The following is a 55,163-nucleotide window of genomic DNA, read 5'->3' on the forward strand; positions in this document are numbered from 1 at the left end:
CATGGGTCTGCTGTCCGATGGCGGCGTACACAGCCATCAGGATCACCTGATCGCCATGGCCGAACTGGCGTTCAAGCGCGGCGCCGAAAAAATCTACCTGCACGCCTTCCTTGATGGCCGCGACACGCCGCCGAAAAGCGCGGCATCGTCGATCGAGCTACTCGATGCGACCTTCCAGGCGCTCGGCAAGGGACGCATCGCCAGCATCATCGGCCGTTACTTCGCCATGGACCGTGACAACCGTTGGGATCGCGTCGCTCAGGCGTACAACCTGATCGTCGATGGCAACAGCGAATTCAACGCTGCCACGGCGCAGGAAGGCCTTGAAGCCGCTTATGCCCGTGGCGAGAGCGACGAATTCGTCAAAGCCACGTCCATCGGTGAGCCAGTGAAAGTCGAAGACGGCGACGCCGTGGTGTTCATGAACTTCCGCGCCGACCGTGCCCGTGAGCTGACCCGCGTATTCGTCGAAGACGACTTCAAGGATTTCGAACGCGCACGCCAGCCGAAACTGGCCGGTTTCGTCATGCTGACCCAATACGCCGCCAGCATTCCGGCTCCGTCGGCATTCGCCGCGGGCAGCCTGGAAAACGTGCTGGGCGACTACTTGGCGAAGAACGGCAAAACCCAGCTGCGCATCGCTGAAACCGAAAAATACGCCCACGTGACCTTCTTCTTCTCCGGCGGTCGTGAAGAACCGTTCCGGGGCGAAGAGCGCATCCTGATCCCGTCGCCGAAAGTCGCCACCTACGACTTGCAGCCGGAAATGAGCGCGCCGGAAGTCACCGACCGTATCGTTGAGGCCATCGAAAACCAGCGTTACGACGTGATTGTGGTCAACTACGCGAACGGTGACATGGTCGGCCACAGCGGCGTGTTTGACGCAGCGGTGAAGGCGGTGGAATGCCTCGATACTTGCGTCGGTCGCATTGTCGAAGCACTGGAAAAAGTGGGTGGCGAAGCGCTGATTACCGCTGACCATGGCAATGTCGAGCAAATGGCCGATGAATCCACCGGCCAGGCGCACACCGCGCACACCACCGAGCCGGTGCCGTTCATTTATGTCGGCAAGCGCGACCTGAAAGTCCGTGAAGGCGGCGTGCTGGCGGATGTGGCGCCGACCATGCTGAAACTGCTGGGCCTGGAAAAACCTGCGGAAATGACCGGCACTTCTATCCTGGTCTGACCTCGATCGCCAAAACACCGCAAAACCCTGTGGGAGCTGGCTTGCCAGCGATAGCAATCTGACAGCCAACATCTATGTTGAATGTGCAGACGCCATCGCTGGCAAGTCGAATCGTCGCACCGCAGCTCCCACAGTGGTTTATGGAGTTTTCGAAATGGAATTCGGTGTATTGCTTGGTCCAGTTATCACACAGCCCCAATTGGGCGTTTTTTTTGCAGCCTCGGGCGGGCATACTAGGCCGTCCCTTACCCTGGTGCCGCCCGCCTCTATGCTCCGCGTCCTGATCGCCCTCGCTCTGACCTGCCTGCTCCAACCGGCCTTCGCTGACGAGCGCGCGCAAACCCAACAGCAGTTGGACGCCACGCGTCAGGACATTGCCGAGCTGAAAAAGCTGCTGAGCAAAGTCCAGGAAGAAAAGTCCGGCGTACAGAAAGAGCTCAAGGGCACTGAAACCGAGTTGGGCAAGCTGCAGAAACAGGTCGATGCGCTGCAGAAAGAACTGCAGAAAAGCGAATCCGAGCTGCAGCGGCTCGATGCAGAGAAAAAAAAACTCCAGAGCGCGCGCACTGAACAGCAGCGACTGATCGCCATTCAGGCCCGAGCGGCCTATCAGAACGGTCGGCAGGAATACCTCAAGCTGCTGCTCAACCAGCAGAATCCCGAGAAATTCGCCCGTACCCTCACCTATTACGATTACCTGAGCCAGGCCCGCCTGGAGCAGTTGAAGAACTTCAACGAAACCCTGCGCCAACTGGCCAATGTCGAAAAAGACATTGCCGCCCAGCAGGCGCAATTGCTGGTGCAGAAAAGCAGCCTCGATACCCAGCGCGACGAACTGGAAAATGTTCGCAAGGAACGTCAGCAAGTCCTCGCCAAGCTCAACGACGACGTGAAGGCCCGCGATCAGAAACTCGCCGCCCGCGAGCAAGATCAGGCAGACCTGTCTAAAGTCCTTAAAACCATTGAAGAAACCCTGGCGCGCCAGGCCCGTGAGGCAGAAGAAGCGCGGCAGAAAGCGCTGATCGCCCAGCAGGAAGCGGAAAAAAAGCGTTTGCGTGAGGCGCAGGCTGAAAACAGCGACGCCCCACGAAAACCAGTCAGATCCACTCCCGGCGCACTGGTTTCCAGCAGCGGCGAGACCTTCGGTGGCCCTTTTGCTGCAACCCGGGGAAAACTTCCTTGGCCGGTTGATGGTCGACTGCTGGCACGCTTCGGCGAAAGCCGTGGCGACGACGCCCGGACCAAGTGGGACGGCGTGATGATCAGCGCCTCCGCCGGCAGCCAGGTGCATGCCGTGCATGGCGGTCGCGTGGTCTTCGCCGACTGGCTGCGCGGCGCCGGGTTGCTGGTGATCCTCGATCACGGCAACGGTTTTCTGAGTCTTTACGGTCACAACCAGACGCTACTCAAGTCGGCTGGGGACGTGGTTAAAGCCGGTGAGTCGATCTCCACTGTCGGTAACAGTGGCGGTCAGGACACACCAGCGCTGTATTTCGCAATTCGTCAGCAGGGTCACCCGAGTGATCCAGCACAATGGTGCCGCGCGCAAGGATAAGCGTGCCGCCTAATTCAGGAGTTCGTTCGACATGCTGCATTTGTCCCGCCTTACCTCGCTGGCCCTGACGATCGCTCTGGTGATCGGCGCGCCTCTGGCGTTTGCCGCGCAACCGGCCCCGGCCGTCGCTCCGGCAGGCACTGCCGCGACCTCCAAGGCACCGCTGCCGCTGGAAGAGTTGCGCACCTTTGCCGAGGTCATGGACCGGATCAAAGCCGCTTACGTCGAGCCGGTGGACGACAAGACCCTGCTGGAAAACGCGATCAAGGGCATGCTCAGCAACCTTGATCCGCATTCGGCCTATCTGGGCCCGGAAGATTTCACCGAGCTGCAGGAAAGCACCAGCGGTGAATTCGGCGGTTTGGGCATTGAAGTCGGCGCCGAAGACGGTTTCATCAAAGTCGTCTCGCCAATCGACGACACCCCAGCGTCGAAGGCCGGCATTCAGGCCGGCGACTTCATCGTCAAGATCAACGGCCAGCCAACGCGCGGCCAGACCATGACCGAAGCCGTCGACAAGATGCGCGGCAAGATCGGCCAGAAAATCACTCTGACGCTGGTACGCGATGGCGGCACGCCGTTCGACGTGACCCTCGCCCGCGCAGTGATTCAGGTGAAGAGCGTCAAGGCGCAATTGCTGGAAACCGGCTATGCGTATATCCGCATCACCCAGTTCCAGGTCAAGACCGGCGAAGAGGTCTCCAAGGCTCTGGCCAAGCTGCGCAAGGACAACGGCAAGAAGCTCAACGGCATCATTCTCGACTTGCGCAACAACCCGGGCGGCGTGTTGCAGGCGGCGGTCGAAGTGGTCGACCACTTCATCACCAAAGGCCTGATCGTCTACACCAAAGGCCGCATCGCCAACTCCGAGCTGCGCTTCTCGGCCACCGGTAAAGACGAAAGCGAAGCAGTGCCGATGGTCGTGTTGATTAACGGTGGCAGCGCCTCGGCCTCGGAAATCGTCGCCGGCGCCCTGCAGGATCAGAAACGTGCCGTGGTCATGGGCACCACCAGTTTCGGCAAGGGCTCGGTGCAAACCGTGCTGCCGCTGAACAACGACCGCGCACTGAAGATCACCACGGCGCTGTACTTCACGCCAAATGGTCGCTCGATCCAGGCGCAGGGCATCGTTCCGGACATCGAAGTGCGCAAGGCCAAGATCACCAGCGAGGCCGATGGCGACTACTTCAAAGAAGCCGACCTCCAAGGTCACTTGGGCAACGGCAACGGCGGTGCGGACAAACCGAGCGGTTCCGGCGGCAAGGCCAAAGCGATGCCGCAGGATGACGATTACCAACTGGCCCAGGCCCTGAGCCTGCTCAAAGGCCTGAGCATAACGTCCGGCCGTTGAGGATGTCACTGCGTTTCGTCTTCGTTCTGTTGTGCTGTCTGGCGGGTGCTGCTCACGCAGAGCCCGCCAGCCCAAAGCCACACAAAGCCTTCCTGACACTGATCATTGACGACCTGGGGCAAAACCTGCCCCGGGATCGCCGCGTGCTGGCCCTGCCCGGCCCGGTGACCACGGCGATCATGCCCGACACCCCACACGCCACCGAGTTTGCCCGCGAAGCCCATCGCGCTGGCAAAATCGTCATCCTGCACATGCCGATGGACCCGGCCACTGGGCCATATGCCTGGCACCCCGAACTCCCGCTCGAAGAACTGGAAAAACGCCTGAACGCCGCGTTCAAAATGGTCCCCTATACCGCTGGCATCAACAATCACATGGGCAGCCGCATGACCGCGCAGCCAGTGGCGATGGCATGGTTGATGGGCGAATTGCAGCGCCGTCACAAGTTTTTCGTCGACAGCCGCACCAGCGCACAGACCGTCGCCGCGCAGCAGGCGCAGAAGATCGATCTGGCGAGTGTGTCACGGGACGTGTTTCTCGATGACGAACGCACTGAAGCGGCGATCTACACGCAACTGCAAACTGCGATCAACCTGGCGCGCAAACAGGGTTCGGCGGTGATGATCGGCCATCCGTATCCGCAGACGCTGGCGGTGCTGGAGCGCGAATTGCCGAAGTTGAAGGCTCAGGGCATCGAGTGGATCGATATCAAACAGATGATCAGCGTACGCAGCAATCGCGCCATGGCTGGCCATGGCAAGGACGGCGTGTATCGGTAGCACTTTGTGACGCTGACACATACATAGTTACCACCCGACAACCATCCCCTTTCCCGATAGTGCGACCTGCAACAGGTCGTGACGCCCTCGCGTCGCTTTCAACTATCAGGAATCATCATGACTATCGAAGACAACACCGCAGCGCATCCCAAGCAGATGGAACCGATCATGCAGGACAATCTGCTGATCAACTTCACCACGGAGTTTCACCGGATCTGGAGCACCAACGGTTCAAAAGCAAAACCCGCCACGTTCTGGCGCCCCACCCCTGCTCCGGATGCATTGCCAGGCTACTTTCCGCTGGGCGATGTGCTCATTCCCGGCGACACCAGTATCAATGGCGAAATGGTCGCCGCCGTGGTCTGCGAGAAAGATATGAAAGGGGCCGTAAGCCCTAACGGAAAGGCACTGGCCCGCCCTGTCGATTTTGAACTGGTCTGGAAAGAAACCGGAGCGCCGAGTGTCACGCGCATGTCGATCTGGCGACCTTTGGCCCCTGTCGGTTACGTCGCATTGGGGCTGGTGTGCTCCAACGATCACTACAAACCTTCGTTGAACTCGGTACGCTGCGTCAGGCTCGACCTGGTTATCGCAGCGAACGTCGGCGAGCTGATCTGGAATGACAAGGGCAGCGGTGCCAAGCTCAGTTTCAGCGCCTTTGGCATCGAACCGTCGACTGCCGCCGCAGGCGACATCCATTTTGCACCCGGCACCTTCGTGGGCGTCCAGGGCTACAGCAAGCCTGCTACGCCTTCAACGGCTTACGGCTTGCGCATGCAAATCCCGCTGCAAGTCAGCGCATCGCCGCAAATTCCAACCCTCACCGGCTACGCGAAGCCCGCCGCACGCGAACCCGCCACAGTCACCCAGATTGCCCGGCTGCCATGGTTTGCAGTGCGAGATCATGTTCATTCCGGCGAACAATTTCGCAATTCGCCCTACTACGAACTGAAAAGAACTGACGAATACGTGCTCATTGGTCACGAGCACAATGAATCGGACAAGTATCGGGCCGTCAAATGGACCGCGCCACGTTCGCAAAACGCGGTGACGATGCGTATGTTCCATCGTTTTACTGCCATTGAAATCGTCAAAGCCTGGCCGACCGTGCCTCTCAGTGATATCCGCATTACAAAATTCTCAGCCTGCCTGCCGAAGACTTTGACCCACACCGAAACGTCTTCCAGCGGCTGGAACGAGCTACGACCTCAAGTGGTGATTGTCATGGCGCCGGAGCAAACCGCCGTCGCGGTTTATCAGCTGCAGAGCCATTACGAGTTGGTACGGGAAGACGGCACTCAAGTGGCGGTCGACTTTGGTTACACCGATGATTCCAGCGTTCTGTTGACGCAATATCCGCCGGAATCCGTCGAGGTCGTCAGTGGGTGCCCGCCACTGACGACAGACACCCCGGCAGCACCGCACATCGATGACGCCAACGCTAGCGCGCAGCAATCACCGGACCTGGCTGTCGCTATAGATAGCGCGCCATGATTTCGTCGACCACACCTTCCTTGCGCAACTGATCCAGCGCAGCCTGAAGCCTGGCGACGACTTCGTCGGAGACATCTTTGTTCAGCGCCAGGTACAACTCGGCACTGTTGAAGCGCAGCACGGTCTTCAGGCCGGTGACCCCATCCTGCCGAGCCAGATAGCGCCCGGCAGGATCGCCGGTAGCCCACAGATCAATCTGTCCATTGACCAGTTTCTTCGCGTTGTCCTGATCGCGCAGCACCACAATCGGCTTCAGGCCTTGTTTGGTCAGTGTCTCGGCAATTGCGTCGCCCTTGTAGGCACCGACCTTGTACTTGCGCGCGTCATTGAGGGTTTCCAGGGTGATCTTGCTGTCAGCCTTGGCCAGCATGATCCAGTCATCAGGACCGATGGGGCCAACCCATTTGAAGAGTTTTTCGCGGTCCGGCAAGCGCGCCATCACAAAGGCGCCATAACCGGGGTTTTCCAGCGCGAGCTTATAGACACGCTCCCATGGAAAACGCAGGGTCAGGCTATAGGTGACGTCGGCACGCTTGAACATCTCGCGCACGATATCGGCGGCGATGCCATTGATGTTCTCGCCTTTGGCGAAGTTCTTGCCATCTTTCGCCATGTTGTACGGCGGGAAATTTTCGGTGAGGAGCACCAGATCGGTGTCGGGACTGGTTTCGGCGCGGGCCGTGTTGATGAACAACATCGAGGCGCTGGCGAGAACAAGAAGCAGGCGTTTGATCATGTCGGGCTACCGGAATCCATGGCGTGCCCAAGAGTGCCTTGGGTGCGCCATGGTGTCCACTGGCCTGTATCGATTTTGAGCTTAGCGCATCACGATGCCGCGTTTGGCCATGTAGGCCTTGGCTTCCTGAACGGTGTATTCGCCGAAGTGGAAAATACTCGCCGCCAAGACTGCGCTGGCGTGGCCTTCGAGAATGCCGTCGGCCAGATGCTGCAAGTTACCGACACCGCCGGAAGCGATCACCGGAATGCCCAGCGCATCACTGATAGCGCGGGTGACACCGAGGTCGAAGCCGTTTTTCATGCCGTCCTGATCCATGCTGGTCAGCAGGATCTCGCCAGCGCCGAGGCCTTCCATTTTCTTCGCCCACTCAACCGCGTCGAGGCCGGTTGGCTTGCGCCCGCCGTGGGTGAAGATTTCCCAGCGCGGGGTTTCGCCCGGGCCGGAGACCTTCTTCGCATCGATGGCGACAACGATGCATTGCGAGCCGAAATGCTGCGCGGCTTCGCCGACGAACTCAGGGTTGAACACCGCCGCGGTGTTGATCGACACCTTGTCCGCGCCGGCATTCAGCAGATTGCGAATGTCTTGCACGGTACGCACGCCTCCGCCGACAGTCAGCGGGATAAACACCTGGCTGGCCATGCGCTCGACGGTATGCAGCGTGGTGTCGCGGCCATCGACGCTGGCGGTGATGTCGAGAAAAGTAATCTCGTCGGCACCCTGCTCGTCATAACGACGGGCAATTTCCACCGGGTCACCGGCGTCGCGGATGTTTTCGAACTTCACACCTTTGACGACCCGGCCGTTGTCCACGTCCAGGCAAGGGATGATGCGTTTGGCCAGCGCCATGGTCAGTCCTCAGCCTTTGTACGAATCGCAGAAAGCTTGCGCTTCGGCGACGTCGAGGGTGCCTTCGTAGATCGCCCGGCCAGTGATGGCGCCGATGATGCCTGGCGCCTTGGCGTCGAGCAGCGACTTGATGTCACCCAGATTGTGGATACCGCCGGAAGCGATCACCGGGATCTTCGTGGCAGCGGCCAGCGCAGCGGTAAACGGCACGTTGCAACCCTGCATCATGCCGTCTTTGGCGATGTCGGTATAAACGATCGAGGAGACGCCGTCGGCTTCAAACTGCTTGGCCAGATCAATGACCTGCACGGTGCTGATTTCAGCCCAGCCATCGGTGGCGACAAAACCGTCTTTGGCATCCAGACCGACGATGATCTTGCCCGGGAACGCACGGCAGGCCTCAGCGACGAAGGCCGGATCTTTAACGGCTTTGGTACCGATGATCACGTAGCTCACGCCAGCCTTGACGTAGTGCTCGATGGTTTCCAGCGAACGGATGCCGCCGCCGATCTGGATCGGCAAAGTCGGATAGCGCTTGGCGATGGCCGTCACCACTTCGCCGTTGACTGGCTGGCCCTCGAACGCGCCGTTCAGATCGACCAGATGCAGACGGCGGCAACCGCCCTCCACCCACTTGGCAGCCATGCTCACCGGGTCATCGGAGAACACTGTGGAATCTTCCATGCGGCCCTGGCGCAGACGTACGCAGGCACCGTCTTTAAGATCGATAGCGGGAATAATCAGCATCTGGCAAACCTTCAAATTTGAATGTTCAGCTTGGCTCGGAAATCAGTTTTTCTCGAGCGCCCACAGGTCGCTTTCGATGCTTTCAAACCGCTCTTTGAGGTGGGTCTGCACATCGAAAATCGCCCTGTTGTAATAGTGCGGAGCAATTTCGCGGGTAAACAGCTCAAGAATTTCCGCCGCTTCGAACGAACCCAGGTCCAGTTCGAAACGGTCTTCCATGAACCGCTGAATCTTGCGATTGGCCTCGTTCTCCTGCTCGGGAGTGAGGGTCAGGATCGGCGGTTTGGACTTCTTGGCAGCCATTTACCAGCGACCGTCCCACGCGGCGAAGTTCTGCAGCAATTGCAGGCCATGGGTATGGCTTTTCTCCGGGTGGAACTGCACGGCGAAACGCGAGCCATCGGCCAGCGCCGCAGCGAAATCGACACCGTAGTGACCGCCGCCAACCACCTGCCGCGCATTGGCGGCAGCGATGTAGTAGCTGTGCACGAAGTAGAAACGCGCCATGTCCGGAATGTCGTGCCACAACGGGTGGCTGACCTTCTGCTTCACCTCGTTCCAGCCCATGTGCGGGACTTTCAGGTGTTCGCCGTCTTCATGCAGGTCTTTGCCGAAGAACTTCACCGCACCCGGGAACAGGCCGATGCAGTCGACGCCGTCGTTCTCTTCGCTGGTGTCGAGCAAGGCTTGCATGCCGACACAGATGCCGAGAAAAGGACGATCCTGACTGACTTCGCGCACCAGCGAGTCGAAGCCGAGGCGACGGATCTCTGCCATGCAATCGCGAATTGCGCCAACACCGGGGAACACCACGCGGTCAGCTTCACGAATCACCGCCGCATCGCTGGTGATCAGCACTTTACCGGCACCGACGTGCTCGAGGGCTTTGGCCACCGAGTGCAGGTTGCCCATGCCGTAATCGATAACTGCAACCGTCTGCATTACAGAACGCCTTTGGTCGATGGCATTTGCCCGGCCATGCGCTCATCCAGCTCGACGGCCATGCGCAGTGCGCGGCCGAAAGCCTTGAACACGGTTTCGATCTGGTGGTGAGTGTTGGTGCCACGCAGGTTGTCGATGTGCAGGCTGACCAGCGCGTGGTTGACGAAGCCCTGGAAGAATTCCTGGAACAAGTCAACGTCGAAACCGCCGACGGTGGCGCGGGTGTACGGCACGTGCATCTGCAGGCCTGGACGACCGGAGAAGTCGATGACCACGCGCGACAGCGCTTCATCGAGCGGCACGTAGGCATGACCGTAGCGACGGATGCCTTTTTTATCGCCAATGGCTTTGGCAAATGCCTGGCCGAGGGTGATACCGACGTCTTCCACCGTATGGTGGTCGTCGATATGCAGATCGCCCTTGCATTCGATATCCAGGTCGATCAACCCGTGACGGGCAATCTGATCCAGCATGTGCTCAAGAAAAGGAACACCGATATCAAATCGGGCCTTTCCGGTGCCATCAAGGTTGATCGAGGCTTTGATCTGGGTTTCCAGAGTGTCGCGCTCGACAGACGCCTTACGTTCGGCCATCACCAGCTCCGCAAAATCATTGGGCGAAAAAGGCAGCCATTATAGGCACGCGGGGCCGAAACAGAAACACGAGAGGTGAGATGGCTGACGGATAGAACGCCCGGCTGTCGCGGGTAGACATGTCCATACAAGCCATTACAGGTACCCCAAAACGACTGTAGGAGTGAGCCTGCTCGCGATGAGGGCCTGACTATCAACATTTCTGTGACTGTCAGACCGCTATCGCGAGCAGGCTCACTCCTACAGGGGTACTGCGTTTTTACTTAGTGAAACAGTACCGCCGTTTTCTGCAGGGTCACCCACACACCCCACGCCAACGGAATACCCACCACCAACCACGCAGCGATTGCCAGAGGCTTGCTGCCCGGCGCGGCTTTCCACTCCAGAACCGTGCTGGCATCAGCACCCTTGTCATGGCCCAGCGCCTGTTCGGCCGCCAGCTCAGCGTCGGTCATGAAGTACTTGTCGGCCACCGGACGCACCATCAGGTTGCACAGGAAACCCAGCACCAGCAGGCCGGCAAGGATGTACAAGGTGATGTCGTAAGCGGCAGCGCGTTCAACGCCGATGCTCAGCTGATATTCACGCAGGTAGTTCACCAATACCGGACCCAGCACGCCAGCCGCCGCCCAGGCGGTCAACAGACGACCGTGGATCGCACCAACCATCTGCGTACCGAACAAGTCGGCCAGATACGCCGGAACGGTGGCAAAACCACCGCCGTACATCGACAGAATGATGCAGAACGCCGCCACGAACAGCGCAACGTTGCCCAGATGGCCCATGTTCGGAATCAGCGCATACAGGGCAAAACCCAGCGCAAAGAATACGAAGTAGGTGTTTTTACGACCCAGGTAGTCCGAGAACGAAGCCCAGAAGAAGCGACCACCGATGTTGAACAGGCTCAGCAGACCGGTGAAGCCGGCAGCAATCGCCGCGATCGAAGCCAACTGGCCGGCATCGAGCTGGCCAAACGGCACATCAACACCCAGCAGTTTGCCGCCGAACACTTCCTGCAACAGTGGCGAAGCCATGCCGAGGATGCCGATACCGGCCGATACGTTCAGGCACAGCACCAGCCACACCAGACGGAATTGCGGGGTTTTCCACGCCACATTCACGTGCACGTGACGGTGGGTGATCATCGAGTTCGAGGCTTTCTTCGCCGGAGCGGTCCAGCCTTCAGGCTTCCAGCCGGTTGGCGGCACGCGGTAAGCCAGAGCGCCACCAATCATGAACACGAAGTAGATCGCGGCCATGGCCACAAAGCTTTGCCAGACACCGACACCGGTCGGCGAAGCGAAGTGGCTCATCAGCGCAGTCGCCAGCGGTGCACCGACCATCGCGCCGCCACCGAAGCCCATGATTGCCATACCGGTGGCCATGCCGCGCTTGTCCGGGAACCACTTGATCAGGGTCGAGACCGGTGAGATATAGCCCAGGCCGAGACCGATACCACCGATCACGCCGGAACCGATCCACATCAGCCAGATCTGGTGGGTATAAATACCCAGCGCCGAGATCAGCAGACCGCCACACCAGCACAGTGCCGATACCACGCCAGCCTTGCGTGGCCCTGCGTGTTCCAGCCAGCCACCCCAGATCGCTGCCGAGCAGCCGAGGAAGATGAAGAACAGCGTGTAGATCCAGCCGAGCATGGAGATCGGCCAGTCGCATTGCGACGAGAACACTTGTGCGATGAAGCTCATGTCCGGTGCGCAAGCCACCGGAGCGGTAACGCCCAGCGCCTTGGACAGCGGCAACCAAAACACCGAGAAGCCGTAGGCCATGCCGATGCACAGGTGGATGGCCAGAGCGGCAGGTGGAACCAGCCAACGGTTGAAACCGGGCTTGGCGATGATGCGTTCCTTGGACAGGAACGCGGGCTGATCGGCTTTGAAGCCGTCCGCCGTGATGCTCGTGCTCATTGTGTATCCCCCAATTATTAGTATGGTTCGCCAGCCACTGTTCACCCCCGGCCTTTATGCACGCAGGCATGACCGTTTTTTTGGGTGAAGCTCCTTGAAGGCGCGACGTTAAGTCGCAGAAGGACGGACGAACGGGCGAAGGTTACCATTTGCACGTGACAGAAAAACCAAACTGATATCACCTTTTTTATGTCATCTGTTCTCGTACCACTCAGGAAAGCGCCATGCCGATCATTGTCCAAGCCCTGAAAGACGCCAGTTATCAGGATCAGCAGGATTTGCAGAAGATTTATCGCGATGCGCCAGAATGGCTGTTCGCGCCATTTTCTGCGGAGGCTGACCTGATCGAAGGTGCCCTCGCGGACGGTTCTTTTATCGCTGGCCGCTTCAACGACCGCTTGCTGGGCGCCGGCATTCTGCAAAGGCATCAAGACGTCTGGTACTTGTCCCATTTATGCGTGCGAAAAGTTACTCGTCGCCGTGGGGTCGCCGAGAGACTGGTGAACCAAGCGCAGAAAATGGCGTCGCAAGCGGGGGCTGAACTGCGCTTGCTGGCCCCTTTGGAACATCCCGAGGCGCAAGCACTCGCCGCCAGGTTGCAGATACCGCTGGACGTCCTGGCAACATGACGTCACAACGAACCGGGCAATTGCAGCGCTATACTCCCCGGCTAAATTACGAATTCGACTAACTACAAGGACTCGCCCATGAAAGCGTTCGGCAAAATCCTGGGTCTGGTACTTCTCGGGCTGTTGCTGATCATTGTGGCGGCAGGTTTTGCCCTGACCCACCTCTTCGATCCCAACGATTACAAAGACGAGATCCGCCAGATAGCCCGTGACAAGGCCCACATCGAGCTGACGCTCAATGGCGATATCGGCTGGAGCCTGTTCCCGTGGCTTGGCCTGGAATTGCACGAGGCCAGCGTCGCCACCCTGGTCAAACCTGCCGAACCGTTTGCCGATTTGCAGATGCTCGGCCTGTCAGTGCGGGTGCTGCCGCTGCTGCGCCGCGAAGTGCAGATGAGCGATGTGCGCGTCGAAGGCCTGAACCTGCGCCTCAACCGCGACAAGGACGGCCACGGCAACTGGGAAGACATCGGCAAGGTGCCGGCCCCGGCCGGAGCAACGCCGCCAGCCGCTACTGCAGGCCAACCGGCCAGCGAAACCCCTGTTGCGGTGGAAAAGCCACCGCAGCCGATCCGCCTCGACATCGATAGCCTGACCGTCAACAACGCCCGCGTTGAGTACAACGACGAGAAGACCGGCAAGCAGTTCAGTGCCGAGAGTATCCAACTGAGCACCGGTCCGGTTCACGACTCGACCAATATTCCGGTGAAAGCCACTGCCTTCCTCGGCACCAACCAGCCGGTTCTGCGCGTGCGCACCGAACTCACCGGCGAGTTGCGCATCGAGCGCGCCCTGCAACGCTACAAGTTCGAGGATATGAAGCTCTCTGGCGAACTGGCTGGCGATCCGCTGCAAGGCAAGACCATGACCTTCGCTGCCCAAGGTCAATTGTTACTGGATAAAGCCGCGAACGTCGCCGAATGGACCGGCATCAAGATTTCCGCCAACCAGTTGCGCGCGCTGGGCGAACTGAAAGCCAACGACCTCGACAAGACTCCGCAGATCACCGGCGGTATCTCCATCGCCCAGTTCGATCTGGCGAAGTTCGTCGACAGCATCGGTCAGAAACTCCCGGCCATGGCCGAAGGCAGTCTGAGCAAGGTCGAACTGGTCAGCCGCGTGGCGGCCACGCCAAGCAGCGTCGCCTTCGACAACATCAACCTGAAACTCGACGACAGCAGCTTCAGCGGCCGCATCGCTGTCGAAGACTTCGCCAAGCAATCGCTGCGCGCCGTGCTCAAGGCTGACACGTTCAACGTCGACCGCTACCTGCCGCCGAAATCGGCGCAAGCCAACAGCGCCACACAAGTGCGTCAGGCCGAAGTCGCCAGCACCGAGGCCGATGCCATGGCCGGTGCCGGTTCCACACCGTTGCCGGACAAACCGAGCAAAACCGCCTGGAGCACTGAGCGTCTGTTGCCGGTTGAACGCCTGGCCAAACTCGACGTAGACGCCGACCTGACCTTCGGCCAGTTGACCCTCGACAAATTGCCGATTGAAAACGCCGCACTGAAAGCCACCGGCCAGGGTGGCCTGCTGACCCTGACCAACCTGAGCGGTGAACTGTACAACGGCGGCTTCGCAGCCAACGGCACCCTCGATGTACGCCCAAGCGCACCAGTACTGAATCTGCAGACCAGACTCAACCGCGTGCCTGTAGAAAAAATCCTCGAAAGCCAAGGCAAGAATCCTCCGGTCAAAGGTCTGGTGACCCTCACCAGCAACGTGACCGGCAGCGGAAACAGCCAGCAGGCACTGATCGACACGCTTAACGGCAACGCCAGTTTTGTGATCAACAATGGCGTGCTGCTCAACGCCAACCTTGAGCAGCAATTGTGCAAAGGCATCGCCACGCTTAACCGCAAAACCCTCAGCGGCGAGCCACGCGGTAAAGACACGCCGTTCCAGGAACTCAAGGGCAACCTGACCTTCCGCAACGGCATCGCCAGCAACCCGGATCTGAAAGTGCGCATCCCCGGCATGACCGTCAACGGTGATGGCGACATCGACCTGCGCGTGCTCGGCATGGACTACCGCGTCGGCATCATCGTCGAAGGCGACACCAGCGCCATGCCGGATCCAGCGTGTCAGGTCGGCGAAAAATTCGTCGGTGTCGAATGGCCGCTGCGCTGCCGTGGCCCGCTGGAGCTGGGCGCCAAGGCCTGCCGCGTCGACAACGATCGCCTCGGTCAGGTCGCGACCAAACTGGCCGGCGACAAGCTCAGTGAGAAGATCGACGAGAAACTCGGTGACAAGGTCAGTCCGGAACTGAAAAACGCATTGAAGGGGCTGTTCAAGCGATGAGAGCGGAGCAATTTTCCACGGCGGTGCTGGATTGGTTCGACCGCCACGGCCGCCACGATTTGCCTTGGCAGCAAGACATCAACCCGTATCGGGTGTGGGTGTCAGAGATCATGTTGCAGCAAACCCAGGTCAGCACCGTGCTCAATTACTTCGACCGCTTCATGGCCGCGCTGCCGACGGTTGAAGCGCTGGCCGAAGCGCCGGAAGACGAAGTGCTGCACCTGTGGACCGGCCTCGGTTATTACACCCGAGCGCGCAATTTGCAGAAGACCGCGAAGATCATCGTCAGCCAGTACGGCGGCGAGCTTCCGCGTGACGTCGAAAAGCTCACAGATCTGCCAGGCATTGGCCTGTCCACCGCTGGCGCCATTGCGAGCATCAGCATGGGCCTGCGCGCGCCGATTCTCGACGGCAACGTCAAACGCGTGCTGGCGCGCTTTACTGCGCAAGAGGGTTATCCCGGCGAGCCGAAGGTCGCCAAACAGCTGTGGGCCAACGCTGAGCGCTTTACGCCGCACGATCGGGTCAACGCCTACACCCAGGCGATGATGGATCTCGGCGCCACGCTGTGTACGCGCAGCAAGCCAAGTTGCCTGCTGTGCCCGCTGGAGCGTGGTTGCGAAGCGCACATGCTCGGCCTCGAAACCCGCTACCCGATTCCCAAGCCGCGCAAAACCATCCCGCAGAAGCGCACGCTGATGCCGATGCTCGCCAACGGCGAAGGTGCAATTTTGCTTTACCGTCGCCCTTCGAGCGGTTTGTGGGGCGGCCTGTGGAGCCTGCCGGAACTCGATGACCTCGACGATCTGCAACATCTCGCCGCTCAGCACTCGCTGACCATGGGCGAGCAGCAGGCGCTGCCAAGCCTTGTCCACACCTTCAGCCATTTCCAGCTGTCCATCGAACCCTGGCTGGTTCAGGTACAGGAGGCCGCCCATCACGTGGCCGAGGCCGACTGGCTCTGGTATAACCTCGCCACCCCGCCGCGCCTGGGCCTCGCCGCCCCGGTCAAAACCTTGCTCGAACGCGCGGCCGCCGTCTTGAATGCAGGAGATTCGCCATGACCCGCACCGTAATTTGCCGTAAGTACAAAGAAGAACTGCCCGCACTGGACCGCGCTCCTTTCCCGGGCGCCAAAGGTCAGGATATTTTCGACCACGTCTCGGCCAAGGCCTGGGCTGACTGGCAGAAACACCAGACCCTGCTGATCAACGAAAAGCGTCTGAACATGATGAACGCCGAAGACCGCAAATATCTTCAGGGCGAAATGGACAAGTACTTCTCCGGCGAGGAATACGCCAAGGCCGAAGGCTACGTTCCGCCTGCAGAGTAAACCCCGCAAAATCGGGGGTCGGATCGTAAGCGACGGAATTAATTTAAGAAATTTTAAAAAAGTCGTTGACGTAAATCCGAAAAACCCTTTTAATGCGCCCCGTTGCCCAGATAGCTCAGTCGGTAGAGCAGGGGATTGAAAATCCCCGTGTCGGCGGTTCGATTCCGTCTCTGGGCACCAAATACCGAAAACCCTGAATCGCAAGATTCAGGGTTTTTTTATGCCTGCGATTTGCTGAGCCACACCTCACCCCTCTCCCAGTGCTTTTGCTGGCCATTATTTTGATGTTAGGCTCCGTCAGCTTTTTACGGCAGGTCATTGCTGACTGTCGAAAATAATCGCCGCGTACTTCAGTCCTGATGACCGGCATTTAACGCATCACTCAAATAACGCACTCCGCGCCCCGGAACCCTCGGAACCTACTGAGGTTATTGCTGGCAGCAGGAGAGTTGCGTCTGCGAGCAGGATCGCTCGCAGAACCAAGCCCCCTCAGAAAGTTGTCATGGAGGACAAGACCTCAGCGCAGGTCATCTGCTGTTGTTTCAACTGTCAGGCAAGCGACAGCAAACACTGACCCGGCATTCAACACTTGTTTGAACTGTCGCGTCACAGCGCCCTGTGCCCTCGCGAAAAAATCAAACCTGTATCAACTCGCCCACGTCCGGATCTGTGCGTGCGCTCGGCACGCATTGCATCATCGAAACAGCCAACAGCTCCCACAAAAAAATACAAAGGGAGCCGATACGACAGGGATGTAAACAATGACCGAAGTCCTACAACACACTAATAAAACCGTTGAGTCGTTAGTTGAACAGGAAGTCAGAACTTTCAGTTTTGATACGCAACAAGCAACGCTGCTGCACACTTTCTCTGAAGAACTGGCGGCCATGGGCGGGCCACAAGCCGCAGGCGCAAAGTCCAAAGCCTCGCTGGCAGCGACTGAGTTGAAGTTTTCGTTTTCCAAGGATCAATGCGAACTGCTTGGCGCTTATTCCGACGGCCTGGTCTCCCTGCTGATTTTTGAGGGGATGCAAAAAGTCACCGACACCAGCCCTCCGGATGAACTGCCCGACCTGGCCGCTCTGGAGAATCGTCACGACGTACTGTGTCTGGCGGCACGTAATCAGATTCTGTTGAAACTGGTGGATAACAGCTCCTTTGCCTACGACATGGACAACGAAGGCAAACTGGTCCGGCTCGTCGCCAACTTCAAGGGCGGTGGACTGACCAAAATCAATGACGAACCGGAAATCAAAGAGCTCAGCTCCCATTCCGGTCTCGCCCTCGGCCCGCACACCGAAGCGCCGTACTGGTGCGCTGTGAACGCGCAAGACGGGCATTCGCCCTCGCCATCGTCGTTGATCCTGTCGGCGCTGTGGAATCCAGGCCTGGAGCCCACCTCGGTGATTCCGTTGCCGCCCCTGCTGGACGAAATCGGCGTCACCGGATGCCTCGCACTCACAACGGGCAGCTTCCAGTTCACCCGCAGCGACTCTTTCGTCAACGGCAAGGGCGAAGACGGTCGTAATGTTTCGATTCTGGAGTTCGATGACAACGTCGGATTCGCCGCGCGATTCAACTCGTACCGTTTTTCCGTCAACGACAACGCCTCGGACTTTGTCAAAGAGGCTTATTCCGCACTTTGCCAAAGCGTGGGTAAAGCAACACCGGTTCAATACACACTGACGCAAGAGTCGGCCATGGTGATCAATAACGTCCGGGCCCTGCATTGTCGCGATGTCATCAAAGACAATCGACGTGTATTGGTGCGCATCTTCGGCCTGTCGAAGTTCTCGTCCCCAATTGTCATTTCAGACGATCCGCTGCTGATACAGGGCTGAAACTCACTGCACGCAAAGCTGTTGAATGGCCAGTCATGTAAATGGCTGGCCAATAACTATAAAAGGGAAAATGTAATGGCTTGGGATGTAATTGGCATGTTGGCGCTCGTGGCTTTTTGCGCCGGTTTTTTTGATGCGATTGCCGGGGGTGGCGGTTTGATTACTTTGCCTGCCTTGTTTCTGGCCGGCGTCGACCCGATCAGTGCGATCGCCACAAACAAGTTTCAGGCCGCGTCGGCGACTATTTCGGCCACGGTCACTTTTGCCCGCAAGGGCATGATTGAATGGCGGGAGGGGCGCTTTCTGGTTATCTGCGCATTCCTGGGAGGCGCCAGCGGGGCACTGTTGGTCAGTTCAATTGATAAGCGCTATCTGGAAGTGTGCGTGCCCGTGATGCTTATTCTGGTGGCGATCTACTTTGCGCTCTCGCCGAAACTGGCCAATGAGGATCGACGCAAACGAATCGGCATTCTGCTGTTCTCGTTCACCGTGGCGCCGATTCTGGGCTTCTACGACGGCATTTTCGGTCCGGGTGTAGGTTCATTCTTCATCGTCGGTTTCGTGCTGCTTTGCGGGCTTGGCATGATGCGGGCCATGAGCTTCACCAAATTGGCCAACGCGTCGTGCAACCTGGGTTCGCTGTCAGTCTTCATCACCAAAGGCGTGATCATCTGGCCGATCGCGATTGCCATGGCGCTGGCAGCCTTCCTCGGCGCACAACTGGGCGCAAGAGCGGCGGTCCGGGTCGGCCCACGCTTGATCAAACCCATGTTGATCGTGGTCTGCTGCGCCTTGGCGATCAAACTGTTGAGCGTGGAGACCAATCCATTGCGTGTGGCAGTCCTGCACACCTTGGCGGCCCTGTGATCAATCGGTTGGCGCTGACCGGCGCGTCTCGACTTCGGTCTCGATTGCAGTTCGACGAGGCGCCAACCGGCCCTGAGTTTTTCTTTGCGCAAACCTTCGCCGGCTACCAACTGGAAGGTCGCGTATTGGCCGGCTCCGCCGCAGAAGCGTCAACGCCAAAGGTGCTGGCCATTCACGGCGCCCGCTCTGACTATTCGCGACTCAACGCCATCCTGTATCCCTTGCAGGCGCAGGGAATAGCCAGCCTGAGCTTCAATCTTTCCGGCCACGGTCCCGACACCGACGTTGCCCTTGAAGACACTTCACTGACGCACAACCTTCAGGAGGCTTTGCAGTTTGCCGGTCATCTTGGCGGCGAACTCAGCACGGTGATCGGTCACAGTCTGGGCGGTGCACTGGCGCTCAAGGTGGCGCAAGCGCATCGCGCTTCAGTCAGGCGCATCGTGCTGTTCTGTCCCGCCCTGTATGCGGAGGCAGCCTGGCAGCAACCGTTTGGATCACCCTTTAAAAACGCCATTTCGGTGCCTCACGGTTTTCTCGATTCGCCATCGCTGGATTTCCTGCGTACGTTCGACGGGAAGGTCTTGCTGGTGATCGGCGAATACGATGGCCTTCGATCAACCACGTTTGGCGGGATTCCCGGTACGTCTGCCGGGACGCAGCAAATGGGCGCGCGCGTGATCAATAGCGCCATTCCCTATGAGGTCATCGAGGCCATTGAAAAGAGTCTGGATCCCCATCAGTTCAGAAAAATCGTACTGCCGGGGTGCGACCACGCTGTATCAACGTGGCTCAGGGAAAACCCGCCGCGCGCAGCGGAATTGGCGAGCGAGATAGCGCAGTTCATCAATACCGGAAACAGGTCCCAAGCGTCATGAATCAAAGGAAAACCCGCATCCCCCTGCCCCACCCGCCGCCCTATCGCCCAAGTCGTGTGACTTACTGGCTGACTGTTCTCGTTGCTCTGCTGATCACTTTAGCCATCGGGTTGTCGATCTGGATGCTGGTCGACAGCTGGATCAGCGGCTCTATCACCACCAATAACCGCGGCCCGCGCAGCACTTACACCCTGGCCCAGCAACCGCAGCAGTTCTGGTTCGAGTTTGTCTGGCAGAGCGTTGGCACAGTGTTTCTGCTGGCAGTGGGTGTGTTCGGCGTGTGGATCTATCGCAAGGCTCAAGAGCCCGTGCACACGCCAAAGAGCAAGCGCCGCGCAAAGAAAACCTAAAGCGTATTGATGTAATCGATCGGCAGCAGAACCGTATCCAGCGCGGCATCCACTGGCAGAGATACGACGGTGATGACCGGGCAGACAATCATCATGTAACAGACGATCGCCGCCGGCATGCCATCGCTACCACCACCACGCACACCCAGCAGGTGAAGGTTGCCATCAACCCCTCGGTAGTACTGGGCATCGGACAAACCGTCATTCAAACGCCCGATAAACGTTCCACAGCCGGTCAACTGCGATACCAGGCCGATGACACAAACAGCACGCAAAATCCCTTTCAAACCAGCGCTTCCTTACATCACAAAACAGGAGGCGCGGGATTGTACCTGCGCCTCGACTTTGCAATCACATCCATCGCTATCCAGCGTCATTCCAGTGGAACACCAGATTGCGCGCCGTGCCGCTGCCAACGTCGGTCACATCATGCCGCGTTTCGCCTTTGCGCGTGGCTACCACCGTGTACTTGCCGGGTGGTAGTTGCACGTATACCAACGGGCCCGTCTGGTTGAGCGTCAATATGGTTTGCCCTGGCGACTTTTGAATCATCACATCAACATCAGCGGTGTACTCGTCTTGTGCGCCCACAGCGAACGTCATGTGCAGGTTGTAACCGCCGGTTTGTTGAATGGCCTTCGCCTCATCCTCACCAATCCCGCCGGCCAGATAAGCGATGCCGTTCTGTTGTTGCTGCTGAACTTGCACCCCGGCACTGTCGATGGGTTCAAGACTGGCTGCCTGCAACATCACCGGGAACAGCAATGCGGCGACGGCGGCGATGGGCAGCATGAATGAAAGAACGCGTTTCATGATCACGACTCCCGGGTTCTTGTAGAACCCAACCATTACTCCTTTTAGATTTTGCGTATCGGGGCGGGTTTTAGATTGTTTGGAACTTGGCGCGTGTACGAAACGGACTACAGACCATGACTCTCTGACGCCTCTTTCAGCGGCAACGTCCTGCAACATCAATCCCTTCTTCCGTCCCAGTTAACCGGCTCGCCCGACATACCCACGCGGCGACTCTTGGCATGCTTTGACGCCTGTATCCAACGATGTGGAAGAGCCGATGAGCCCGCTAAAACCTGCTGACACGCAAGACCCGAAAATCGATTCGTTGCTGGGGGAGCTGGGCGAACTGATTCGCCAGGCGCGGCAAAAAGTGCTGCGTGCGGTGGACACGATTCAAGTGCAGACCTGCTGGCAGATCGGCAGGCATATTGTCGAGTTTGAACAAGAGGGAGCCCAGCGTGCGGGGTATGGAAAACAGTTACTGGCGTTGTTGGCGAAGAATCTGACGGCGCAGTTTGGTAAAGGATTTGACGATCGTAATCTGCGATACATGCGCAGCTTTTATCAGTTGTTTCCAATTTGGAACGCAGTGCGTTCCGAATTGAGTTGGACCCACTATCGTCGGCTTTTGGGCGTGACCAATGAAAAAGCCCGCCATTGGTACATGGACGAATGCGCCAACCTGAACTGGTCAAGCCGCGCCCTCGACCGCCAGATCCTCACGCTCTACTACGAGCGGCTTCTCATGAGTCGCGACAAAGCCGATGTGATCGAAGAAGCCACCACCAACATCGAAGCGCTGAAATGCAACCCGCGTGAATTCATTCGCGACCCCGTCATGCTCGAATTTCTCGGTCTGCCCTCGGCAGGCAAGGTCAGGGAAAGCGGTCTCGAACAAGCTCTGATCGACCATCTGCAGGGCTTTCTGCTTGAGCTGGGCAAAGGCTTTTCCTTTGTCGCCCGCCAACAACGCATCAGTACCGACGGCGTCGATCTGTACATCGATCTGGTGTTCTACAACTACCTGCTCAAATGCTTTGTGATCATTGATCTCAAACGCGGCAAGCTCAGCGCCCGCGATGTCGGGCAGATGGACATGTATGTGCGCATGTACGACGAACTCATGCGCAGCGAGGGCGACAAGCCGACAGTCGGGATTATTCTGTCTGCCGAGAGCAACGACTCGGTGGCGCGCTACTCAATGCTCAAGGGCAATGAGCAACTGTTTGCCAGCAGTTACAAGACGATCCTGCCGAGTGAAGACGAGTTACGCGCGGAGCTCAATCGCGAGCAGGCGTTGATCGAAGAGCGCAGGCTCACTCAATCCACCGAGTAAAACTTGCGGATTGTTGCCGGGCGGCGCTGAGACTATCGTTGTCAGCTTACTCTTCAAGGTCGAGCGTCATGAGCTGTCAGGACACGCCCGTAAGGCAAGGCATGCAGTCAAGGTCGCCAACCTTGCCTGCTGAGCAAGGTGAGCCTTTCAAAGAAGCTGCCGCCGACGGCTTTGCACTCGGCGGTTTCATCTGGCGTCATTCCCTGCCCGACTCGCAACGCCCGGTGGTCATCATCAACGCCGCTACTTCCGTGCGCTGCCGCCACTACTCGCGCTTTGCGGCTTACCTGTTCGCCAACGATTTCGACGTGATGACCTACGACTACCGCGGCATCGGCGAATCACGATCCGCGTCGATCAAAGGCTTGAAAGCCTCGTGGACAGATTGGGGCACAGTGGATTTCGAAGCGATGCTCAAACGCGCGCAACGAGAGTTTCCCGGTCAGCCGATTGATGTGGTCGGCCACAGCTTCGGCGGTTGCGCGGCAGGTCTGGGCGAATCCGGGCGGGTTATCCGACGGCTGGTCATCGTCGGTGCGCAGTTCGCCTACTGGCGCGATTACGCGCCCGAACATCGCTGGCGCATGTTCGGCAAATGGCATGTGGTGATGCCGTTGCTGACGCTGTTCTGCGGCTTCTTCCCCGGCAAGCGACTCGGCTGGCTGGAAGATACGCCGACCGGCGTTGTACGCGACTGGAGCACGCCTGCCGCGCGTTACGAACAGCGCCCAAGTGGTCGCGCGCTGATGAAAAAGACCGGCGCCCTGCCCTTCGCCAATGTCCGCGCGCAGATTCTGGCCATCAGCATCAGCGACGATCCCTACGGCACCATTCCAGCCATTGAACGCCTGCTCGGCTACTTCAGCAACGCGACAAAAACCCACCTGCGCATCGAACCGCAGGACATCGGCGAACAACAAGTCGGACATTTCGCCTTTTTTCGCAGCGCATACCAAGCCACACTATGGCCCATCGCTCTGACCTGGCTGCAAACCGGCGCACTGGCCCCCGACACACCCGGGCGGCAAGTCCCGCGCAGCTGAGCCCTCTCAACGCACGACGGAACACATCATGGCCTCCGCCAACAAGCAGCAGAAACGCGCCACCCGGGCCAAAGCCAAGGCCAAGCAAAACCGCACCAAACGCGCTGAAACGCCGGTCGAACTGGACCCGAACGACGACCGCATCGACTTCGAATCGGTGGACCTGACCGAGCTGTTCAAGAAAATGATCGACGCCGAGAAGATCAGCCAGCAAGCGCTGTGCAGCGCATTCCTCGAAGACCCGCTGCTGGAGCTGGTCTACGAACAGGAAGGCGAAGAAGGCGCGATGGATTTCATCCTCGCCGCACTGATCGAGTATCGCCAGTGGTCGCAGGAAACCGACGAAGCCGGCGCGCTGGCGTGGATCGAATCCCCGGCCTTCCAGGCCGACTATGTAGCGGCGTCCGACGCGATCGCCGCGCAAACCCAACAGAAGAACTGAGTTCCCATGGCATCCCTGAACAAGCAACAGAAACGCGCCAAACGCGCCAAGGCCAAAGCCAAGCAAATCCGTATGGTCGGCCGCAAGCCGCTGGAGCAGGACGAAGACCTCGACCACCTCGCCGAGCCGATCCCGGAATACACCCTGGCGATGTTCAGCAAAATGCGCGACGCCGAAGCCATCAGCCGCAACGAGATGCTGCTGACCCTGCTGCGCGAACTGGCGTTCGTCATCGTTGACCATCCAGAGTTGCTGGACATGGAAAACGCCGACAACGAAGGCATGGCCGCCACTCACCTGGCCGCCGACATGCTGATCGACTACCGCATGTGGTCCGAAGGCGTAACCATCGAAGAGGCCCAGGCCTGGCTGAGCGAACCGCAGTTCATCACCGATTTCGGGGTTGCGCTGGATGCTTATGGCAAGTCGGTGGAAGCACAGGAAGACAAGAGCGAATAAACATCGCTCACAAACAAAAACGGCCGCTTGTCATCACTGACAGCGGCCGTTTTGCATTACGCGTAACGGATCAGTTCAACACCACCGCGCCACGTTTTTCCAGCTTGCGACGGCGTGCTACCAACAAACCGGCTGCCACCACCATCAGACTCAGCAAACCAGTCGCGAGGATCTCTACGCGATGCGCTTCCTGGAACAGCATGATGGTCAGGGCCGCGACGATGAAGATGATCACCGCGTAGGTCAGGCCTGGGAACAGCCACATGCTGAAAACGATTTTCTCGCCGCGCGCCATGCGTTGTTTACGCATACGCAGTTGCGAGAACGCGATCACCAGGTACACCAACAGGGCGATCGCACCGGAGCTGGCCAACAGGAATTCGAATACCGCCGCCGGGGCCACGTAGTTGGCGAAGGTGCACAGGAATGCCGCGCCGGTGGACAGCATTACGGCCCAGTAAGGCGTACCGCTTTTGTTCACCCGCGTCGCCATGGCCGGTGCATCGCCACGCTTGCCGAGGGAGAAGAGCATGCGCGACGAGGTGTACAGCGCCGAGTTCAGGCAGCTGGTCACCGCGACCAGTACCACGATGTCGACGATCATCTTGGCGTTCGGGATGCCCATGCGCTCAAGCACGGTCTGGTAGGAGCCGAGGTTGGCCAGCGTAGGATCGTTCCATGGCACCAGGGCCACAACGATGAAAATCGATACGAGGTAGAACAAACCGATCCGCCAGATCACCGAATTGGTGGCCTTGGAGATTTGTTTGCCCGGGTTCTTCGATTCCGCGGCCGCGATGGTCACGATTTCGGTACCCATAAAGGAGAACATCGTGGTCAGAATCGCGCCCAGTACCGCGCCCATGCCGTTTGGCAGGAAGCCGCCGCTGTCGAACAGGTGCGAAACGCCGCTGACCTGACTGTTCGGCAGGAAGCCGAAGATCGCCGCCAGACCGAGGATGATGAAGCCGATGATCGCCAGCACTTTGATCAGCGCGAACCAGAATTCGAACTCGCCGTAATTCTTTACGCTGAACAGGTTGGTGACAGTCAACAACAGGGTGATGACCAGCGCGAACGCCCAGATGCCGACATCAGGGAACCATGCGTGCAGGATGGTTGCGGCGGCGTTGGCTTCCAGTGGAATCACCAAGACCCAGAACCACCAGTACAACCAGCCGATGGTGAAACCGGCCCAGTGCCCGATGGCACGGTCGGCGTACGTCGAGAACGAACCGGTGTCCGGCGAGGCAACAGCCATTTCGCCGAGCATGCGCATCACCAACACCACTAGGGTACCGGCGGCGGCATAAGCCAGCAGCACGGCAGGGCCGGCGGCAGCGATGGCGTGGCCGGAGCCAACGAACAGACCGGCGCCGATTACACCGGCGATCGACAACATGGTCACATGACGCGGTTTGAGCCCCTGTTCGAGGCCATTGGAGCTTGGGGTACTGCTCATCGAAACTACCTTTGCGAGGAAAGCGATTCAGTCCGTCCTGCCTGGTATGTTCTTTCTCGTAAAAAGAAACCAACAGGGCGTTCCGGATTCTGCACGCAATAAATGCGCCAAAATGTTTCAAAGTCTTCTGGCTCGGGGCTTTGCGCACGACCGGACGGTCATCGCAAGTCCTTGAGATTAATGGCTATTCGCCAGAGCGTTACCCTGCGACTCACTTTCAAGACGAATTGGCGCACCAGAAACACACTGAAAAAGTGTGTGATGCACAATAAAAGGGCGAATCAGGAACGTTCGGCCGGATAGCGCTTCCAACACCCCGCCAAAGCTGGCAACATCGCGCCTTTTTTTACGCGACACCCACGGGTTTGCACGATCAAACACCCGTTCGGTTGTTGATGGGGCGACAGTCTGCTGTGCCGATGCGACAACCTGCCACATGCCACCCGTTAACCGCTCGTAGCGCTGTTGGCTGCCATTGAAACGCTATGCTAGCTTGGCCGCCTCGCCAGGAAGGCCATCCAACAGCTGGAGCGCAACATATATGAGGAACGCACATGGCTGAGGCCACGCCCGCGCTTGAAATCCGCAACTTGCACAAACGCTACGGACAGCTTGAGGTGCTCAAAGGCATCTCGCTGACCGCCCGCGACGGCGATGTGATCTCGATCCTCGGTTCCTCCGGTTCCGGCAAGTCCACGTTCCTGCGTTGCATCAACCTGTTGGAGAACCCGCACCAGGGCCAGATTCTGGTGGCCGGTGAAGAACTCAAGCTCAAGGCCGCCAAGAATGGCGAACTGGTTGCCGCCGATGGCAAACAGATCAACCGTCTGCGCTCCGAGATTGGTTTTGTGTTTCAAAACTTTAATCTGTGGCCGCACATGAGCATCCTCGACAACATCATCGAGGCACCGCGTCGCGTGCTCGGCCAGAGCAAAGCCGAGGCGATCGAAGTCGCCGAAGCGCTGCTGGCCAAGGTCGGCATCGCCGACAAGCGCCACGCCTACCCGGCGCAATTGTCCGGCGGTCAGCAACAGCGCGCGGCGATTGCCCGCACGCTGGCAATGCAACCGAAGGTGATCCTGTTCGACGAACCCACCTCGGCGCTTGACCCGGAAATGGTTCAGGAAGTACTTAGTGTCATCCGCGCATTGGCCGAAGAAGGCCGCACCATGCTGCTCGTGACGCACGAAATGGGCTTCGCCCGTCAGGTCTCCAGCGAAGTGGTGTTCCTTCACCAAGGCCTTATAGAAGAGCAAGGATCGCCTCAGCAGGTGTTCGAAAACCCGCTTTCGGCGCGCTGCAAACAATTCATGTCCAGCAACCGCTAACGGAGCAACATGCATGCAGAATTTCAAGAAGGTCTTCCTGGCCGCCGCTGTCACCCTCGCGTTCAGCGCCGGTGCCATGGCTGAAACCCTGAAGATGGGCATCGAAGCGGCTTACCCGCCGTTCAACAATAAAGATGCCAGCGGTAACGTGGTCGGCTTCGACAAAGACATCGGCGACGCGCTGTGCGCGAAGATGAAAGTCGAATGCACTGTGGTCACTTCCGACTGGGACGGCATCATCCCGGCCCTGAACGCGAAGAAGTTCGACTTCCTGATCTCCTCACTGTCGATTACCGAAGAGCGCAAAGGCGCGGTGGACTTCACCAACCCGTACTACTCGAACAAGCTGCAGTTCATCGCACCGAAAAACGTCGACTTCAAAACCGACAAGGACTCGCTGAAAGGCAAGACCATCGGTACCCAGCGTGCGACCCTGGCCGGTACCTGGCTGGAAGACACCTACGCCGACGACATCAAAGTCAGCCTCTACGACACCCAGGAAAACGCCTACCTCGACCTGACTTCCGGTCGTGTCGACGCGATCCTCGCTGACAAGTACGCCAACTATGACTGGCTGAAAAGCGACGCCGGCAAGAACTACGAGTTCAAAGGCGACCCGGTCGTAGAAAGCGACAAGATCGGCATCGCTGTGCGTAAGGGCGATCCACTGCGTGAGAAGCTCAACGCCGCGCTGAAGGAAATCGTCGCCGACGGTACCTACAAAAAGATCAACGACAAGTACTTCCCGTTCAGCATCTACTGATCCTGACCTGTGGGACCGGCGCCGTGATTGCACGGCGCCGGCTCCCGACTTTGCCTGCCGCAATTTGAACAGAACTCCATGATTATCGACCTCTACGGATTCGGCCCGGCCCTCGCTGCCGGCGCGCTGATGACCGTCCAACTGGCTCTCACCGCACTGTGCCTGGGACTGGTGCTCGGCCTGCTCGGCGCCTTGGCCAAGACTTCCCCGTACAAGCCGCTGCAATGGCTTGGCGGCACTTATTCGACCCTCGTGCGTGGCGTCCCGGAATTGCTCTGGGTGCTGTTGATCTATTTCGGTACGGTCAACCTGATGCGCGCCCTCGGTGAGTTCTTCGGCAACCCCGACCTGCAACTCAACGCTTTCGCCGCTGGCGTGATCGCCCTGGGCCTGTGCTTCGGCGCCTACGCCACGGAAGTGTTTCGCGGCGCGATCCTCGCCATTCCCAAAGGCCACCGTGAGGCCGGCCAGGCCCTGGGCCTGTCGAAATGGCGGATCTTCACCCGGTTGATCATGCCGCAGATGTGGCGCATCGCCCTGCCCGGCCTGGGCAATTTGTTCATGATCCTGATGAAAGACACCGCGCTGGTCTCGGTCATTGGCCTGGAAGAAATCATGCGCCACGCGCAAATCGGCGTGACCGTGTCGAAACAACCGTTCACCTTCTATATGGTCGCCGCGATCATGTATTTGGGCCTGACCGTGCTGGCGATGACCGGCATGCACTTCCTGGAAAAACGCGCCGCTCGCGGCTTTGCGAGGAGCGCTTAATGAACTGGGAAGTGATCATCAAGTGGCTGCCGAAACTGGCGCAGGGCGCAACCTTGACCCTGGAACTGGTGGCCATCGCCGTGATTGCCGGTCTGCTGCTGGCGATTCCGCTGGGCATCGCCCGCTCTTCTAAGCTGTGGTACGTGCGTTCGCTGCCCTACGCTTACATCTTCTTTTTCCGTGGCACGCCGCTGCTGGTTCAACTGTTTCTGGTCTATTACGGCTTGGCGCAGTTCGATGCGGTGCGTGAAAGCGCGTTGTGGCCGTACCTGCGCGATCCGTTCTGGTGTGCGACCGTGACCATGACGCTGCACACGGCGGCGTACATCGCCGAGATCCTGCGCGGGGCGATTCAGGCGATTCCACCGGGCGAGATCGAAGCCGCGCGAGCCCTGGGCATGTCGAAGCCGAAAGCGATGTTCTACATCATCCTCCCGCGTGCCGCGCGCATCGGCCTGCCGGCCTACAGCAACGAAGTGATCCTGATGCTCAAGGCCAGTGCGCTGGCCAGCACCGTGACCTTACTGGAACTGACCGGCATGGCGCGCACGATCATTGCCCGCACCTATCTGCCGGTGGAGATCTTCTTCGCGGCGGGCGTGTTCTATCTGCTGATGGCTTACGTGCTGGTACGCGGCTTCAAGCTGCTGGAGCGCTGGCTGCGCGTCGATGCCTGCCAAGGGCGTTGATTCTTCCTACGTGCTGACGGGCGAGGACTTACTCGCCCGCTTCACGGCGCTGGATGCTTTTCTGACAACGCATCAGGCGTTATGGAAACCTCGGCCGTTCACTCACCGTTCTCTTGCCTGGGAAGCGTCCTGCCCGGAGTTAGCCTTGTGGCTACGCGGGCGCACTCTGGAAGACGCGGAAAACGCTCACAACCAACCTGCTGATCTTGTCGATGCGCCGGAGCCGTTTGCTTCATTGGCGGCTTTGTCGGCTGAGCTGAGCGCGGTCGGTGAGTTGCCGGGACATGCGCTGAAAGCTGCGGGCCATCGACTGAATGTCGATGTGCCGGGGCGCAAGTGGCAGCAGATCGAGGCGTTTGCCAGTCGATTGTCCTTTGCTTCGCAGCCGACGCACTGGCTGGATTGGTGCTCGGGCAAGGGTCATTTGGGGCGGCGCTTGTTGGGTTTGGGGCAGCAACTGACTTGCGTTGAATACGATCCGCTTTTGGTCGCCAGCGGTCAGGCATTGAGTCAGCGTCATCACCTCCATGCCTTGCACGTGGAACAGGATGTACTGGCGGCGAATGCCTCTGCCGTGTTGAGCGCGACTCACACGCCCGTCGCCCTCCACGCCTGCGGTGACCTGCATGTGCGATTGATGCAACTGGCCAGTGCTGCAGGTTGCCAGCAAATGGCGATCGCGCCCTGCTGCTACAACCGCATCAGTTGCAGCGAATATCAGCCGTTGTCCCACGCCGGACTGGCATCGCTCCTACAGCTCTCAGTCGAAGATCTGGCGCTGCCAATGAGCGAAACCGTCACCGCCGGAGCCCGCGTCCGACGTCAGCGTGACACCTCAATGGCCCGTCGCCTGGCCTTCGACCTGCTGCAACGGCAAGTGCGCGGCGTCGACGAATACCTGCCAACGCCCTCCCTGCCCAGCGCCTGGCTGGACAGACCGTTCGCTGAATACTGTCGCGATCTCGCAGCGCTAAAAGAGTTATCCACAATCGGCTCGCCAGATTGGCCCGCACTCGAAGCAGCCGGTTGGCTGCGGTTGGCCGAAGTTCGCAACCTGGAATTGCTTCGCGGATTGTTCCGACGGCCACTTGAGCTTTGGCTGAATCTGGATCGGGCACTTTTCCTCGCAGAACAGGGATACGTCGTACGCCTCGGCACTTTCTGCGAGGCCCCCCTCACACCACGTAACCTGCTGCTGTTGGCCGAACGCGAATAATTCATCGACTTCCTGTGGATAACTCTGTTGATGAATTCTTCGTGGATCCAATATCCATGCCTGTTTCGAGCCCTTAACAGCACTGGTCATTTTTTGTTCACATTGATAAAAAACCAATAAAACAGGGATTTGCGAACAAAATGAGAACGCGTCCACAAATAACTGCCTAAGCATGGTCTCGTGCCAGCCCGTTGTGCATAAGCCGTCAATCAAAACGACATAACCGCCGAAATTCACCGGTCCGAAGCGAATAATTGCGGCGCATCGCCAGCCTTGCTATACAAGTCCACAGCGTGCCGCCAGCGCGTCTCCAAACAAGAACAATCAGACCGACAGGAAGCGCCCGTGACGTTCATTTCTTATGCGCAAAATTTTGAAGACGTCCGCTTGTGGCGCGCGCTTAAACAGTTCGAGCACGGTTTCTACATCGACGTCGGCGCCAACGACCCCAGCCACGACTCTGTCACCAGAGCCTTCTACGACCACGGCTGGCGCGGCGTTAATGTCGAGCCGATGCAAAACTACTACGACGCGCTCTGCCAACAACGCCCGCGCGACGCCACCGTCCAATGCATCGCCAGCGACCAACCCGGCGAAACGACCTTCTACGGCATTCCCGGCACAGGCCTCTCCACCGCCGACCCAGCCGTCGCCCAGCAACGCAAAGACCTCGGCATGAACGTGCAGAGCCTCACGGTCAAGGCTCGCACGCTGACCTCGATCTGCGAACAATACGCCGCCGACCGCCCGATCCATTTCCTCAAAATCGACGTGGAAGGCCACGAAGAAACCGTTCTGCGTGGCATGGACTTCAGTCGCTTCCGCCCTTGGGTCATCGTCGTCGAAACTCCATGGCTGCGCGATCACACGTGGGAACACCTGATCACCGACGCAGGCTATCAATCGATCCTGTTCGACGGCCTCAACACCTGGTTCCTCGCCGACGAACACCACAACCTCAAACCCGCGTTCGACATCCCGCCGTGCAACCTCGACAACTTCCAACTGTGCAAAGGCCACGCCTTCGCTCACCCGATCAGCGCCAGCGAAGTCGACACCGCCCAACAACTGGCCAACGCTCTGCAACGCGCCGAACAGGCCGAAGCGCAACTGGCGGCCCTGCAAAACAGCCGCACATTGAAGGCGCTGCAAACGCTGCGAAATGTGCTGCGCAGGGCTTGATTCAGCCGGATGCAAAAATAGTCTGAATTCAGGGGTTTACAGGATCTTCCCAATCGCTATAATCGTCGCCCACACGCCGGTATAGCTCAGTTGGTAGAGCAACTGACTTGTAATCAGTAGGTCCCGGGTTCGACTCCTGGTGCCGGCACCACATTAGGCTACATTGCATTCCACCGAATGCTCTGGAAGCCCCGAAAACCCGCCCTTTGGCGGTTTTTTTCGTTCTAGGACCCTCTGTCGGGATCCAACAAAATCCCCCTTCCCCGAGGGTATGTTAGGGGTACTGCGATTTCCCGGTCAGGAGCGCGTACCCCTATGCCACGTCTAGCGATCCCCCTCAGCGACCTGCAATGCCGCACGGCCAAAACCCGCGAACGCGCCTACAAATTGTTCGACGGTGGCGGCATGTACCTTTTCGTCAAACCCAATGGCTTGAAGACCTGGCGCTTGAAGTACACCAAGCCCAACGGCAAGGAAGGTACGCTCATCATCGGCAATTACCCCATCGTTACCCTTTCCGTCGCACGGCGTAAGCGAGACGAAGCCAAGGCGTTACTGCTCGACAACCTCGACCCGATGGAAGAAAAGAAGAAGGCCAAGATCGTAGCCCAGCGAGCGGCACTGCTTTTCGAAACCGTTGCTCTGGAGTGGCACGCCGACATGTCCCGTCGCTGGACCGAAGGACACGCAAAAACCGTGATGAGCCGACTGCGTACCCACGTCTTCCCGCTGATCGGCCAACGACCGATCGCTGAACTCGATACCCATGACCTGCTAGAGATCACTCAGCGCATCAAGGAACGCGGCACCATGGATGTGGCGTTAAGGGTACAGAACTACTTATCCACCATCATGCGCGGGGCCAAAAGGGCTCGGCAGATCACCATGAATCCTGCACTGGATCTGGCAGGCTCGATTCACGCGCCGCGCACAGTCCATCGTCCGGCCCTCTCCCTCAACCGCCTACCCGAACTGCTACACCGTATCGACAACTACAACGGCCGCGAGCTGACGCGCCTTGCTGTGCTGCTGACTCTGCATGTGTTCGTCCGCTCCAGCGAGTTGCGCTTCGCTCGATGGAGTGAGTTCGACTTCCAACGCGCCATGTGGGAAATCCCCGATACCCGCGCTCCGATTGAAGGGGTACGCAACTCCACACGGGGGACCAAGATGAACGGCGACATTCAAATGGTTCCGCTATCGCCGCAGGTCATCGAAATACTGGAGCGCCTGCGAAGCCTCAGTCGCTTTTCAGAGTTGGTGCTACCGGGAGACCATAAGTACTGGAAGCCCATGTCCGAGAACACGGTGAACACCATGCTCCGCAACGTCGGCTATGACACCAGCAAGGACTTGTGCGGCCACGGCTTCAGGACCATGGCCTGTAGCGCCCTGCTGGAGTCCGGGTTATGGACCGACGCAGCCATCGAAAGACAAATGAGCCACAAGGAACGCAACCGCGTGCGCGCCGCTTATATCCACAAGGCCGAATTCCTCGAACAGCGCAGGCTGATCATGGCGTGGTGGAGCAACTACATCGACGCCAACCGTCATGGGCATGTGACACCCCACGAATTCGCTCACCCAGTCGGCGACAACATCACAGCCCTACAAAATAGCCGTGGCGCATCCAAACGTGGGTAAGCCTGTGAGATCACCGTTGTCCGCCCTTCCACGCGGGTCCATCCAAGCGGGGCTGCAAAGCCGCCCTGCTTGGATGGACCTCATTTAAAAAATCTAAAGCCCACGCAAATTGTCTGTGGAAAACCATAGATTTCCACCGGTGGATAATTTCATCCACAGCCGCAGAATTCCCGAAAATTCGAGCCTTGACCCAAATTATCCACAGGCGTAGAAAAGATCGGGCAAAGCGCTGTCTTTGACAGCAACCCAGGTAGCCAGAACCTTTAAGGCTACGCCACACAGTGGTGGTTCTCCCAAAGTGCGATTAGCGTCCGGCGGCTCGCACGGTCACAGCGATGTGATGGATGCCTACTTTTATCAATGTGCCCACTGCGGCAACTTCCCCCTTTCATAGCTGCCCTGCAGCAACCTATCCGCTTGGCCATTTCATTGAGCCAACCTGCGCCCGTCTCTTTCTCCCGGAAAGAGACGGGCGCTCCTACCGCTGCTGCAGCCCACCTCGTACAAGGCTTTGCGGCATTCCCCCTCGTGACAATCGGCGTGACAAACACCGAAGTCACCGGCAACAGCGATGCAGATGATGGTGCCGCAGCCCACGGAATGGACCGCACCTGACTGACAGTCAGGCATGCCCCGGTCATCGCATCACTGCCTTCACCCGACTCAGGATCTCGCGGTGCTGGTCTCGTCAACCAGTGCAGCCTCCACCCGCCACTTCCTCGGAAGTGCTCAGGAGGCCAGATCATGAGATGCCCAAGCTCCCGGTCGTAAGGAGCCGCCAGTCCCGCGTTAGTGGACACCCCTCACAGGTCGCAGGGGCCTTGATCCCTGATAACACTCAACACTCGTGGCGGGATGACGTGGGGAAGGCTTCAAAGGTTTGGCTTGAAGAGGAACTCGATCATGGGATTGGTGGGTAGGCGAGATGGGCCAAATTTTGGCTATGGACGGCAACTGAGATATGCCGGGCCACAGGCATTGAAAGATCTGTTTGGCGGTGGGCATTACGGGACCGTCAAGGCGCACAGTGATCGGTGGCTGGCATTTGTGCGGTGGTGTCGGTCGGAGGATGGCCCGGGGTTTAACGATGCGCGGCAGATTGATCGGCAGACCTTGCTGGACTACGCAGGGCATCTGCGCGAGCAAGTTGAACAAGGTGAGCTCGCCATCGCGACTGCACGCCTTTCGACATTGAACTGTTCCTGGCTGGAGTGCTGACTGGGTCGCATGCCAAACGCGAGCGGCACCTTCGCCAAGCGAAAGTCGTTCAAGCGGCAATCACTGAACGCTGGCACCGCAATAACCCGTGGACCTGGCAAAGAAAACATCTCGCCTGGTTTCTTTGTCGGCACCTAAACGAACACGCGGTGCCGACTCGCTATTATTATCTGCTGACTGTGCAATTTGTCGCTATACGCCTAAACAAACCTTGGCAGTTCAACACGCAGAACGAAACTCACCATACATCACAGACTTTAGGTGGCAATGACAAAAAAGGGGAAAAACCTGCAGGGAAAGGGCCAGAAGCAATTCTACCCAGCGGTCTACAGAAACACAGGCGATTCAGTTGAAAAAACGGATGACTCATTAACTTTTCAGCAACTGATTAGGGTAGCTTTTAGCCCTAAAGCGTATACTAAATCCCACTCATCGTACCTGCCTCTGGGGAGAGATGAGTACTTTTTGCGTATAATTCCTAAGCCTTAGCGCAAATGGGCTAAAAACGAAAATGCGGCCACTGAAGTCCCTAAGATTCAAGGCTTAAACCGGGGTCCATATTTACACTATTACTGCCAAAATTGGCAGTGAATTATCTATAAATTTTGGCATTAAATTCCACCAAGTCCGCCTAGGTTGACAGACCACTCAGGGGGCATGAATTTCACTAGACAGGTATATGAAAAGAGATAACTTCCCCAGTGCAATAATTTTAAAGCTAAGAGATCGCGTGAATAATTTTTGCTCTTATCCGACCTGTAAAATATCGACTCGCAGCGCGCACTCTTCTCCTGACAAGTCCAAAAGTACTGGCATTGCTGCACACATATGTGCCGCAGCAAAAAACGGGCCTCGTTACGACTCTAATATGTCAATGGCAGAGCGTAAAGATATATCAAATGCAATCTGGCTCTGTAGTAATTGTGCAACGATTATTGATAAAGACCCAGACAGTTATCCGATTGCATTACTGAAAAAATGGAAACATGATGCCGAAAATCGAATATCAGAAAACCATGGCCAACCTTTTCTAACACAGGAAGAGTATCTGGAACGGTTCAAAAAAGACCTGATAAGCCGAAAGGAAGAATTGATCGCCATAATGCATGGCAGCATCGCCCCCTCAGCAGAATCAAGCGCAAAATTAAGAGGGATCGAAGAGAAACTGCAAAATGTTGAAGCAAGCTATGAGCAGGAGTTAGACCTAAGAAAAAATATTGAGAACACACTGGCCAACCTAAAAAGTAGTCTGCCGGAAGAGGTTCTAAAGCATGCTCAAGATAAATTGGCAGATGGAAATACAGACAAAGCTCAAGAGCTACTTGAAAAAATTATTGATGACGGCGAGTCAAACCTGATTCAGGCCTATTTCACCAATGGCCAAATACTTGAAAACAAATTTGAGTATTCGCAGGCTTTTATTATGTATGAAAAGGCCGCGTTATTATCAAACTATGAACCGCTGATTGTGAGCTTTGCAGCCAAGCTAGCATATACCCTTGGCCGATTCGACGATGCGCTAAATTTGCTGGATAATGGTATCGAGTCGCTTGACCAAAATAGTAATGAAGCTGTTATTTTTTTAAATCAGCAAGGACTTATCCTAAGGGCCGTTGCTGAATACTCAAAAGCAATACAAAAATTTAAAACCGCACTAGACACCCTTGAATATCTAGCATCAGATGAAAGTTTCGAACTAATTCAAACTGTAAAAAGTAATTTAGGCTTGGTCTATGTGGATCAAGGAGCGTATCCATTAGCTCGAAGTGTTTATGATGATCTGGTAAAAATTGAAGTAGGACTTTATGGTGAAAACTCGGTAAAAGTATGTACAAGCTTGATGATGCTCGGGACAATTTGCGAAAAAGAGCGCGAAATTGAGGATGCTGAAGTTTTTTATCGAACAGCATACGAAATCTATGCAAAGGAATATGGTGATGAACACCCCGAAACAATTACTCCGCTGAATAACTTGGCGATGATCTATGTAGGCTCAAATCCAAAATTGGCTGAGACAATGCTAAAAAAGGCTTTGAGGCTGAGGCTTAAGTATTACGGGGAAATCCATTATAAAACTGCCACCGTGCTAAACAATCTGGCATCCTGCTACAAAGCTCAAAATAACCCGCTGAAAGCTATAAAGTTTTTCTCTCGTGCGCTTACTTCTACTCTTGCTTCTTTTGGTGATGATCATCCTGAGGCCTTAAGAATCAAACACAACATGGCATTAAGCATGAACGAGGCGGGCCAAGAGCCTCGTGCCTTGGAGCTTATGCGGGAGGTGGCAAACAAAAGAGTTAGTGTCTTGGGAGCCGAGCACCCACTTACCAAGCTGAGTTTAGATTGTCTACGCCAACTTGAGATATCAGCCAGTCCTGAAAAGCATCTTGAAGGATTGTTAAGCGCGCTCATGCAGGCCCACCATAAGCAACAGAACAAGCCGAGTTAAGAATTATTTCTTTTATTGAGAGCCATTTTAAACTCTCGACCAGCCTCAGCTTAAGAAAAAATCGTTTTTACACAGACCAGACATTTCACGATGGGGGGGGGATAATAAAAATCATACTAAATGAGCAGTTTTACTTGCACTCCAAAGGTCGGCGAGTAATTCGGGGCAGACCACGATTTCTGGCTTAAATGAATATGCAGACGCTAAATTAATCGTGGTCTGCCCCGATTTTTCCCATTCGGTATAAGCTGGTTTGAACTACAGGGACCTAGAGAAATAGTACGCCCCTCATCATGAGTTACACGTCTCAAAAGTTTCGAAGCCAACATTAAAAGAGGCAAACCTAGCACTCGTGTCTTTTAAAAACCTATTAAAAGACTTATCTGAAAAAAAACTCTTGGCAACTATAAAATTTTCAGTGTCACTTTGCAATACTGGAAACCCATCAAAAACACTAATCCTACCGCTAGACTCATTAAAATTAAATGAATACCTTACACAACCAATGGCTTCAACATCATTGCATCGATGTTTCCTAACACCTAAATACCCTTTCTTTATTAGAACTTCGGCAAACACATCATCAACGCTTATCCGAAGATCAACCAATTTAGGAAACAATGAATTTGAGGCCAAATAATCCAAAAGTCTCGCCTGCTCATTTTGTAGCAGACAGTACTTTAGCTGAACATAAAACTCCTCTGGACCACCATTGAAAGACGTAATTAAATATATCTCCTCAAAAGGCGACTCTTTGATTTCGTCCATTATGTAACTATTGAAAAAAGCACTAACAAAATCCTGCTTGCTAATTTTACTAAAGTACTTCTCTCGATCGTATATCACTAAGCAGGTCTGAGCGAGGCCCACTTGATATTTTGTGCGTTTTTTATTTTTTTTTCGAAGAGTGTGCAGAAAGGCTCGACGATAGTCGTCGATAGTATATTTTTTCTCAATCAAAATCTTAGTCTTGAAGGCCTTGCTCATCACACCCTGAGGTAGATAGGTAACCTCCTGAACGTTGAACTCACCTTTATCGTCCTTATGTATATAGCTTCCATCGATCACATTTTTTATGTAACCTTCTTTGTTTTTTAGTCGTGCGGATGAGTCATTATAGTAAAGCTCCGTAACTTCTATGCCTACACTAATACCGCCAACGAAATGTCTAGGATAGGTGACTATAAAGTCCGGCCTCTCGCTTTTTAGTATTTCGCAGTCATTCCCCTCTTTAAAAATCCGGGAAAGGATACTTAGCTCCTTGCGCTCTTTCTCAACAACCATACCAACCTCATTAAAATCTATAATATAAATAGTTTCCCACTTCGAAATAACAGACTCCCTAATCGCCTAGTTGCGGAGCCCTTTTCTCAGTGGCCGCATTCGATCCGTAACTGGCGTTCATCCTCAATATTGTGGTCACCGCCTCTAGCCCCAATCGCGCTAGCGCTTTTTGCCAAAACATTGATCTACGCAGCCTGGCCGTTACTCTACAGACGTGGCAAGGCTTATTGAGACTTAGTGCGCAACTGCCACTGAATTTGCCGTCGCGCCGAAGAATTGATGTCGGCAAACAGCATAGTGGATACGTTGGGCTCCAGGTTCTGCATAGGATAATCCCCAGAACGTTTACCGCCGATGACTAGTACCTTGACCGGTTTACTGACGTGTTTGAGGAAGTCGTGTCGGTAGCCTGTGGCCTGCTGGTAGTCAGCGAAATTCAGCGCATGCGATGGGCGTTTGAACTCGATCAGCAGGTATTCGCCGTTGAGATTCTCGTTGAGTAGAAGGTCGGGGCGCTTGCTCGCGAGTTCGCCCCGATATGTCTGGGCAAGGTAGTCCTCAACTTGGCGTCGCAAGGTTTGGTTCGAGCTGAACAACGAATACTCTGGACCGAAAATCCAGAAATTGTGTTCGATAGCCTTATGCATGGTTGATTCGAGAGTGTCGGCAATGTTAGCCAGTCTCTCCAGATGGTCAAGAAAAGTGGAGCGCGCCGAGGCTTGTTCGACTAAGAATGCCATGTCCGCCAAGCCGAAATCATTCAGAGATTCGGCCAGAGTGGCGACATCGCGGCGCTGGGCGTCGGCCAGATGCTCCACAACAGTTCGGTAGTCGGAGCGCTCCAGCGCTTCCAACACGACAAACACGATCGATTCGACTTTGTGGGACGGTTCGTCGTAGTACTTTTCTAATACCTTCTTTATGGCCCGATCCGCATAATCCCGCTTGAACCCGGGCATTGCGGCCAAGCGTTCATGTACTGCTTTCTGTAAGCGAGCATGGGCCATGCGGATTTCCGCCCCATGAGTCTCAGTGAAGGCTGAACGCAGCTTGCTCTGAACATACTCCGCGACTCGTTGAAACAGCTCACTGTTCTCTACCACCGAGTCCCAGCCTGCTGTGACATGCTCACTCAAACCATCAGCTTCGATCTCGCCGTACATTTTTCTAAGCAATTTGGGTGGGAAGTCATCGCATTGGTCGAGCCCAAAGAAGCTGGGCTTACCAACGGCTTTACCATCAACCATCAAGGTTATACCTGGCTCGCGCAAGCCGGTTTTGCCACTGCTGATCGAGAAGCGTAGCGCTATGTTGCCTGTGTCTGGCAGGCAGATGGCGTCCTCAGTATAAGAACCTTCCAGATCATCAATAGCCAAGGGCTTACCATCGATAACAATGGTGAAATCTTTTTGGCGTCCGTACTCCTGAATCAGAAGTTGGCGAAGCCGATTCGCGTCTGGATACACAAGTCCCTGATGGAGGCTGGATAGAGTTATCGTGGTGCCATGCTGTTCTTGGGAGCACGCCTCGACCTTTGGGCTGATAGGTAAATGTTCGATATCCGCCACTTGCTCCAGTTCCGCTAGGCTGAGGGTGAAGCAGACTTCGGCGCCGCGTGCTCTGGTAGCCAGTGTCATTACTGAGGCGGCCATGAGGCCGGCGAATTTGCCAACGCCCTTGCGACCCTTGATAAGGCGCTGCTTGCCGGCAGTTCGCTCCCCTCGTCTTACTCGGCGATCCGATGCGATTTTCAGGTATTGACTACTGAGCTCTTGGGCAGTCATGCCGGTTCCGTCATCCGCGATGATGATCGGTTCATCGCTCATAGGTTCTGGCAGGGTGATAGACACCTGCTCAGCATCGGCGTCCCAAGCATTGTCGACCAGTTCTTTAAGTGCCTTTTCAGTTGAAGAGTATTCCTGGCTCAATAGGGTTGCTAAGCGCGAGTCGACTTGAAAATGCAGCTTTTCCATCGTGCGGTTACATCCTTGTGCCCCGTCCCATCGAGCTAAAGAGGGCGCTGATAAGCGGGCTTCAATGTTTGGCGAACTGCCTTGGATACCTTTTAACCGAGATGAGCCTGTAGTGGCAATGGGCCGCAAACTTGATTTGCGCGGTTGGACATGCCGAAGCGCCCAAGGGGTTAATTTCAGCAGCGATGTCTACCAAGATCACCGCCGGTTTTATGGACACCTTGAATGCCCGCTCCAGGCCGAGGCTGTGTAAAAACGTTTTCGAGCAGCTTTGGTGGCCTGATTTGGAGCTAAAATCGCACGCCTATGCAAATCCCAGCTCTGCTGATTAGCCAAACGCTGGCAGATTTCGCAGCAGCGCTGACTTCAAAACGGTGCCTACGTTTTTACACACTCTGGGCCGTCTGCTGCCTGTCGCCACGGACAACTTTTGTCGGATTCCTGCCTATTCTCTACAGAGGGGATAATCGACAAGGTCCAAACTCACGAGGTTTACCATTCGTATACGGCTCTGAATGGTTTACTTGTAGACCGGCAACGTGCTGAGATCTAAAAAATCCCGAGTTCGACTCCACCGAACGCCATAACTAGCTGATTTATTTATAGTTACTTGTTGGGGTACGCCGAATTTTCCACCGAAATCCAGACGCCCGAAAATCCTGGCCTCCCCGAAACATACCGTTCGTCTGGTGCCGGCACCATACAAAACGAAGCCCCTGCAGAAATGCAGGGGCTTCGTTGTTTTCTGTAGCAGAAGTCTGCCCAAAGGTTTTAAGTGGTATCAAGCAGGATGCAGATCCCGCAAAACTTCCGGATGCTGGCGGGCGACCCTAAGGAGAGTTTGAGCCGCACCCGTCGGCTGCCGGCGACCCTGCTCCCAATCCTGCAAAGTCCGCAGACTCACACCGATCAGTTTGGCAAACGCACTTTGAGAAACGCCCACTTTGGCACGCGCTTCTGCTGCCGCAGAGAGCGGCACTTGAGTCACGCGCGCAGCCTTTCCAGCCTTCATCTGACGTACAGATTCCAGCAAGTCCTGCTGGAATTGCTCCAGTTCATCGACCATCGCTGATTTCCTCCTTCAGTTGCTTAAGGAAGGCTACGGGCAAGTTGTCGAGCTTTGCCTTGGTGTAGGCAATGAGCAACCAAATCGAGCCTTCAGAAAGCGTGTTGTAATAAATGACACGTGTACCGCCTCGCTTACCCATGCCGGTGCGAGTCCACCGCACCTTGCGCAAACCTCCACTGCCAGGCACGACATCACCAGCCAGAGGATTTGCAGCGAGCCAATTTATGAATTCATGGCGCTCACCATCGACCCATATGGCGTCTGCATAGCGCTTGAACATTTCCGTTTCGATGATTGTATACATGAACCTGACTATACGGCTACGCCGTACAAACAAACCATAAACGTTTATAGGGACAGATCGACGAAATGCATGGCGCGAAGCCTTGTGAAATCTGTTGTAACGACAAGCCACTACTAGCCACCGTTGCTCATTCGCCCCTCGCAAAGCTACCGTTCAGTTCGTCGCTGCCAATTCAGCGACCGGGCCTGAGAACCCGCGTAAGATACAGGCGCACCAGCGCCCAAAATCACGATTGCCGGCGCTTTTTTGTGCCCGCATCCACGTGTAATGGCGGCTGTGCGTGGGAGACCTTCGGGTCTGCCGGGTTCCTGTATCTCCGGTTTCTCAGCCTGCGCATAGCTGCCACCCTTTCGCCTGAGAACGAAAATGGCGGCTCTCATTTGATACAGGGAGTTCACAAATGAATGCCATTGATCCATCAGCAATTCACAGAGCTGCAGAAACGGTCACCTCACGACACTTCCTTACGGCAGGTGAAGCGAAATGACCGACTACCTCCATTTGAAAACCCCAGGCCTCACGCACTTTTCCTTCCAGGCCAATCAAGCGCTGTTCCGCACCAATCGTGGCGTTCCAGTGATCGCCGCTCTCTCGCACGCCTCACATTTACTTCACATTTCCAAGCTACTGACCGCAGATTCCACAGTCTCGCGCGATCCTGATCTTCACGCTTATGCCTCGCAGTATTTGCAGGAATTGAGCAAGGCGCTGATCGATGATGTGGTGAAAGTGATGGATGCGCCGCCGGACAAGCCGTTGATGTAAACGCCGGTTTCAGGCCCTCGCCGATGCGAGGGCTTTTTGCGTTTCAGACCTGACTGATCTCAAGCACGAACGAAATCTTCTGCTGACTCGCACTCCACACATAGCGCAAATGCTTGCCCTGCTTCGGAATGGATACCGCTGGAGGTCTAAACGCGGCGACACATTCGTGGCCCGGCAAGCGAACGCTGTTGTAGAGCAGTCCCCACGACTCGGTTTCGCGCAGTTGACGGGCGAATAGCTGAGACGGCCCGTAAGCCTCCGGATCCGGATTGTGCAGCTCGGGGTGAACGTGGCGAATATCGTGTAGCGGTTTAACCACCCGATTGACGTAAGTCCGCATGGTCAACTCGAGATCCGCTTCCCGAGTCGCCGCAAGAAATCGCTCCTGGTGATAACAGGTCTCGGCGATGGCCGCAGCCTGACTGCTCGCAGCGTAGTAAACGCCGAAGGTGCCGTCACAGAAACGACTGCGTTTGCCAATATGAGTAAACGCAGCCATCACCGGAGTCGAGCCGGGGCCAGAGAGTCGGTCTTCGGGTCGCACTCGGGCAAGTACCCCGGCCTGCTCGATCAGACGATCATTGGTCAGCGCTTCAATTGCGTAGGCAACTTCCAGATCTTCGGGATCGAGCACGTCTTCGAACAACGCAATCGGCGGGAAGCTGCTGTTGACGATCCGATAGGCTCGCGTCCACGCCACATCAACCAAATCGGGCGCCTTCAACCGCGTACCCCATCGAGATAGCGACGCACATCGGCGATGTCGATCACTCTCCCTGCCAGCATGTAATCCAATGCAGTTTGCCCGTTGAACGGCGCCGCTGTGTTTGGACTGCTAACCCACGTATAGGCGCGCTCACGGTTATTGCTGAAGATGATGCTCAACGCCTTGTGAATGCCCATCAGGTAGGAGATGCGCTCAAGGGTGTCGTTAGGCAGACGTAGGTTCGGCAGGTGTTTGTATTTGTAGAAAGTGGTGTTGCCGACGCCGCCCAGCAGCGTGCGTTGCTGCTCTGCGCTGCAGCCCCAACGCTCCATAAGGTTGAAGAAGAACTTCAGCGCAACGCGGCCGGCTTCGGGGGCGTCGAGTTGTTCGCGTGGAGTGAGGGCTGGGGATGAGGTAGTCATTGAGCCTCTCCAGATTTGTCTTGCTTTGATACTAGTACATATACGAATAAATCGATAAAAAAGCTCCGTAAGCGTATTACTGGTTACCACATTCCCCATTGATTGGGATTCGGATATGACCGGATTTGAGCATTTCGTCGACCGAATGGAACCGCTGCCGAATAGTTCGTGCTTCCAACATGGCTTGGGCAGTCTTGTCCGTAGGAATTCGTGCAATGGACGGTTGCTCTTGAATTTCAATAACGTGATGAAGCCTGTTGCCAACTTGGCACTCCATATCGGCCGCTTCTTTTGATGCAATCACTTCGCTTACCTCACACAGATCTGTAGCCACATAGGCATGATGCCTCCCCACTGCTACTTCATCTGCTTTGACGAGTCGCCGCTATCAGCTCGGTCGCAAGTTCGCCTAAGACGCATCCACGTATTTCGCAGGCCAAAACCACTAACGTTGTCAGCCGTTTCCCCGTGAAAAATCGCCGCTACGCACCAAAACCAAGCACTTTTTTTGACCCCCATCACCCCCACGTCACCAAAAACCCCGATCCTGTGTCAGCCTCCAGCCATCGGCGGGGGCATCAATTCGCTACTAAACCCGCGACAACTATGCTCAGGTACAGGAATATAGCCAGCATATGGCGCCTGACCGGCAGTCTCGTAAACAACAATACCCAGCCCACTTCAGAGGGCATTACCCATGGATAGCAGAACCTTACGCAACCTCATGCGCATCGTGCAGACCGGCTCTTTGTCGGCCGCAGCCGAGCATTCGTGCCTGACCGTGCAGGCGCTGGCCGCGCAGTTGAACAAGGTCGAAGAGCAGTTCGGTTTCCGCTTGTTTCGACGTTCCAACAAAGGGCTGACGCTGACGCCGCAAGGCACTGAGCTGACGCCGTATATGGACAAAGTGCTGATTGCCACGCGACAGATGGAAGAAAAGGTCGAGGCGCTGAAAGTGCCGGGGCAGCGGACGTTGAAGGTTGCGTTGAACAACACCTTATCAACTGACTTCAACCGGCGAATGATCGGGCGCCTGATCGAGGTGTTTCCCGATTATCAGATGGAGTTCAGCTACGCCGAGTCGATGGAAAACCTCAGCAAGCTGAAGAATGAAGACTTCGACCTGGCGGTGCTGATCGGTCCGCAGCGGCCGGGTTTGCCGAGCATTGTCTTGCCGGATGTGCAGGTGCAGGTGGTCGGTGCGCATTGCGGTCAGGAGAATGATCCGCTGACCTTGCTGGGCAACAAGTTCCAGGTACGTCCTGCAGAAGATTGTCCGTATTCCCACAGCTTTTTGCGTTTTCTCGACGCCGGGCTGGGCAATCACGAGAACGGTCAGCGCATGGTCTATTCGTGCAGCGAGACCCTGACGCTGTCGCTGATCACGCAGATGGACGCGGTCGGCATGGTTTCGCGTGAGGCCGCGCAAAAGAACGGCCTGACGATTTTCCCCGGGTTCGAGGATTTCCTCGAAGTGCGCCTGGCAGTGAACAATCCTGAATTGTCCAATCAGGCGTTGAGCGACGTCGTCGATCTGCCGTTACATGAACGAGCCGAGCGCAATGTACGCAGCCGTCCCAACCGCCACACTGAGAAAGAGGTTTTTGCTGAAATACGCACATAGCAACGTCGGAATCGCGGCATAGAATTCCGGGCGATCGAGCTGTATGTGCTGATCCTTGATCAATAAGGGTGTCAGGCTGATCGCAGCGACGATCGCCACCGGCAGGTATTCCAGCGCCCGCGCAATAAACGGCGGCCAGTGCTCGGTGTTGACTTGCAGGGGCAAGGCGCGTGGCAGGAAAGTCACAGCCATCATCAGCGCGACCACCAGAATCAGGAACGTTTGGTCAGGCATACACCCACTCCGCAGCCCACAAACGTGGCGATAAACACATTGAACGGCGAACTGCCGACCAGGCTCAGCGCGCCCATGCACAGCACGGCAGCAGCGGCGGCGATGAGTTTGTTGCGCGTGTTGCACAGCGACACCAGCACGTAGAGCATCATCGCCGTCAGGGCGTAGTCGAGCTGATATTTGATCAGGTGCGCCGCGTACTGCGCGCAAACCGCGCCAAGCAAACCGCCGAGCACCCACGAGGTGTGGCAGAACAGATTGAAGCCGATCAGATAACGCACATTGACCGGCGCACCCGTGCCGAGTTTAACGCTGTGGAAAGCGAAGGATTCGTCCGTCAGGCCACCGGCGTAAGCCCAACGCTCCATGCGACTCAAGCCGAGTGCGCGCAGGGCCTTGGCCATGTACACCGACATCAGCATGTGCCGCGCGTTGATCAGGAACGTGGTCAGTACGATGGTGGTCAGCGACGCTCCACTTGAGATCAGCGCCAATGCGGCGAATTGCGAAGCGCCGGCATACACGAACAAACACATCGCCACCGGCAGCCACATCGGCAAGCCTGCGTTGACGGCCATCAGCCCGAACACGAATGACACCGTGAAGTAGCCGGCGACGACCGGGCTGGCTTCGGCAAACGTGCGCGATGGCTGATGGGCAGCCATCAGCGGCGCACTGCCGGACGTTTCATTCATAGATCCCTCTCAAATGTCCGTTCGCCATGAGGCTCGCAAAAACCCTGGGCAGTCCAGAATCGCTTGCCCGCGAGGTTAGCATCGTCAACGAACAGAAACATCCGCAACACACCGACACGCTTCATGTCGGAAGACGCCGCTTCAACCAGACGTTGACCGACGCCCTGGCTGCGATAGCGCGGGCTGACGGCCAGATGATTGATGGTGCCGCGACTGCCGAGCATGCCGCCGAGCACCGCGCCGACGATTTCGCCGGCGATGTCGAAGGCGAGATAGGCCGTGGTGGTTTTCTGGATCAGCACGCCGCGCAGGCACTTGGCGTCCTGCCATTCGCAGAAGGACACTTCGTCGAACTGGCGGAAGAAGCGCTCCATGCGCTGCGCATCCTTGGCCGTGGCGCGTCGCAGCACCACCGGCGTCGAGCATTCGACGCCATCGATTGGGGTGATCTGATTAGCGAACAATGTCGAAAGCGGTCCCGGGCCGCGAGAAGGAAATCGCCAGAATCTGCCGGTACGCCATCGCATGAGTGTGCGGGTTGCGGGCCGGGGTCACGTAGTGGCGCATATCGCGATCGAGGAAGTAGGTGGTGTCGAGAATTTCCTGGTAAGTGGTCGACGCCAGTTGATGCTCGTGGATGTCGTACAGACGACTCTCCGCACCCTCGACGTTATTGCGGCCCCAGAAGTGCACACCGCTGAACGGATAGCCGTCGCAGTGAATGCCTTCAGGGGTGATTTCCAGTTGTTTGCCGGGTTTGATCTCAATGCGAATCTGATGGATCTGGCACTGCCAGATTTCATCGTGCAGCTCTTCCGGCAGTACGCTTTTGTACACTTCGAAATCGGTGTCGATCAGGCTGCGCATCACCGGTGAAGTAATCACTTCGTCGGAGAAGTCCTGAAAGTGTCGCACGAGGCCGCCGACATAGGCGTTGTTCTCTTTCGACTGCACGTAGGCGCGATGTTCGAGTTGCTTGAGCTCGCGGGTTTTCGGGTTGTACTCAAAGTCGCTGTAACGACGGTAACGCATGCCGGCTTCGGCCTGACCGTAGTAACTGTCAGGCTCCATGTTTTCCCAACTTTTGGTCAGTCTGACGAAGTCGGCAAAATGACCGTAGAGATTGAAGTCACCACCCTGGACGTTGACATATTTGTCGCGCCGTAGCGATTCGCCCACTTCTCTGTTCAAAACGATCATTACCAAATTCTCCGCTGCGTTGAGCGGCCTAATCTATTAGGTGGAGAATTTGCGTCCATGAGAAAGAATTTCAGGCATTTAAAGCCCTGTTTGAAACGGCGTTTACAGCCACTTAAAAACAACTTTTACATGACAAAAACACAGGTTTTTTCCGGTTTTCATCGAAAAACCGTCGAAAAAAAACCCCGAACCAGTCGGGGTTTTTCTCATGTTTCTTACACTTGATCAGGCATCAGAAGATGTTGATCGGGTAGTCCACGAATACACGCAGTTCGTTACCGCTGACGTTGTACTCGCTGGATTTCTGCGAAACACGCAGGATCGAGCTGCGCAATTTCACGCTGAGATCTTTGGCCGGGCCAGACTGCACGACGTATTTGAACTGGTTGAAGATCTCGCGCTCGGTGCCACCTTCGCTGGTGGAGGTGGTGATGTTGTCGCCACGCACGTAAGCGAAGTTGTAGCTCAGACCCGGTACGCCGAATGCGCCGAAATCCAGGCCATAGCCCAGCTGCCAGCTGCGTTCGTCTTCAGCGTTGAAGTCGGACCAGTAGGAGTTGGCCAGATAGATGGAGTTACCGCCGTCACCGACACGACCTTGATCTTTCTGGTAACCGCCGTAGGCGTAACCGAGGTTGCTGTCGCCGGTGGAACGCTGGTGCGCCACGGTGAACGAGTGCGGGCCGGTAGCGAAGGTTGCGGCCAGGCTCCAGATCTTGTTGTCGTCGCCAGTTACCCCGTTTTCGCGGACATAAGAGTTGTCCAGCTTGGTGCGGTAACCGTTGAAGTCCAGGGTCAGCGACTGATCCTTGTTGAACGGCAACACGTAGTTGGCGTTCACGTATTGTTTCTTCAATACGTCTTCGACGTCGGACGCGTAGAGCGCGCCTTTGAAGTTTTCAGTGAACTGGTAGCTACCGCCCAACACGTTGATCGACTTCAGACCACCGCTGTCACGGCCTTCGTCGCTCTTGCGCGATTCGGCGGTGAAACGACCGGCGTTCAGTTCCAGGCCTTTGATCTCTTTAGAAGTGATCAGGGTACCGGTGTAGCTTTCCGGCAGCAGGCGCACATTGTCGTAGCTCAGCACTGGCAGGGCCGGCATCTGGTCGCCGTAGGTCAACACGGTGTTGGAGAAGCGGAACTTCACCGCGGCACCGCCCTTGGCTATGTCATGGTTCGCGCGACCGTCATTTTCCTGCTTGAAGAAATCGATACCACCGGCGCCGCTACGGCCCTTGCCGCCGTCCAGACGCAGTGCGTACAGACCGAAAGCGTCGACACCGACACCCACGGTGCCTTGGGTGAAGCCGGACGAGAACGTACCGATGGCCGCTTGGCCCCACTCGGCTTTGTCTTTGTTGCCGTCCTTGTAATCACGATTGATGTAGGCATTGCGCAGCAGCACTTTGAGGCTGCTGTCTTCAACAAAACCCTTGGACTCGGCCTGGTCGTTAGCCATGGCCTGAGTGGCGCTCAACATCCCCAGTGCGATCAGACTGATTCGCTTGTTCAACATTTTGTTTTCCTTATTACGGGTTGAAACGCGCTGTGTCGAACGGCGGAAACGGCGCTTTTGCACTCTTTTATTCACCCCGAAACAAAAAGGCCCGCCCACGATAACGTGATGGCGGGCCTGCTCCTTATTTTGAGTCATGGCGGTTGGCCACAGGCGTTGGGCCGAATCGTAGCCGCGCCCTGAACAATGTGTCAATTTCAAGAATCGTCTTTAAATAGGTAAAAATCGTCTAAGAAACGTAAATTTTGCGCTGACTCCTTGCTGGGAAATGCACACAGCCAGTGAATCCAGTGCGTATCAGGCGCAACCATCAATAGAACAGAATGCAGAAGATTTACCGCTTTCATCGAGGACGATTGCCTGTTGTAACCAATCGGCAAATGCCTGCGGCTTGCCCAGCCACGGACTAATGTCGATCAATTGGAATGTGCCATCCTTCTCCAGAGCCATGGTCGGAAAACCCTGGCCGCCCAATTGCGCCAAAAACTGGCGACTGGCTTTTACGTGCCTCTCGCTATCAACGGACTCAAACGCAATGTGGAAATCGTCCTGCGCATAGCCCATCTGCATCGCCAATTCCAACAGCACGGCTGAATCGGCAATGCGTCGCCCTTCCACATAGTGCGCGCTCTGCAACCGCCCCAACATGCGCAGACCGCCTCGGTCGATGGCTTCGGCCGCCATGACCGCAGCAATCGGTGGCGTCGAATCGAACACGGCCGATTGATCTCGCAGCAAACCGTCGAAATAGGCCTCGCCGAAAGGCTGGCCTGTGTACTCGGCAATGCGTCGGTCGTGGGGCATGACGTAATTGCGCAGTTGTGGCGAAACGCGCTGGCGATTGGCGCCACTCATCATTCCCCCGGCATGCGCGATCACTGGCAGCACTGCCTGCGCCGCTTCCACCAGCGGCTTGGCGCCGTAACACCAGCCGCATAACGGGTCGTAGACGTAATGAAGGATCATGGGAAAACTCCGGCAAAAAGTGAGGGAAATCGATGGCGGCAGATTAGTGCCCGCACTCTTGCGGAAAAACGCCAGAATGGCTTTCAGTCTGTTTCATGAATCGGTCAAATTGCGGTTCAAGCAGATTGTGTCGAAGGCGACACAAATTGAAACAATCAGATCAGGGAACTTATAAGGAATAATTAACGGAAGTAAATGCAAAGCATTACCATTCGCGCGATCGAATTCTTCCACCCTTTCGGATGCGCTGTTAAATGCCTGCCCCGTTCCGTCTTACGCCCGTCACCCTTGGGCTTTCTGTTTTTCTGTCCAGTGGTTTTGCCTACTCCGCGACCGAGTTACCCGCCACCGCGATCAGCGCCGAAGCGCAAGCCGATGACCCGCGCGTGAAGCTCAGCAACACCGCAACCCGCACCTCAACCCCGGTGCGCTACGTGCCGCAGGCGATCGATTCGATCAAGACCGCGAACGTCGCCAACTACGGCACCAATGATATCGGCGACGCGTTGAGCGGCATGCCCAACGTCAGCAGCAGCGCCGACACCCGTTTCGACAGCCTGCGCATTCGCGGTTTCGATGCCAGCAACGATTTCTATCTCGACGGCATTCGCGACGACAGCCAATACAAGCGCGACCTGCACAACATCGAACGCGTCGAAGTGCTCAAAGGCCCGGCCGCCGTGCTGTACGGTCGGGGCAGTCAGGGCGGGATCGTCAACCGCGTGAGCAAAATTCCCGAGTTCGGCCGACGCTCGACCATCGAAGCCCAGGGTGGCAGCGAAGATTTGCGCAGTCTTTACGCCGACCTCAGCACCGACCCGAGCGAAAACATCAGCCTGCGCCTGAACATGGGCAACATGGATGAAAACAGCTTCCGTGACGGTGTCAGTGGCAACCGCCAACTGTTCGCGCCGTCGATGAGCTGGCAACTGACGCCGGACCTGAACTGGTTGGTGCAATACGAATACAGCCGCTACAACCGCACGCCAGATCGCGGCATTCCCGGCGTCAACGGGCGCCCGGCCGATGTCGGTCGTGACACCACCTACGGCAACGATCACGATTTCATTGACGACAAGTCGCAATCGCTGCGCTCCAAACTCAGCTACGAGATCAACGACAACTGGCAACTGCGCCAGACCCTCGGCGTGTTCAAGCTCGACAGTGATTTCGACAACACCTACCTCACCGGTTACACGCCGGCGACCAATAAGGTCACGCGCCAGCACTGGCAGCAGGATCTGACCACCCGCAACGTCTACAACAACCTCGAGCTGGAAGGCGGTTTCGATACCTTCGGCCTTGAACATCGCCTGCTCACCGGCATCGAGATCGGCAGCCAGCGCCGCGATCCGACACTGTACAACGCCGCTACCGGCAGAACGCCGGGCGCGCAGCCCGTGCCGTCGCTCGACCTCTACAACCCCAACCGCAATCTGCGCCACACAGGAGCCATGCAGCTTTCCAGCAGCAGCCACACCGAAGTCGAAAGCCGTGCGGTCTACGTGCAGGATCAACTGCGCCTGAACGATCAGTGGCAACTGCTTGGCGGTTTGCGTTACGACACCTTCGATATCGAGTCGACCAACAAGCTGCGTAACATCTCCGAAGACCGAGACAGCCACAGCACCAGCCCGCGTGTGGGCCTGGTCTGGACGCCGTTGCAGAACCACTCGTTCTACGCTTCGTGGTCGAAGACGTTTTCGCCCGTGGGTGGTGGCTTGATCGGCATCACCCCGGGTGCGGCCGGCAACACCAACGACCTCAGTCCCGAACTGACCAAGCAGAAAGAAGTCGGCGTGAAGAGCGACTGGTTCGACGATCGCCTCAGCACCACGCTGGCGATCTACGACCTGGAACTCTACAACCGCCGCACCACCGATCCAAACGACCCGACCCTGACCGTGATGTCCGGTCTGCAACGATCGCGCGGGATCGAGTTGACCGCCACCGGTAACATCGTCGGCAACTGGTACATGCGCGGTGGCGTCGGTATGCAGGATGCGAAGATCGAGAAGGACAACAACGGCCTGGAAGGCAAACGCATCAACAACGTCGCCAAGCACAACGGCAGCCTGTTCCTGACCTGGAAACCGGAGATGGGCTGGTACGGTGAAACCGGTCTGACCCTGGTTGGCCAACGCTATGCCGATAACGCCAATACCACCGTGCTGCCGGGTTATGGTCGCTGGGATGCACTGGTCGGTTACCGCTTCAAGGATTGGGATTTGCGCACGGCGCTGAACAACATCACCGATCGTGAGTACTACGCATCGGCAACCAGCCAGTATCAGATTCAACCGGGTGCGCCGCGTAGCGTCGTGATGACCGGCACCTACAGCTTCTGATTTCACACAAATCCCTGTGGGAGCGAGCCTGCTCGCGAATGCGGTGGATCAGGTTACGACGATGTCGACTGACCCGACGCATTCGCGAGCAGGATCGCTCCCACATTGAATGGGTGTGTACAAAATAGTCGTGCATAAAAAAGCGCCGCCATCCCGGCAGCGCTTTGACCAATCCCTGTTGTTCTTCTTATCCTTCCATTACAGCCCACAATGCATCCAGTTCGGCCTCGCTGAACAGGCCAGCGGGGTAACGCTCGATCATCGTCCGGCGCGGATCAGGTTCCCTGATCTGACGCGTTCCATTGGACTTCAACCAGTGCGCGACAATCTGGAGCGATTCGCCGTTAACGGCCATGGGATGCAACGTCCGCTCGCTGACTACGTTCACTTCGGCGTTCATTTCAGCGCTCTCTCCCCGTTCATGAGCGGCTAAGTTATCCAAGGTTTATGACAGAACTGTTGAAGTTCTCCCCCCTCCCTAGTGCACGGGTGATGAATACAAGAGCTATGCCAAGGTTTCGCATTTGTCGACAAGCGGATACAAAGAAGCCCGCAATCCAACCGGGCTGCGGGCTTCTTCACATGCATAGCGAGCTAATCACTGCTCGGCCGATTTGTTAATCAACTCAAGCTGTTACGACTCAACTCACTCTTTGTGTGGTGCGGGTTGCTGTTGGGTAAGGCAGTGGATATTGCCGCCACCCAGTAACAGTTCGCGGCCCGGCACCATTACCACTTCGTGCTGCGGGAATAGTTTCTGCAGGATTTCCCTGGCCGGGGCATCCATCGGATCGTCGAAGCTCGGCGCGATGATGCCGCCATTGACGATCAGAAAGTTCACGTAGGAGCCGGCCAGGCGCACGGACGGATTGCGCTCCTGCGTGCCGTCCACCGGGTCGACACCATCGCACTCTTCTTCGGTCGCGTACAGCGGCCCCGGAATCGGCATTTTGTGCACCGTGAACGGGCGACCTTTGGCATCGGTGCTGCTTTGCAGGACTTTCATCGCAGCCTGGCAGCGCGGGTAGTTCGGATCCTGTGGATCGTCGGTCCACGCCAGCAGCACTTCGCCCGGACGCACGTGGCAGCAGAAGTTATCCACATGGCCGTCGGTTTCGTCGTTGAACAAACCGTCCGGCAGCCAGATGATTTTATCCACAGACAGATTGGCGCTGAGCACCGCTTCGATTTCTTCGCGGCCCAGGTGCGGGTTGCGATTGCGGTTGAGCAGGCATTCTTCGGTGGTGATCAGCGTGCCTTCGCCGTCGACGTGAATCGAACCGCCTTCGAGCACAAAACCTTCAGTGCGATAACGCGGGCTACGCTCGATCTCGAGGATCTTGCCGCCGACCTGCGAATCACGATTCCACGGCGAATACAGACCACCGTCGAAACCGCCCCAGGCGTTGAAGTCCCAGTTCACACCGCGCACTTCGCCGCTGTTGTTGATGACGAAAGTCGGGCCGCTGTCGCGTACCCAGGCGTCATCGCTGGACATCTCGACTACGCGGATATTCGGTACGTCGAGGCGCGCGCGGGCGTTTTCGTATTGGCCGGCGGACACGGCCACAGTCACTGGTTCGAAACGTGCGATGGCTTTGGCCACCGCAGCGTGTGCGGCTTGCGCCGGTTTGCCGCCCAGACGCCAGTTGTCCGGGCGCTCGGGCCAGATCATCCAGGTCTGCGTTTGCGGCGCCCACTCGGCCGGCATGTGAAAGCCGTCGGCGCGCGGGGTACTTTTCAAGGTGGTCATCGGGATCAGGACTCCAGGGAACCGTCGAGGGTTTTCAACGCACCGTACAGGTTCGGACGGCGGTCACGGAATGAACCCCACGCGCTGCGAATGTGTTCGAGCTCGTCGAGGTTGAAAGTGTGCACAAGAATACCTTCTTCGGTTTTATTCAGCTCCTGCACTTTTTCGCCGAACTGGTTGGCGATGAACGAAGAGCCGTAGAACGTGATGTCGTAGCCGTCCTGTTCTTCATTGCCGATGCGGTTGCTGGCGATCAGCGGCATCAGGTTGGCGCCGGCGTGGCCCTGCTGCACCCGCTGCCAGTGATCGCGCGAGGAGATGGTCTTGTCGTGCGGCTCGCTGCCGATTGCGGTCGGGTAAAACAGGATTTCCGCACCTTGCAGCGCCATGCTGCGCGCGGCTTCCGGGAACCACTGGTCCCAGCAGATACCCACGCCGATCTTCGCGTAACGGGTGTTCCACACTTTGAAACCGGTATCGCCCGGGTTGAAGTAATACTTCTCGTGGTAACCCGGACCGTCGGGGATATGGCTTTTACGATAAATCCCGAGGTTGCTGCCGTCGGCATCGATGATCGCGATGCTGTTGAAACGTGCGCGGCCGGCCAGTTCGTAGAAGCTGATCGGCAGCACCACTTGCAGCTCTTTGGCGATTTTCTGGAAATGTTTGATCGCGACGTTTTCTTCCACCGTCGTCGCCAGTTGCAGGTAGTCCGGGTTCGGCTTCTGGCAGAAATACGGCGCCTCGAACAGCTCCTGAATCAGGATGATCTGCGCGCCTTTGGCGGCGGCTTCGCGCACCAGCCTTTCAGCGATTTCGAGGTTGGCTTGCAGATCCCAGGAACAGGCCATCTGAGTGGCGGCAACGGTAACGATACGGCTCATGAATCATCTCCGGGCAAGTGCTTTGACGGTCGACAATTCGACCGAAAAGAAAACGCGCGCACCGGACATGAGATCGCCATGCCGGAGCAATGGCGACTTTATAGCCGATAAATATCGGCTTTAGAAGCTAAAGAAATGCATTCCGTCTAATTTTACCCACAAAATACCGATACAAATCGAATTAACCCCAGAACGCTGTAGGAGCTGCCGAAGGCTGCGATCTCTTGATTTTGCTCTTGAAAAACAAGATCAAAA

General features: G+C 56.8%; 53 protein-coding genes, 2 tRNA genes and 1 pseudogene. 31 read left to right on the plus strand and 25 right to left on the minus strand.

Annotation, left to right across the window (positions count from 1 at the left end; all coding sequences use genetic code 11):
- The 5 genes from gpmI to PMI23_RS22480 form a co-directional block, all read left to right on the plus strand.
- A partial coding sequence (gpmI, locus tag PMI23_RS22460) for a 2,3-bisphosphoglycerate-independent phosphoglycerate mutase (RefSeq protein WP_007950150.1) occupies window positions 1-1,186 on the plus strand: 1,186 nt, incomplete at its 5' end.
- 268 nt (window positions 1,187-1,454) lie between these two features.
- Window positions 1,455-2,741, plus strand: coding sequence for a murein hydrolase activator EnvC family protein (locus tag PMI23_RS22465; protein WP_042705011.1), 1,287 nt, complete (start codon window positions 1,455-1,457; stop codon window positions 2,739-2,741).
- Window positions 2,742-2,772: 31 nt separating this feature from the next.
- Entirely contained in the window at window positions 2,773-4,092 is a 1,320-nt protein-coding gene (locus PMI23_RS22470; protein WP_007909222.1) for a S41 family peptidase, read from the plus strand.
- A 2-nt stretch (window positions 4,093-4,094) separates the two neighbouring features.
- On the plus strand, window positions 4,095-4,871 hold the full coding sequence (locus tag PMI23_RS22475; RefSeq protein WP_007909220.1) for a divergent polysaccharide deacetylase family protein: 777 nt from the start codon (window positions 4,095-4,097) through the stop codon (window positions 4,869-4,871).
- Between the two features lie 117 nt (window positions 4,872-4,988).
- Window positions 4,989-6,365, plus strand: a complete 1,377-nt coding sequence (locus PMI23_RS22480; RefSeq protein ID WP_007909213.1) for a Vps62-related protein — start codon at window positions 4,989-4,991, stop codon at window positions 6,363-6,365.
- Here the strand turns inward: PMI23_RS22480 and PMI23_RS22485 are convergent.
- From PMI23_RS22485 to PMI23_RS22515, 7 genes are all read right to left on the minus strand, one after another.
- Window positions 6,346-7,101, minus strand: coding sequence for a substrate-binding periplasmic protein (locus PMI23_RS22485; RefSeq protein WP_007909212.1), 756 nt, complete (start codon window positions 7,099-7,101; stop codon window positions 6,346-6,348). The two genes, PMI23_RS22480 and PMI23_RS22485, sit on opposite strands and share 20 nt — an antisense overlap.
- An 81-nt stretch (window positions 7,102-7,182) precedes the next feature.
- The gene (gene hisF / locus PMI23_RS22490) at window positions 7,183-7,953 is read right to left on the minus strand and encodes an imidazole glycerol phosphate synthase subunit HisF (RefSeq protein ID WP_007909211.1); all 771 of its coding nucleotides are present in this window, start codon (window positions 7,951-7,953) and stop codon (window positions 7,183-7,185) included.
- Window positions 7,954-7,962: 9 nt separating this feature from the next.
- The gene (hisA, locus tag PMI23_RS22495; protein WP_007909210.1) at window positions 7,963-8,700 is read right to left on the minus strand and encodes a 1-(5-phosphoribosyl)-5-[(5-phosphoribosylamino)methylideneamino]imidazole-4-carboxamide isomerase; all 738 of its coding nucleotides are present in this window, start codon (window positions 8,698-8,700) and stop codon (window positions 7,963-7,965) included.
- A 42-nt stretch (window positions 8,701-8,742) separates the two neighbouring features.
- Window positions 8,743-9,003: a DUF2164 domain-containing protein gene (locus PMI23_RS22500; RefSeq protein ID WP_003220751.1), complete on the minus strand. Its 261-nt coding sequence runs from the start codon at window positions 9,001-9,003 to the stop codon at window positions 8,743-8,745.
- Window positions 9,004-9,642 (minus strand): imidazole glycerol phosphate synthase subunit HisH, encoded by a 639-nt coding sequence (hisH, locus tag PMI23_RS22505; protein WP_007909206.1) that lies wholly within the window; start codon window positions 9,640-9,642, stop codon window positions 9,004-9,006.
- Window positions 9,642-10,235 (minus strand): imidazoleglycerol-phosphate dehydratase HisB, encoded by a 594-nt coding sequence (gene hisB, locus PMI23_RS22510; protein WP_007909204.1) that lies wholly within the window; start codon window positions 10,233-10,235, stop codon window positions 9,642-9,644. Before hisB ends, hisH begins: the two co-directional genes overlap by 1 nt.
- Window positions 10,236-10,498: 263 nt before the next feature.
- Window positions 10,499-12,163, minus strand: a complete 1,665-nt coding sequence (locus tag PMI23_RS22515; RefSeq protein WP_007909202.1) for an OFA family MFS transporter — start codon at window positions 12,161-12,163, stop codon at window positions 10,499-10,501.
- A 224-nt stretch (window positions 12,164-12,387) separates the two neighbouring features.
- On the opposite strand from PMI23_RS22515, the gene PMI23_RS22520 reads away from it, so the two are divergent.
- The 9 genes from PMI23_RS22520 to PMI23_RS22560 all read left to right on the plus strand — a co-directional run bounded on the left by PMI23_RS22520 (window position 12,388) and on the right by PMI23_RS22560 (window position 20,365).
- Window positions 12,388-12,792: an acetyl-CoA sensor PanZ family protein gene (locus tag PMI23_RS22520; RefSeq protein ID WP_007909200.1), complete on the plus strand. Its 405-nt coding sequence runs from the start codon at window positions 12,388-12,390 to the stop codon at window positions 12,790-12,792.
- 78 nt (window positions 12,793-12,870) lie between these two features.
- On the plus strand, window positions 12,871-15,096 hold the full coding sequence (locus tag PMI23_RS22525; RefSeq protein ID WP_007909193.1) for an AsmA family protein: 2,226 nt from the start codon (window positions 12,871-12,873) through the stop codon (window positions 15,094-15,096).
- Entirely contained in the window at window positions 15,093-16,160 is a 1,068-nt protein-coding gene (mutY, locus tag PMI23_RS22530) for an A/G-specific adenine glycosylase (protein WP_007909187.1), read from the plus strand. Before PMI23_RS22525 ends, mutY begins: the two co-directional genes overlap by 4 nt.
- Window positions 16,157-16,429, plus strand: a complete 273-nt coding sequence (locus PMI23_RS22535) for an oxidative damage protection protein (RefSeq protein ID WP_007909185.1) — start codon at window positions 16,157-16,159, stop codon at window positions 16,427-16,429. Before mutY ends, PMI23_RS22535 begins: the two co-directional genes overlap by 4 nt.
- A 104-nt stretch (window positions 16,430-16,533) precedes the next feature.
- Window positions 16,534-16,609: transfer RNA gene (locus PMI23_RS22540), tRNA-Phe, on the plus strand.
- 581 nt (window positions 16,610-17,190) lie between these two features.
- Window positions 17,191-18,270 (plus strand): hypothetical protein, encoded by a 1,080-nt coding sequence (locus PMI23_RS22545; protein WP_007909183.1) that lies wholly within the window; start codon window positions 17,191-17,193, stop codon window positions 18,268-18,270.
- Between the two features lie 75 nt (window positions 18,271-18,345).
- On the plus strand, window positions 18,346-19,137 hold the full coding sequence (locus PMI23_RS22550) for a TSUP family transporter (protein WP_007909181.1): 792 nt from the start codon (window positions 18,346-18,348) through the stop codon (window positions 19,135-19,137).
- Complete coding sequence (locus PMI23_RS22555; protein ID WP_007909179.1) at window positions 19,134-20,015, plus strand: alpha/beta hydrolase; 882 nt, start codon at window positions 19,134-19,136, stop codon at window positions 20,013-20,015. Before PMI23_RS22550 ends, PMI23_RS22555 begins: the two co-directional genes overlap by 4 nt.
- Window positions 20,012-20,365 carry a hypothetical protein gene (locus PMI23_RS22560; RefSeq protein WP_007909177.1) on the plus strand — a complete coding sequence of 118 codons (354 nt, stop codon included), beginning with the start codon at window positions 20,012-20,014 and terminating at the stop codon, window positions 20,363-20,365. The genes PMI23_RS22555 and PMI23_RS22560 overlap by 4 nt, the downstream gene beginning before the upstream one ends.
- Here the strand turns inward: PMI23_RS22560 and PMI23_RS22565 are convergent.
- Together PMI23_RS22565 and PMI23_RS22570 are read right to left on the minus strand one after the other, a co-directional pair.
- Window positions 20,362-20,652 (minus strand): YceK/YidQ family lipoprotein, encoded by a 291-nt coding sequence (locus PMI23_RS22565; RefSeq protein ID WP_007909175.1) that lies wholly within the window; start codon window positions 20,650-20,652, stop codon window positions 20,362-20,364. The genes PMI23_RS22560 and PMI23_RS22565 overlap by 4 nt on opposite strands.
- 76 nt (window positions 20,653-20,728) lie before the next feature.
- Window positions 20,729-21,178, minus strand: a complete 450-nt coding sequence (locus PMI23_RS22570; protein WP_007909173.1) for a hypothetical protein — start codon at window positions 21,176-21,178, stop codon at window positions 20,729-20,731.
- 259 nt (window positions 21,179-21,437) lie between these two features.
- Between PMI23_RS22570 and PMI23_RS22575 the strand changes: the two genes are divergently transcribed.
- The 4 genes from PMI23_RS22575 (at window position 21,438) to PMI23_RS22590 (ending at window position 24,440) form a co-directional block, all read left to right on the plus strand.
- Entirely contained in the window at window positions 21,438-22,496 is a 1,059-nt protein-coding gene (locus tag PMI23_RS22575) for a PDDEXK nuclease domain-containing protein (RefSeq protein WP_007909172.1), read from the plus strand.
- A 68-nt stretch (window positions 22,497-22,564) separates the two neighbouring features.
- Window positions 22,565-23,539 (plus strand): alpha/beta hydrolase family protein, encoded by a 975-nt coding sequence (locus tag PMI23_RS22580; RefSeq protein WP_007909171.1) that lies wholly within the window; start codon window positions 22,565-22,567, stop codon window positions 23,537-23,539.
- A 28-nt stretch (window positions 23,540-23,567) separates the two neighbouring features.
- Window positions 23,568-23,981 (plus strand): hypothetical protein, encoded by a 414-nt coding sequence (locus PMI23_RS22585; RefSeq protein WP_007909170.1) that lies wholly within the window; start codon window positions 23,568-23,570, stop codon window positions 23,979-23,981.
- A gap of 6 nt (window positions 23,982-23,987) precedes the next feature.
- Window positions 23,988-24,440, plus strand: coding sequence for a hypothetical protein (locus tag PMI23_RS22590; RefSeq protein ID WP_007909169.1), 453 nt, complete (start codon window positions 23,988-23,990; stop codon window positions 24,438-24,440).
- Window positions 24,441-24,510: 70 nt separating this feature from the next.
- Here the strand turns inward: PMI23_RS22590 and gabP are convergent, their stop codons facing one another.
- Complete coding sequence (gene gabP, locus PMI23_RS22595) at window positions 24,511-25,902, minus strand: GABA permease (protein ID WP_007909168.1); 1,392 nt, start codon at window positions 25,900-25,902, stop codon at window positions 24,511-24,513.
- Window positions 25,903-26,456: 554 nt separating this feature from the next.
- Between gabP and PMI23_RS22600 the strand changes: the two genes are divergently transcribed.
- The 10 genes and pseudogenes from PMI23_RS22600 to PMI23_RS22650 all read left to right on the plus strand — a co-directional run bounded on the left by PMI23_RS22600 (window position 26,457) and on the right by PMI23_RS22650 (window position 37,162).
- Window positions 26,457-27,230, plus strand: a complete 774-nt coding sequence (locus PMI23_RS22600) for an ABC transporter ATP-binding protein (protein WP_007909167.1) — start codon at window positions 26,457-26,459, stop codon at window positions 27,228-27,230.
- Between the two features lie 13 nt (window positions 27,231-27,243).
- Window positions 27,244-27,993: an ABC transporter substrate-binding protein gene (locus PMI23_RS22605; protein WP_007909166.1), complete on the plus strand. Its 750-nt coding sequence runs from the start codon at window positions 27,244-27,246 to the stop codon at window positions 27,991-27,993.
- Between the two features lie 78 nt (window positions 27,994-28,071).
- Window positions 28,072-28,764, plus strand: a complete 693-nt coding sequence (locus PMI23_RS22610) for an ABC transporter permease (RefSeq protein ID WP_007909165.1) — start codon at window positions 28,072-28,074, stop codon at window positions 28,762-28,764.
- Complete coding sequence (locus tag PMI23_RS22615; protein ID WP_007909164.1) at window positions 28,764-29,453, plus strand: ABC transporter permease; 690 nt, start codon at window positions 28,764-28,766, stop codon at window positions 29,451-29,453. Before PMI23_RS22610 ends, PMI23_RS22615 begins: the two co-directional genes overlap by 1 nt.
- The gene (locus PMI23_RS22620; protein WP_007950151.1) at window positions 29,434-30,669 is read left to right on the plus strand and encodes a methyltransferase; all 1,236 of its coding nucleotides are present in this window, start codon (window positions 29,434-29,436) and stop codon (window positions 30,667-30,669) included. The genes PMI23_RS22615 and PMI23_RS22620 overlap by 20 nt, the downstream gene beginning before the upstream one ends.
- 345 nt (window positions 30,670-31,014) lie before the next feature.
- Window positions 31,015-31,851 (plus strand): FkbM family methyltransferase, encoded by an 837-nt coding sequence (locus PMI23_RS22625; protein ID WP_007909162.1) that lies wholly within the window; start codon window positions 31,015-31,017, stop codon window positions 31,849-31,851.
- Window positions 31,852-31,926: 75 nt separating this feature from the next.
- A tRNA-Thr gene (locus PMI23_RS22630) sits at window positions 31,927-32,002 on the plus strand.
- A gap of 164 nt (window positions 32,003-32,166) precedes the next feature.
- Window positions 32,167-33,495, plus strand: coding sequence for a tyrosine-type recombinase/integrase (locus PMI23_RS22635; protein WP_007909160.1), 1,329 nt, complete (start codon window positions 32,167-32,169; stop codon window positions 33,493-33,495).
- Window positions 33,496-34,398: 903 nt separating this feature from the next.
- Window positions 34,399-34,692 (plus strand): annotated as a pseudogene (locus tag PMI23_RS22645) (hypothetical protein); the annotation flags it as partial.
- 700 nt (window positions 34,693-35,392) lie between these two features.
- Complete coding sequence (locus PMI23_RS22650) at window positions 35,393-37,162, plus strand: tetratricopeptide repeat protein (RefSeq protein ID WP_238539557.1); 1,770 nt, start codon at window positions 35,393-35,395, stop codon at window positions 37,160-37,162.
- Window positions 37,163-37,453: 291 nt separating this feature from the next.
- On the opposite strand, the gene PMI23_RS22655 is transcribed toward PMI23_RS22650, so the two are convergent.
- The 4 genes from PMI23_RS22655 to PMI23_RS22670 all read right to left on the minus strand — a co-directional run bounded on the left by PMI23_RS22655 (window position 37,454) and on the right by PMI23_RS22670 (window position 41,792).
- Window positions 37,454-38,446, minus strand: coding sequence for a hypothetical protein (locus PMI23_RS22655; protein ID WP_007909146.1), 993 nt, complete (start codon window positions 38,444-38,446; stop codon window positions 37,454-37,456).
- A gap of 224 nt (window positions 38,447-38,670) precedes the next feature.
- Window positions 38,671-40,419 (minus strand): ATP-binding protein, encoded by a 1,749-nt coding sequence (locus PMI23_RS22660; protein WP_007909145.1) that lies wholly within the window; start codon window positions 40,417-40,419, stop codon window positions 38,671-38,673.
- A gap of 781 nt (window positions 40,420-41,200) precedes the next feature.
- The gene (locus PMI23_RS22665; protein ID WP_007909144.1) at window positions 41,201-41,485 is read right to left on the minus strand and encodes a helix-turn-helix domain-containing protein; all 285 of its coding nucleotides are present in this window, start codon (window positions 41,483-41,485) and stop codon (window positions 41,201-41,203) included.
- Complete coding sequence (locus PMI23_RS22670; protein WP_007909143.1) at window positions 41,475-41,792, minus strand: hypothetical protein; 318 nt, start codon at window positions 41,790-41,792, stop codon at window positions 41,475-41,477. Before PMI23_RS22670 ends, PMI23_RS22665 begins: the two co-directional genes overlap by 11 nt.
- A gap of 483 nt (window positions 41,793-42,275) precedes the next feature.
- Between PMI23_RS22670 and PMI23_RS22675 the strand changes: the two genes are divergently transcribed.
- Entirely contained in the window at window positions 42,276-42,557 is a 282-nt protein-coding gene (locus tag PMI23_RS22675) for a DUF3077 domain-containing protein (protein WP_007909136.1), read from the plus strand.
- A 43-nt stretch (window positions 42,558-42,600) separates the two neighbouring features.
- Here the strand turns inward: PMI23_RS22675 and PMI23_RS22680 are convergent, their stop codons facing one another.
- Entirely contained in the window at window positions 42,601-43,266 is a 666-nt protein-coding gene (locus PMI23_RS22680; protein ID WP_007909135.1) for an RES family NAD+ phosphorylase, read from the minus strand.
- A gap of 11 nt (window positions 43,267-43,277) precedes the next feature.
- Window positions 43,278-43,685, minus strand: coding sequence for an MbcA/ParS/Xre antitoxin family protein (locus tag PMI23_RS22685; RefSeq protein ID WP_007909133.1), 408 nt, complete (start codon window positions 43,683-43,685; stop codon window positions 43,278-43,280).
- A gap of 697 nt (window positions 43,686-44,382) precedes the next feature.
- On the opposite strand from PMI23_RS22685, the gene PMI23_RS22695 reads away from it, so the two are divergent.
- Window positions 44,383-45,309 (plus strand): LysR family transcriptional regulator, encoded by a 927-nt coding sequence (locus PMI23_RS22695; protein ID WP_007909129.1) that lies wholly within the window; start codon window positions 44,383-44,385, stop codon window positions 45,307-45,309.
- Here PMI23_RS22695 and PMI23_RS29490 read toward each other — a convergent pair.
- The 6 genes from PMI23_RS29490 to PMI23_RS22720 all read right to left on the minus strand — a co-directional run bounded on the left by PMI23_RS29490 (window position 45,226) and on the right by PMI23_RS22720 (window position 49,923).
- Window positions 45,226-45,543, minus strand: a complete 318-nt coding sequence (locus tag PMI23_RS29490) for an AzlD domain-containing protein (RefSeq protein WP_007909127.1) — start codon at window positions 45,541-45,543, stop codon at window positions 45,226-45,228. The genes PMI23_RS22695 and PMI23_RS29490 overlap by 84 nt on opposite strands.
- Window positions 45,522-46,238: an AzlC family ABC transporter permease gene (locus tag PMI23_RS22700; protein WP_007909125.1), complete on the minus strand. Its 717-nt coding sequence runs from the start codon at window positions 46,236-46,238 to the stop codon at window positions 45,522-45,524. The genes PMI23_RS29490 and PMI23_RS22700 overlap by 22 nt, the downstream gene beginning before the upstream one ends.
- Complete coding sequence (locus PMI23_RS22705; protein ID WP_007909123.1) at window positions 46,235-46,612, minus strand: GNAT family N-acetyltransferase; 378 nt, start codon at window positions 46,610-46,612, stop codon at window positions 46,235-46,237. Before PMI23_RS22705 ends, PMI23_RS22700 begins: the two co-directional genes overlap by 4 nt.
- 79 nt (window positions 46,613-46,691) lie before the next feature.
- Window positions 46,692-47,438 (minus strand): 2OG-Fe dioxygenase family protein, encoded by a 747-nt coding sequence (locus PMI23_RS22710; protein ID WP_007909122.1) that lies wholly within the window; start codon window positions 47,436-47,438, stop codon window positions 46,692-46,694.
- 232 nt (window positions 47,439-47,670) lie between these two features.
- Window positions 47,671-48,957 carry an OprD family porin gene (locus PMI23_RS22715; RefSeq protein WP_007909120.1) on the minus strand — a complete coding sequence of 429 codons (1,287 nt, stop codon included), beginning with the start codon at window positions 48,955-48,957 and terminating at the stop codon, window positions 47,671-47,673.
- Window positions 48,958-49,254: 297 nt separating this feature from the next.
- Window positions 49,255-49,923, minus strand: coding sequence for a DsbA family protein (locus tag PMI23_RS22720; RefSeq protein WP_007909118.1), 669 nt, complete (start codon window positions 49,921-49,923; stop codon window positions 49,255-49,257).
- A 254-nt stretch (window positions 49,924-50,177) separates the two neighbouring features.
- On the opposite strand from PMI23_RS22720, the gene PMI23_RS22725 reads away from it, so the two are divergent.
- Window positions 50,178-52,271 (plus strand): TonB-dependent receptor, encoded by a 2,094-nt coding sequence (locus PMI23_RS22725; RefSeq protein WP_007909116.1) that lies wholly within the window; start codon window positions 50,178-50,180, stop codon window positions 52,269-52,271.
- Window positions 52,272-52,458: 187 nt separating this feature from the next.
- On the opposite strand, the gene PMI23_RS22730 is transcribed toward PMI23_RS22725, so the two are convergent.
- From PMI23_RS22730 to aguB, 3 genes are all read right to left on the minus strand, one after another.
- Window positions 52,459-52,671, minus strand: a complete 213-nt coding sequence (locus PMI23_RS22730) for a hypothetical protein (RefSeq protein ID WP_007909115.1) — start codon at window positions 52,669-52,671, stop codon at window positions 52,459-52,461.
- Between the two features lie 246 nt (window positions 52,672-52,917).
- Window positions 52,918-54,024 (minus strand): agmatine deiminase, encoded by a 1,107-nt coding sequence (aguA, locus tag PMI23_RS22735; protein ID WP_007909112.1) that lies wholly within the window; start codon window positions 54,022-54,024, stop codon window positions 52,918-52,920.
- 5 nt (window positions 54,025-54,029) lie between these two features.
- Window positions 54,030-54,908 carry an N-carbamoylputrescine amidase gene (gene aguB, locus PMI23_RS22740; RefSeq protein ID WP_007909107.1) on the minus strand — a complete coding sequence of 293 codons (879 nt, stop codon included), beginning with the start codon at window positions 54,906-54,908 and terminating at the stop codon, window positions 54,030-54,032.
- Between the last annotated feature and the right edge of the window lie 255 nt (window positions 54,909-55,163).

This window comes from Pseudomonas sp. GM24 (assembly GCF_000282235.1).
Taxonomy (GTDB): Bacteria; Pseudomonadota; Gammaproteobacteria; order Pseudomonadales; family Pseudomonadaceae; genus Aquipseudomonas.

What these genes read in the sequence shown, in the direction of transcription:
- PMI23_RS22475 (WP_007909220.1), top strand. Translation starts at nt 4,095, where the DNA reads ATGTCACTGCGTTTCGTCTTCGTTCTGTTGTGCTGTCTGGCGGGTGCT.
- PMI23_RS22675 (WP_007909136.1), top strand. Translation starts at nt 42,276, where the DNA reads ATGACCGACTACCTCCATTTGAAAACCCCAGGCCTCACGCACTTTTCC.
- PMI23_RS22665 (WP_007909144.1), bottom strand. Translation starts at nt 41,485, where the DNA reads ATGGTCGATGAACTGGAGCAATTCCAGCAGGACTTGCTGGAATCTGTA.
- PMI23_RS22635 (WP_007909160.1), top strand. Translation starts at nt 32,167, where the DNA reads ATGCCACGTCTAGCGATCCCCCTCAGCGACCTGCAATGCCGCACGGCC.
- gabP (WP_007909168.1), bottom strand. Translation starts at nt 25,902, where the DNA reads ATGAGCAGTACCCCAAGCTCCAATGGCCTCGAACAGGGGCTCAAACCG.
- PMI23_RS22575 (WP_007909172.1), top strand. Translation starts at nt 21,438, where the DNA reads ATGAGCCCGCTAAAACCTGCTGACACGCAAGACCCGAAAATCGATTCG.
- PMI23_RS22715 (WP_007909120.1), bottom strand. Translation starts at nt 48,957, where the DNA reads ATGTTGAACAAGCGAATCAGTCTGATCGCACTGGGGATGTTGAGCGCC.
- hisA (WP_007909210.1), bottom strand. Translation starts at nt 8,700, where the DNA reads ATGCTGATTATTCCCGCTATCGATCTTAAAGACGGTGCCTGCGTACGT.
- PMI23_RS22725 (WP_007909116.1), top strand. Translation starts at nt 50,178, where the DNA reads ATGCCTGCCCCGTTCCGTCTTACGCCCGTCACCCTTGGGCTTTCTGTT.
- PMI23_RS22610 (WP_007909165.1), top strand. Translation starts at nt 28,072, where the DNA reads ATGATTATCGACCTCTACGGATTCGGCCCGGCCCTCGCTGCCGGCGCG.
- PMI23_RS22520 (WP_007909200.1), top strand. Translation starts at nt 12,388, where the DNA reads ATGCCGATCATTGTCCAAGCCCTGAAAGACGCCAGTTATCAGGATCAG.
- PMI23_RS22580 (WP_007909171.1), top strand. Translation starts at nt 22,565, where the DNA reads ATGAGCTGTCAGGACACGCCCGTAAGGCAAGGCATGCAGTCAAGGTCG.
- aguA (WP_007909112.1), bottom strand. Translation starts at nt 54,024, where the DNA reads ATGACCACCTTGAAAAGTACCCCGCGCGCCGACGGCTTTCACATGCCG.
- hisF (WP_007909211.1), bottom strand. Translation starts at nt 7,953, where the DNA reads ATGGCGCTGGCCAAACGCATCATCCCTTGCCTGGACGTGGACAACGGC.
- PMI23_RS22545 (WP_007909183.1), top strand. Translation starts at nt 17,191, where the DNA reads ATGACCGAAGTCCTACAACACACTAATAAAACCGTTGAGTCGTTAGTT.
- PMI23_RS22605 (WP_007909166.1), top strand. Translation starts at nt 27,244, where the DNA reads ATGCAGAATTTCAAGAAGGTCTTCCTGGCCGCCGCTGTCACCCTCGCG.
- PMI23_RS29490 (WP_007909127.1), bottom strand. Translation starts at nt 45,543, where the DNA reads ATGCCTGACCAAACGTTCCTGATTCTGGTGGTCGCGCTGATGATGGCT.
- PMI23_RS22655 (WP_007909146.1), bottom strand. Translation starts at nt 38,446, where the DNA reads ATGGTTGTTGAGAAAGAGCGCAAGGAGCTAAGTATCCTTTCCCGGATT.
- PMI23_RS22570 (WP_007909173.1), bottom strand. Translation starts at nt 21,178, where the DNA reads ATGAAACGCGTTCTTTCATTCATGCTGCCCATCGCCGCCGTCGCCGCA.
- PMI23_RS22485 (WP_007909212.1), bottom strand. Translation starts at nt 7,101, where the DNA reads ATGATCAAACGCCTGCTTCTTGTTCTCGCCAGCGCCTCGATGTTGTTC.
- hisB (WP_007909204.1), bottom strand. Translation starts at nt 10,235, where the DNA reads ATGGCCGAACGTAAGGCGTCTGTCGAGCGCGACACTCTGGAAACCCAG.
- PMI23_RS22560 (WP_007909177.1), top strand. Translation starts at nt 20,012, where the DNA reads ATGAATCAAAGGAAAACCCGCATCCCCCTGCCCCACCCGCCGCCCTAT.
- PMI23_RS22705 (WP_007909123.1), bottom strand. Translation starts at nt 46,612, where the DNA reads ATGGAGCGCTTCTTCCGCCAGTTCGACGAAGTGTCCTTCTGCGAATGG.
- PMI23_RS22480 (WP_007909213.1), top strand. Translation starts at nt 4,989, where the DNA reads ATGACTATCGAAGACAACACCGCAGCGCATCCCAAGCAGATGGAACCG.
- mutY (WP_007909187.1), top strand. Translation starts at nt 15,093, where the DNA reads ATGAGAGCGGAGCAATTTTCCACGGCGGTGCTGGATTGGTTCGACCGC.
- PMI23_RS22650 (WP_238539557.1), top strand. Translation starts at nt 35,393, where the DNA reads ATGAAAAGAGATAACTTCCCCAGTGCAATAATTTTAAAGCTAAGAGAT.
- PMI23_RS22465 (WP_042705011.1), top strand. Translation starts at nt 1,455, where the DNA reads ATGCTCCGCGTCCTGATCGCCCTCGCTCTGACCTGCCTGCTCCAACCG.
- PMI23_RS22600 (WP_007909167.1), top strand. Translation starts at nt 26,457, where the DNA reads ATGGCTGAGGCCACGCCCGCGCTTGAAATCCGCAACTTGCACAAACGC.
- PMI23_RS22550 (WP_007909181.1), top strand. Translation starts at nt 18,346, where the DNA reads ATGGCTTGGGATGTAATTGGCATGTTGGCGCTCGTGGCTTTTTGCGCC.
- PMI23_RS22730 (WP_007909115.1), bottom strand. Translation starts at nt 52,671, where the DNA reads ATGAACGCCGAAGTGAACGTAGTCAGCGAGCGGACGTTGCATCCCATG.
- PMI23_RS22720 (WP_007909118.1), bottom strand. Translation starts at nt 49,923, where the DNA reads ATGATCCTTCATTACGTCTACGACCCGTTATGCGGCTGGTGTTACGGC.
- PMI23_RS22615 (WP_007909164.1), top strand. Translation starts at nt 28,764, where the DNA reads ATGAACTGGGAAGTGATCATCAAGTGGCTGCCGAAACTGGCGCAGGGC.
- PMI23_RS22620 (WP_007950151.1), top strand. Translation starts at nt 29,434, where the DNA reads ATGCCTGCCAAGGGCGTTGATTCTTCCTACGTGCTGACGGGCGAGGAC.
- PMI23_RS22695 (WP_007909129.1), top strand. Translation starts at nt 44,383, where the DNA reads ATGGATAGCAGAACCTTACGCAACCTCATGCGCATCGTGCAGACCGGC.
- PMI23_RS22685 (WP_007909133.1), bottom strand. Translation starts at nt 43,685, where the DNA reads ATGACTACCTCATCCCCAGCCCTCACTCCACGCGAACAACTCGACGCC.
- PMI23_RS22700 (WP_007909125.1), bottom strand. Translation starts at nt 46,238, where the DNA reads ATGAATGAAACGTCCGGCAGTGCGCCGCTGATGGCTGCCCATCAGCCA.
- PMI23_RS22710 (WP_007909122.1), bottom strand. Translation starts at nt 47,438, where the DNA reads ATGATCGTTTTGAACAGAGAAGTGGGCGAATCGCTACGGCGCGACAAA.
- hisH (WP_007909206.1), bottom strand. Translation starts at nt 9,642, where the DNA reads ATGCAGACGGTTGCAGTTATCGATTACGGCATGGGCAACCTGCACTCG.
- PMI23_RS22585 (WP_007909170.1), top strand. Translation starts at nt 23,568, where the DNA reads ATGGCCTCCGCCAACAAGCAGCAGAAACGCGCCACCCGGGCCAAAGCC.
- PMI23_RS22535 (WP_007909185.1), top strand. Translation starts at nt 16,157, where the DNA reads ATGACCCGCACCGTAATTTGCCGTAAGTACAAAGAAGAACTGCCCGCA.
- aguB (WP_007909107.1), bottom strand. Translation starts at nt 54,908, where the DNA reads ATGAGCCGTATCGTTACCGTTGCCGCCACTCAGATGGCCTGTTCCTGG.
- PMI23_RS22470 (WP_007909222.1), top strand. Translation starts at nt 2,773, where the DNA reads ATGCTGCATTTGTCCCGCCTTACCTCGCTGGCCCTGACGATCGCTCTG.
- PMI23_RS22670 (WP_007909143.1), bottom strand. Translation starts at nt 41,792, where the DNA reads ATGTATACAATCATCGAAACGGAAATGTTCAAGCGCTATGCAGACGCC.
- PMI23_RS22525 (WP_007909193.1), top strand. Translation starts at nt 12,871, where the DNA reads ATGAAAGCGTTCGGCAAAATCCTGGGTCTGGTACTTCTCGGGCTGTTG.
- PMI23_RS22515 (WP_007909202.1), bottom strand. Translation starts at nt 12,163, where the DNA reads ATGAGCACGAGCATCACGGCGGACGGCTTCAAAGCCGATCAGCCCGCG.
- PMI23_RS22500 (WP_003220751.1), bottom strand. Translation starts at nt 9,003, where the DNA reads ATGGCTGCCAAGAAGTCCAAACCGCCGATCCTGACCCTCACTCCCGAG.
- PMI23_RS22660 (WP_007909145.1), bottom strand. Translation starts at nt 40,419, where the DNA reads ATGGAAAAGCTGCATTTTCAAGTCGACTCGCGCTTAGCAACCCTATTG.
- PMI23_RS22590 (WP_007909169.1), top strand. Translation starts at nt 23,988, where the DNA reads ATGGCATCCCTGAACAAGCAACAGAAACGCGCCAAACGCGCCAAGGCC.